54 protein-coding genes and 2 pseudogenes (1 of these 56 running past the window's edge) are annotated in these 54849 nt (G+C 69.0%); 24 read left to right on the forward strand and 32 right to left on the reverse strand.

Annotation, left to right across the window (positions count from 1 at the left end):
* Together PJ250_RS05555 and PJ250_RS05560 are read right to left on the reverse strand one after the other, a co-directional pair.
* Window positions 1-402, reverse strand: the 5' portion of a protein-coding gene (locus tag PJ250_RS05555; protein WP_271647563.1) for a COG4648 family protein. The gene continues 348 nt to the left of window position 1, outside the view; the window shows 402 of its 750 coding nt (coding positions 1-402); the start codon lies at window positions 400-402; the stop codon falls past the left edge of the window.
* The gene (locus tag PJ250_RS05560) at window positions 377-646 is read right to left on the reverse strand and encodes an ApeE family acyl carrier protein (RefSeq protein ID WP_271647564.1); all 270 of its coding nucleotides are present in this window, start codon (window positions 644-646) and stop codon (window positions 377-379) included. Before PJ250_RS05560 ends, PJ250_RS05555 begins: the two co-directional genes overlap by 26 nt.
* A gap of 195 nt (window positions 647-841) precedes the next feature.
* Here PJ250_RS05560 and PJ250_RS05565 point away from each other — a divergent pair, with 195 nt between their 5' ends.
* The 3 genes from PJ250_RS05565 to PJ250_RS05575 all read left to right on the forward strand — a co-directional run bounded on the left by PJ250_RS05565 (window position 842) and on the right by PJ250_RS05575 (window position 3783).
* The gene (locus PJ250_RS05565; RefSeq protein WP_271647565.1) at window positions 842-1318 is read left to right on the forward strand and encodes a nuclear transport factor 2 family protein; all 477 of its coding nucleotides are present in this window, start codon (window positions 842-844) and stop codon (window positions 1316-1318) included.
* Window positions 1319-1387: 69 nt separating this feature from the next.
* Window positions 1388-2788 carry an NAD(P)/FAD-dependent oxidoreductase gene (locus PJ250_RS05570; RefSeq protein WP_271647566.1) on the forward strand — a complete coding sequence of 467 codons (1401 nt, stop codon included), beginning with the start codon at window positions 1388-1390 and terminating at the stop codon, window positions 2786-2788.
* Entirely contained in the window at window positions 2785-3783 is a 999-nt protein-coding gene (locus PJ250_RS05575; protein ID WP_271647568.1) for a chorismate transformation FkbO/Hyg5 family protein, read from the forward strand. The genes PJ250_RS05570 and PJ250_RS05575 overlap by 4 nt, the downstream gene beginning before the upstream one ends.
* A gap of 103 nt (window positions 3784-3886) precedes the next feature.
* Here PJ250_RS05575 and PJ250_RS05580 read toward each other — a convergent pair whose 3' ends face one another.
* The 4 genes from PJ250_RS05580 to PJ250_RS05595 all read right to left on the reverse strand — a co-directional run bounded on the left by PJ250_RS05580 (window position 3887) and on the right by PJ250_RS05595 (window position 8676).
* A complete protein-coding gene (locus tag PJ250_RS05580; protein ID WP_271647569.1) occupies window positions 3887-4807 on the reverse strand; it encodes a hypothetical protein in 921 nt (306 codons plus the stop codon).
* Window positions 4808-4964: 157 nt separating this feature from the next.
* The gene (locus tag PJ250_RS05585) at window positions 4965-5780 is read right to left on the reverse strand and encodes a hypothetical protein (RefSeq protein ID WP_271647570.1); all 816 of its coding nucleotides are present in this window, start codon (window positions 5778-5780) and stop codon (window positions 4965-4967) included.
* 174 nt (window positions 5781-5954) lie between these two features.
* A complete protein-coding gene (locus tag PJ250_RS05590; protein WP_271647571.1) occupies window positions 5955-7298 on the reverse strand; it encodes an AMP-binding protein in 1344 nt (447 codons plus the stop codon).
* A gap of 79 nt (window positions 7299-7377) precedes the next feature.
* Entirely contained in the window at window positions 7378-8676 is a 1299-nt protein-coding gene (locus PJ250_RS05595) for an AMP-binding protein (RefSeq protein ID WP_271648547.1), read from the reverse strand.
* 246 nt (window positions 8677-8922) lie between these two features.
* On the opposite strand from PJ250_RS05595, the gene PJ250_RS05600 reads away from it, so the two are divergent.
* The 3 genes from PJ250_RS05600 to hemF all read left to right on the forward strand — a co-directional run bounded on the left by PJ250_RS05600 (window position 8923) and on the right by hemF (window position 13167).
* Window positions 8923-11307 (forward strand): S9 family peptidase, encoded by a 2385-nt coding sequence (locus PJ250_RS05600; RefSeq protein WP_271647572.1) that lies wholly within the window; start codon window positions 8923-8925, stop codon window positions 11305-11307.
* 57 nt (window positions 11308-11364) lie between these two features.
* Entirely contained in the window at window positions 11365-11967 is a 603-nt protein-coding gene (locus PJ250_RS05605) for a hypothetical protein (RefSeq protein WP_271647573.1), read from the forward strand.
* A gap of 189 nt (window positions 11968-12156) precedes the next feature.
* A complete protein-coding gene (gene hemF, locus PJ250_RS05610; protein WP_271648548.1) occupies window positions 12157-13167 on the forward strand; it encodes an oxygen-dependent coproporphyrinogen oxidase in 1011 nt (336 codons plus the stop codon).
* A 743-nt stretch (window positions 13168-13910) separates the two neighbouring features.
* Here the strand turns inward: hemF and polA are convergent.
* Window positions 13911-16676: a DNA polymerase I gene (gene polA / locus PJ250_RS05615; RefSeq protein WP_271647574.1), complete on the reverse strand. Its 2766-nt coding sequence runs from the start codon at window positions 16674-16676 to the stop codon at window positions 13911-13913.
* A 111-nt stretch (window positions 16677-16787) separates the two neighbouring features.
* Between polA and PJ250_RS05620 the strand changes: the two genes are divergently transcribed.
* Window positions 16788-17105: a DUF2782 domain-containing protein gene (locus PJ250_RS05620; RefSeq protein ID WP_271647575.1), complete on the forward strand. Its 318-nt coding sequence runs from the start codon at window positions 16788-16790 to the stop codon at window positions 17103-17105.
* Between the two features lie 70 nt (window positions 17106-17175).
* Window positions 17176-17421: a hypothetical protein gene (locus PJ250_RS05625; RefSeq protein WP_271647576.1), complete on the forward strand. Its 246-nt coding sequence runs from the start codon at window positions 17176-17178 to the stop codon at window positions 17419-17421.
* A gap of 35 nt (window positions 17422-17456) precedes the next feature.
* On the opposite strand, the pseudogene lepB reads toward PJ250_RS05625, so the two are convergent.
* A pseudogene (lepB, locus tag PJ250_RS05630) lies at window positions 17457-18077 on the reverse strand (signal peptidase I); the annotation flags it as partial.
* Window positions 18078-18324: 247 nt separating this feature from the next.
* On the opposite strand from lepB, the gene PJ250_RS05635 reads away from it, so the two are divergent.
* Together PJ250_RS05635 and PJ250_RS05640 are read left to right on the forward strand one after the other, a co-directional pair.
* Window positions 18325-20013, forward strand: a complete 1689-nt coding sequence (locus PJ250_RS05635; RefSeq protein WP_271647577.1) for an FAD-dependent oxidoreductase — start codon at window positions 18325-18327, stop codon at window positions 20011-20013.
* 56 nt (window positions 20014-20069) lie between these two features.
* On the forward strand, window positions 20070-20969 hold the full coding sequence (locus tag PJ250_RS05640; RefSeq protein ID WP_271647578.1) for a ketopantoate reductase family protein: 900 nt from the start codon (window positions 20070-20072) through the stop codon (window positions 20967-20969).
* Window positions 20970-20978: 9 nt separating this feature from the next.
* Here the strand turns inward: PJ250_RS05640 and PJ250_RS05645 are convergent, their stop codons facing one another.
* From PJ250_RS05645 to PJ250_RS05660, 4 genes are all read right to left on the reverse strand, one after another.
* Window positions 20979-21215 (reverse strand): hypothetical protein, encoded by a 237-nt coding sequence (locus PJ250_RS05645; protein ID WP_271647580.1) that lies wholly within the window; start codon window positions 21213-21215, stop codon window positions 20979-20981.
* Between the two features lie 130 nt (window positions 21216-21345).
* Entirely contained in the window at window positions 21346-21579 is a 234-nt protein-coding gene (locus tag PJ250_RS05650; RefSeq protein ID WP_271647581.1) for a hypothetical protein, read from the reverse strand.
* Between the two features lie 150 nt (window positions 21580-21729).
* A complete protein-coding gene (locus tag PJ250_RS05655) occupies window positions 21730-22809 on the reverse strand; it encodes a DUF1615 domain-containing protein (protein ID WP_271647582.1) in 1080 nt (359 codons plus the stop codon).
* Between the two features lie 74 nt (window positions 22810-22883).
* Window positions 22884-23468, reverse strand: a complete 585-nt coding sequence (locus tag PJ250_RS05660; protein ID WP_271647583.1) for a phosphatase PAP2 family protein — start codon at window positions 23466-23468, stop codon at window positions 22884-22886.
* A gap of 451 nt (window positions 23469-23919) precedes the next feature.
* On the opposite strand from PJ250_RS05660, the gene PJ250_RS05665 reads away from it, so the two are divergent.
* Window positions 23920-25041 carry an NAD(P)/FAD-dependent oxidoreductase gene (locus PJ250_RS05665; RefSeq protein WP_271647584.1) on the forward strand — a complete coding sequence of 374 codons (1122 nt, stop codon included), beginning with the start codon at window positions 23920-23922 and terminating at the stop codon, window positions 25039-25041.
* A 9-nt stretch (window positions 25042-25050) separates the two neighbouring features.
* On the opposite strand, the gene PJ250_RS05670 is transcribed toward PJ250_RS05665, so the two are convergent.
* Window positions 25051-26493, reverse strand: a complete 1443-nt coding sequence (locus PJ250_RS05670) for a nitrilase-related carbon-nitrogen hydrolase (RefSeq protein ID WP_271647585.1) — start codon at window positions 26491-26493, stop codon at window positions 25051-25053.
* A gap of 149 nt (window positions 26494-26642) precedes the next feature.
* On the opposite strand from PJ250_RS05670, the gene PJ250_RS05675 reads away from it, so the two are divergent.
* Window positions 26643-27032, forward strand: a complete 390-nt coding sequence (locus PJ250_RS05675) for an MAPEG family protein (RefSeq protein ID WP_271647586.1) — start codon at window positions 26643-26645, stop codon at window positions 27030-27032.
* A 39-nt stretch (window positions 27033-27071) separates the two neighbouring features.
* On the opposite strand, the gene PJ250_RS05680 is transcribed toward PJ250_RS05675, so the two are convergent.
* Window positions 27072-28139, reverse strand: a complete 1068-nt coding sequence (locus PJ250_RS05680; RefSeq protein ID WP_271647587.1) for an AbrB family protein — start codon at window positions 28137-28139, stop codon at window positions 27072-27074.
* A gap of 5 nt (window positions 28140-28144) precedes the next feature.
* Window positions 28145-28711: a hydrolase gene (locus tag PJ250_RS05685; protein WP_271647588.1), complete on the reverse strand. Its 567-nt coding sequence runs from the start codon at window positions 28709-28711 to the stop codon at window positions 28145-28147.
* An 80-nt stretch (window positions 28712-28791) separates the two neighbouring features.
* On the opposite strand from PJ250_RS05685, the gene PJ250_RS05690 reads away from it, so the two are divergent.
* Together PJ250_RS05690 and PJ250_RS05695 are read left to right on the forward strand one after the other, a co-directional pair.
* A complete protein-coding gene (locus PJ250_RS05690; protein WP_271647589.1) occupies window positions 28792-29394 on the forward strand; it encodes a TetR/AcrR family transcriptional regulator in 603 nt (200 codons plus the stop codon).
* Between the two features lie 93 nt (window positions 29395-29487).
* Window positions 29488-30207, forward strand: a complete 720-nt coding sequence (locus tag PJ250_RS05695) for a hypothetical protein (protein WP_271647590.1) — start codon at window positions 29488-29490, stop codon at window positions 30205-30207.
* A 561-nt stretch (window positions 30208-30768) separates the two neighbouring features.
* On the opposite strand, the gene PJ250_RS05700 is transcribed toward PJ250_RS05695, so the two are convergent.
* Window positions 30769-31047 carry a hypothetical protein gene (locus PJ250_RS05700; protein WP_271647591.1) on the reverse strand — a complete coding sequence of 93 codons (279 nt, stop codon included), beginning with the start codon at window positions 31045-31047 and terminating at the stop codon, window positions 30769-30771.
* 159 nt (window positions 31048-31206) lie between these two features.
* Between PJ250_RS05700 and PJ250_RS05705 the strand changes: the two genes are divergently transcribed.
* On the forward strand, window positions 31207-31779 hold the full coding sequence (locus PJ250_RS05705) for a DUF2058 domain-containing protein (protein ID WP_271647592.1): 573 nt from the start codon (window positions 31207-31209) through the stop codon (window positions 31777-31779).
* A 12-nt stretch (window positions 31780-31791) separates the two neighbouring features.
* Here PJ250_RS05705 and PJ250_RS05710 read toward each other — a convergent pair whose 3' ends face one another.
* The 3 genes from PJ250_RS05710 to ilvD form a co-directional block, all read right to left on the reverse strand.
* Complete coding sequence (locus PJ250_RS05710; RefSeq protein ID WP_271647594.1) at window positions 31792-32172, reverse strand: VOC family protein; 381 nt, start codon at window positions 32170-32172, stop codon at window positions 31792-31794.
* 68 nt (window positions 32173-32240) lie between these two features.
* Window positions 32241-32465, reverse strand: a complete 225-nt coding sequence (locus PJ250_RS05715) for a hypothetical protein (protein ID WP_271647595.1) — start codon at window positions 32463-32465, stop codon at window positions 32241-32243.
* A 637-nt stretch (window positions 32466-33102) separates the two neighbouring features.
* The gene (gene ilvD / locus PJ250_RS05720) at window positions 33103-34941 is read right to left on the reverse strand and encodes a dihydroxy-acid dehydratase (RefSeq protein ID WP_271647596.1); all 1839 of its coding nucleotides are present in this window, start codon (window positions 34939-34941) and stop codon (window positions 33103-33105) included.
* A gap of 162 nt (window positions 34942-35103) precedes the next feature.
* Here ilvD and PJ250_RS05725 point away from each other — a divergent pair, with 162 nt between their 5' ends.
* From PJ250_RS05725 to PJ250_RS05735, 3 genes are all read left to right on the forward strand, one after another.
* Window positions 35104-35637, forward strand: coding sequence for a DUF1190 domain-containing protein (locus PJ250_RS05725; RefSeq protein ID WP_271647597.1), 534 nt, complete (start codon window positions 35104-35106; stop codon window positions 35635-35637).
* The gene (locus PJ250_RS05730) at window positions 35637-36815 is read left to right on the forward strand and encodes a glutathionylspermidine synthase family protein (RefSeq protein ID WP_271647599.1); all 1179 of its coding nucleotides are present in this window, start codon (window positions 35637-35639) and stop codon (window positions 36813-36815) included. Before PJ250_RS05725 ends, PJ250_RS05730 begins: the two co-directional genes overlap by 1 nt.
* A 304-nt stretch (window positions 36816-37119) precedes the next feature.
* Window positions 37120-38109 carry a hypothetical protein gene (locus tag PJ250_RS05735; RefSeq protein ID WP_271647600.1) on the forward strand — a complete coding sequence of 330 codons (990 nt, stop codon included), beginning with the start codon at window positions 37120-37122 and terminating at the stop codon, window positions 38107-38109.
* 96 nt (window positions 38110-38205) lie between these two features.
* Here PJ250_RS05735 and PJ250_RS05740 read toward each other — a convergent pair.
* The 8 genes and pseudogenes from PJ250_RS05740 to PJ250_RS05775 all read right to left on the reverse strand — a co-directional run.
* A pseudogene (locus PJ250_RS05740) lies at window positions 38206-38421 on the reverse strand (DUF58 domain-containing protein); the annotation flags it as partial.
* Between the two features lie 151 nt (window positions 38422-38572).
* Window positions 38573-39028 (reverse strand): hypothetical protein, encoded by a 456-nt coding sequence (locus PJ250_RS05745; RefSeq protein WP_271648549.1) that lies wholly within the window; start codon window positions 39026-39028, stop codon window positions 38573-38575.
* A gap of 137 nt (window positions 39029-39165) precedes the next feature.
* Window positions 39166-40467 carry a DUF58 domain-containing protein gene (locus PJ250_RS05750; RefSeq protein WP_271647601.1) on the reverse strand — a complete coding sequence of 434 codons (1302 nt, stop codon included), beginning with the start codon at window positions 40465-40467 and terminating at the stop codon, window positions 39166-39168.
* 103 nt (window positions 40468-40570) lie between these two features.
* Entirely contained in the window at window positions 40571-41557 is a 987-nt protein-coding gene (locus PJ250_RS05755) for an AAA family ATPase (protein ID WP_271647602.1), read from the reverse strand.
* A complete protein-coding gene (locus PJ250_RS05760) occupies window positions 41554-42717 on the reverse strand; it encodes a DUF4350 domain-containing protein (RefSeq protein WP_271647603.1) in 1164 nt (387 codons plus the stop codon). Before PJ250_RS05760 ends, PJ250_RS05755 begins: the two co-directional genes overlap by 4 nt.
* Window positions 42714-44231 (reverse strand): DUF4129 domain-containing protein, encoded by a 1518-nt coding sequence (locus PJ250_RS05765; protein ID WP_271647604.1) that lies wholly within the window; start codon window positions 44229-44231, stop codon window positions 42714-42716. The genes PJ250_RS05760 and PJ250_RS05765 overlap by 4 nt, the downstream gene beginning before the upstream one ends.
* Complete coding sequence (locus PJ250_RS05770) at window positions 44221-45222, reverse strand: stage II sporulation protein M (protein WP_271647605.1); 1002 nt, start codon at window positions 45220-45222, stop codon at window positions 44221-44223. Before PJ250_RS05770 ends, PJ250_RS05765 begins: the two co-directional genes overlap by 11 nt.
* The gene (locus PJ250_RS05775) at window positions 45219-45935 is read right to left on the reverse strand and encodes an RDD family protein (RefSeq protein WP_271647606.1); all 717 of its coding nucleotides are present in this window, start codon (window positions 45933-45935) and stop codon (window positions 45219-45221) included. Before PJ250_RS05775 ends, PJ250_RS05770 begins: the two co-directional genes overlap by 4 nt.
* Window positions 45936-46074: 139 nt before the next feature.
* Between PJ250_RS05775 and PJ250_RS05780 the strand changes: the two genes are divergently transcribed.
* Window positions 46075-46344, forward strand: coding sequence for a YkgJ family cysteine cluster protein (locus tag PJ250_RS05780; protein ID WP_271647607.1), 270 nt, complete (start codon window positions 46075-46077; stop codon window positions 46342-46344).
* On the opposite strand, the gene PJ250_RS05785 is transcribed toward PJ250_RS05780, so the two are convergent.
* Window positions 46341-47243, reverse strand: coding sequence for a DUF2167 domain-containing protein (locus PJ250_RS05785; RefSeq protein ID WP_271647608.1), 903 nt, complete (start codon window positions 47241-47243; stop codon window positions 46341-46343). The genes PJ250_RS05780 and PJ250_RS05785 overlap by 4 nt on opposite strands.
* 80 nt (window positions 47244-47323) lie before the next feature.
* Window positions 47324-47866, reverse strand: a complete 543-nt coding sequence (locus PJ250_RS05790; RefSeq protein WP_271647609.1) for a gamma carbonic anhydrase family protein — start codon at window positions 47864-47866, stop codon at window positions 47324-47326.
* A 74-nt stretch (window positions 47867-47940) separates the two neighbouring features.
* Here PJ250_RS05790 and xth point away from each other — a divergent pair, with 74 nt between their 5' ends.
* The gene (xth, locus tag PJ250_RS05795) at window positions 47941-48708 is read left to right on the forward strand and encodes an exodeoxyribonuclease III (protein ID WP_271647610.1); all 768 of its coding nucleotides are present in this window, start codon (window positions 47941-47943) and stop codon (window positions 48706-48708) included.
* Window positions 48709-48789: 81 nt separating this feature from the next.
* On the opposite strand, the gene PJ250_RS05800 is transcribed toward xth, so the two are convergent.
* Complete coding sequence (locus PJ250_RS05800) at window positions 48790-49041, reverse strand: GlsB/YeaQ/YmgE family stress response membrane protein (RefSeq protein ID WP_271647611.1); 252 nt, start codon at window positions 49039-49041, stop codon at window positions 48790-48792.
* Window positions 49042-49251: 210 nt separating this feature from the next.
* Here PJ250_RS05800 and PJ250_RS05805 point away from each other — a divergent pair, with 210 nt between their 5' ends.
* From PJ250_RS05805 to PJ250_RS05820, 4 genes are read left to right on the forward strand one after another with little or no spacing between them, the layout of a single operon-like run.
* Window positions 49252-49884 carry a 4'-phosphopantetheinyl transferase family protein gene (locus PJ250_RS05805; protein ID WP_271647612.1) on the forward strand — a complete coding sequence of 211 codons (633 nt, stop codon included), beginning with the start codon at window positions 49252-49254 and terminating at the stop codon, window positions 49882-49884.
* A gap of 39 nt (window positions 49885-49923) precedes the next feature.
* Window positions 49924-50577 carry a 16S rRNA (guanine(527)-N(7))-methyltransferase RsmG gene (gene rsmG, locus PJ250_RS05810; RefSeq protein ID WP_271647613.1) on the forward strand — a complete coding sequence of 218 codons (654 nt, stop codon included), beginning with the start codon at window positions 49924-49926 and terminating at the stop codon, window positions 50575-50577.
* 36 nt (window positions 50578-50613) lie between these two features.
* Window positions 50614-51414 carry a ParA family protein gene (locus PJ250_RS05815; protein WP_271647614.1) on the forward strand — a complete coding sequence of 267 codons (801 nt, stop codon included), beginning with the start codon at window positions 50614-50616 and terminating at the stop codon, window positions 51412-51414.
* Entirely contained in the window at window positions 51414-52310 is an 897-nt protein-coding gene (locus PJ250_RS05820) for a ParB/RepB/Spo0J family partition protein (RefSeq protein WP_271647615.1), read from the forward strand. Before PJ250_RS05815 ends, PJ250_RS05820 begins: the two co-directional genes overlap by 1 nt.
* 590 nt (window positions 52311-52900) lie before the next feature.
* On the opposite strand, the gene PJ250_RS05825 is transcribed toward PJ250_RS05820, so the two are convergent.
* Both PJ250_RS05825 and PJ250_RS05830 read right to left on the reverse strand, forming a co-directional pair.
* Window positions 52901-53710, reverse strand: a complete 810-nt coding sequence (locus PJ250_RS05825) for an alpha/beta hydrolase family protein (protein WP_271647617.1) — start codon at window positions 53708-53710, stop codon at window positions 52901-52903.
* The gene (locus PJ250_RS05830) at window positions 53694-54836 is read right to left on the reverse strand and encodes a DUF3182 family protein (protein ID WP_271647618.1); all 1143 of its coding nucleotides are present in this window, start codon (window positions 54834-54836) and stop codon (window positions 53694-53696) included. Before PJ250_RS05830 ends, PJ250_RS05825 begins: the two co-directional genes overlap by 17 nt.
* Between the last annotated feature and the right edge of the window lie 13 nt (window positions 54837-54849).

The following is a 54849-nucleotide window of genomic DNA, read 5'->3' on the forward strand; positions in this document are numbered from 1 at the left end:
CTGGGCGTACAGGCCCTCGACGATCCGCCCGATCAGCGGCTGCCGCCCGGGCAGCAGGCTGCGGCCGAAGAACCACGCCACCCAGGCGGTGAACACCACCGGCGGTGCCGTCAGCAGGACCAGCGCATGGGGGGAATCCCATAGCGGGGCCAGGGCCAGCAACAACAGCACGGCCAGCCCCCAGGCCCAGGGGCGCAGGCGCGCCATCGGCTCGACCAGCAGCATCAGCACCAGCGCCGCGCCGGCCAGCACGGCCAGGTCGCTGCGGCCGGATGCGTTGGCCCAGTGGGCCAGCGGCGAGTAGGCGATCGCCAGCAGCAGCGCGACACCGACGGCCCACGGCGGGGCGGCGGCATCGGCCTGCGGCGCGACGGGTTCAGACGGTCTTGTTGGCCTGGACATGCGCCGACAACGCGCGCAGCGAGGCGAAAATACGCTGGTTGTCCTCGCTGTCCGAACGCAGCTGGAAGCCGTAGCGCTTGCCGATGGCCAGGGCCAGCTCCAGTGCATCGATCGAGTCCAGGCCCAGGCCGGTGTTGAACAGCGGGGCCTCCGGGTCGATCGCGCCAGCGTCCACGTCCTCCAGGTTCAGGCTCTCGACGAGCAGCTGGGCCAGTTCGTGTTCTTCGGGCGTTTGCGCGGACATGCGGCGAGGGATTCCAGTACGTTGAAGGAGCGACAAGATGGTGCATCGTCGGCACGCGCGCAACTGCCGCCCCGGGGATGGCAACTTTGGGGATGCGGGCCGTCGATCCTCCTGTCATCGTGTGTGAGGGGGTTTTTCTCCCGCGCCCCCCGTGACTGCCTGGCTTTTACAGGCCTAAATCTCTACGGAGCTTCCATGTCCCAGTCCTCGTCACGCCCTCCGTTGCCTCCGTTCAGCCGGGAATCGGCCATCGAGAAGGTCCGACTGGCCGAGGATGGCTGGAACAGCCGCGATCCGCACAAGGTCGCGCAGGCCTATACGCCGGACACCTCATGGCGCAATCGCGCCGAATTCATCGAGGGCCGCGCGCAGGTCGAGGCGTTTCTTTCCCGCAAGTGGGCCAAGGAGCTGGATTACCGCCTGATCAAGGAGCTGTGGGCGTTCGAAAGCCATCGCATTGCGGTGCGCTACGCCTACGAGTGGCATGACGACTCGGGCAACTGGTTCCGTTCCTACGGCAATGAGAACTGGGAGTTCGAGGACAGCGGATTGATGGCGCGTCGTTATTCATGCATCAACGACCTGCCCATCGCCGAAGCCGAGCGGAAATTCCACTGGCCGCTAGGGCGCCGACCGGACGATCATGCAGGCCTGAGCGCATTGGGGCTGTAGGGAGACGCCGGCGTCTTCTTATAAGATGGCTGTCTTGTCAGGACAGCCGCACGCGCAAGGTTCGCACGCATGACCCCCGCCGCCGCCGTGATTTCCCCGCCCGCCGATCCCGTGCGCGCGCGGACGGAAGACGCCCCGGCCGCTTCCGCGGCACTCGACGCCACGCCCGATGTGTTGATTGTCGGCGGCGGCCCCGCCGGCAGCACCGCGGCCATCCTGCTGGCCCGCCAGGGCTGGAAGGTCACCCTGTTGGAGAAGGACGCCCACCCGCGGTTCCATATCGGCGAATCGCTGCTGCCCATGACCATGCCCCTGCTCGAACGCCTTGGCGTGCTGGAGCAGGTGCGCGCCATCGGCACGCTCAAGCTGGGCGCGGATTTCCCCAAGGACGGCGGCGGCTACAACACCTTCCGTTTTTCGCGGGCGCTGGAGGCCAAGGCCGACTTCGCGCTGCAGGTGCCGCGCGCGGACTTCGACCGGATCCTGTTCGAGCAGGCCCGGGCCGAAGGCGTGGACGCGCATGAGCGCACTGCGGTCACCGGTGTGGCCTTCGAAGGCGAGCAGCCGGTGGTGAGCGTGCGCCAGGGAGAGCAGGTGCACACGCTGCGCCCGCAGTGGCTGCTGGACGCCAGCGGTCGCGACGCCTTGCTGGGCAGCAAGCTCAAGCTCAAACGCAAGAACCCCCACCACCAGTCCGCCGCCGTGTTCAGCCACTACACCGGCGTGGCGCGCCGGCCCGGCGAGGACGCCGGCAACATCAGCATCTACCGCCACCGGCATGGCTGGATGTGGCTGATCCCGCTGCCCAATGATGTGATGAGCGTCGGTGCGGTGTGCTTTCCCGATTACCTCAAGACCCGCCAGGGCGACCTGGGCCGGTTCCTCGATCAGACCCTGGCGCTCAACGAGGAAGTCGCCACGCGCATGGCAGGCGCGACCCGCTGCGCGCCGGTCCACGCCACCGGCAACTACGCCTACGAGTGCACGCAGATGAGCGGTGCGCGCTGGCTGCTGCTGGGCGATGCCTATGCCTTCGTGGACCCGATGTTCTCCTCGGGGGTGTTCCTGGCCATGCACAGCGCCGAACGTGGCGCGCAGATGGTCGATGCGGCGCTGCGCGCGCCGGCGCGGGCACCGCGCCTGCGCCGGCAGCTGCAGCGCCATCTGGACGCCGGGCTGGACGAGTTCAAGTGGTTCATCTACCGCTTCACCTCGCCGACGATGCGCCACCTGTTCGCCAATCCGCGCGACGTGCTGGACGTGGAGTCGGCAGTAGTGGCGATGCTGGCCGGCGACGTGTTCGAGGCGCCGCGCGTCACCCGGCGCCTGCGCGTGTTTCGCGCCATCTACGCCGCGCACGTGTTGATCATGGTGCCGCAGGCGCTGCGCGCCTGGCGCCGCCGCCGGCGCCAGCGCGTCGAGGGCTTCGACGGCGAAACCCTGCAACCAGGCGCGGAGGGCAGCGCGTGAGTCGTCCATTGCCAACGCTCGCGCCGACGCGCCTGACCGTGGACTACGTCGACGCCGCGCAGCTGTCGGCCCTGCTGGCCGATGCCCAGGTGCTGGCCGTGTTCGGCTTCGGCCCCGACGCGCCCGGCAGTGACGATCCGCGCTATCTGCGCGTCCCCCTGGCGCCGCACGGCACCGCCCCGCTGGAAGTCTGGCGTGGGTCGCGGCCGGTCACCTGTGGCCGCGAGGGCGCCGTGGCCTGGGCCAGCGATGGCCGGCTGCAGTTCGGCGCGATCGAACTGGACGAGGTCGAGGACGACATCGAGGCCGCAGGTGAACAGGCCTACGCGCTGCTTTCGCAATTCGTGCCGGCCAGCGATACCCCACACCTGCTGCGCGTGTGGAACTACCTGGATGCGATCACCGAGGGCGAGGGCGACACCGAGCGCTACCGGCGCTTTTGCGTGGGCCGCGCGCGCGGACTGGGACAGTTCGATACCGGCCAGCTGCCGGCGGCCACGGCCATCGGCCGGATCGACGGCGTGCGCCGCCTGCAGGTGTACTGGTTGGCCTGCGACACGCCCGGCACGCCGGTGGAGAACCCGCGCCAGGTCAGCGCCTACCGCTATCCGCGCCAGTACGGCCCGCAGCCGCCCAGCTTCGCCCGCGCGATGCTGCCGCCGCCGGGCGTGGAGACCCCGTTGCTGCTTTCGGGCACCGCCGCGGTGGTCGGCCACCAGACCTTGCACCCGGAGTCCACCGAGGCGCAGCTGACCGAAACCTTCGCCAATTTCGACAGCCTGATCGCCAGTGCCCGGCGCCATCGCCCCGCGCTGCCGGCGCAATTCGATGCCGGCAGCCGCCTGAAGGTCTACGTGCGCGATGCCGACGAGCTGTCGCAGGTCGCCGCGATGCTGGAGGCGCGCATGTCCGCCGATGTCCCGCGTCTGCTGCTGCACGCGGTGGTCTGCCGCCGCGATCTGCGCATCGAGATCGACGGCGTCCACGGCGCCTGACGCTCAGCGTTGAAACCCACCTGGTGGGACCCGCCATGGCGGCGATGAAGCTTTCCTGGTGAAGCCTTTCGCCGCCATGGCGGCTCCCACCAGGCAGATTCTCTCAGTCGCCGCAGCGGGCCGGGGCGATGTCCGATACCCCGCCGTCCATGGAGAACGTGCCGCGGGTCTCCTCCGGCGGCACGGGCGTCCACTGCTGCTGCCACTGGCGCGACAGGGCGTCGGCTTGAGCCATCTGGTCGGGCGACATGTTCGCGCGCAGCCAGTCGATGTTGCGCTCGAACATCGTGTCGCGGAAGCGCCGCCGCCGCGCCTGCGCCTGGTCCGTTGGCGTGTTGCCCAGCGCCTGCTGCGCGCGCAGGTACAGGGCCAGCGAGCGGGCCGGGTCCGGCGTCACGACCTGCGCCAGATAGGTGCGCCGTCCACTCTCGCGCTGGGGCGAGTACGCGCCCGCCAGCGCCAGCGTGGCCGGCAGGCTGCCGCGCTGGGCGGCCTGCAGCGCCAGCGACTCTGCTTCGTTGCGATAGACCTGCAGCTGCGGCAGCACCTGCAGGGTGTCGCGAAGACGGAACGCATTGCCCACCGCGTACTGGGTCAGTGCCGGCAGGCTGCCGCCGAGCGCGGCGGCGCGCCACAGGTCGGCGCGCTGGGCCGGCGAGATCACCGGGACACCGTCGCACTGTTCGGACGCTTCCAGCAGCCGCTGGCCGCGCTTGGCCAAGAGGCGCTCCATCATGTCCTTGCGCCGTGCCGTCTCTTCAGGATTGCCCGCCACAACTTCCTGGGTATGCCTGCGCGATCCCATCTGATCATCGAACTGCGCCAGCTGCATGCGCACGCGCTCGCACTGCTCCAGTTCTGCCGCCAGCCGGCACGCCGCGCGCGCATCGCCGGTGCCAGCGCGACGTTTAAGGTCGTCGAACACCAGCCGCAACGGGGTGCCCTGCGCCGGTAGCGGCGCGCTGGCGGCTGGGGCGTTGGCGATGTGAGGGGCCGCGGCGCCAGCAGACGCGTCTAGCGGCATGACGACCGCGGTCTTTTGAGGCTTTTGACCATGGTGAACCGACCACCAGCCCAGCGCGACGAGCCCCACAAGGCCGATCCCAGCCAACCATCTCAACCAGCGCGTTCTCATCGCCAACCACATCGCACGGACCCAGCGATCGATGCTGCCACAGCGCTCAATGGGCGCAATCCCGTTGCGCGAGCCGCTCGGCTTCGCTGGCAGGCCAATAGAGCGCCAGTCCTGCTGGCGTGAGGTCGATCGGGGCCCAGGTCTTGTCCCATTCTGCGACCAGACGCCCGGCCCTGTCCGTCTCTTCGGCGGACATGCCGACCCGGACGCGCTGCAGCTGGAAGTCCGCCTGGCGCGCCTTGAACCACCGGTTGCGCTCCTTGGGGAGCGTGCGCATCGCACCGGCCAGTCGTGTCAGCAAGGCCGCCGCCATCGCGCGATCGGGCTGCACGGCCTGAGCAAGCGGTGCCTGCGCCGACTGCGGATCGCCTGGCCAGTAGGCCGAGGCAAGCGTCTGATGAGCGATCGCATCGCCGCGACGGGCCGCCGAGCGCGCCAACGCCTCGGCTTGCGCCCGATACGTCGCGCGCTGGGGCTCCAGGCCTGCAGGATCCGTCGTGAGCCGCGCCGCGCCGACATAGACCATCAGTGCCGTGCGGTTGCCCGCCTGCGCAGCGTCGTGCCAGAGATCGATGCGCTCGGCGGGGCCAAGGGCGGGAGCGCCGGCGCACGCCGCCTGCCAGCCAAGCAGGGCCGGTTCCAGCCGCGCCCGCAGGGCCGCGGCGTCGCGCGCCATGGCCTTGGCCGCCTCCGCATCCTGGCCCGTGCTTGCCGCAGCCGCACGCCGCTGCAGGTCGTCCTGCAGCTCGACCAGACGCGTGGCGTAGGTCTCGCAGTCGTCCAGCGCCGACGCCAGGGCGCACATCGCGACCGGGTCGCCCTGCGCCACGCCAACCTGCAGGGCCGGCAGGCGGTCGCGCAAGGGGACCGTGGGCGGTGGCGGGGCCGGGCGCGGCGGCATGCGGGGAGTCACGGCATGTCCCGCTGCGACCAGGCAAAGCGAACCGATCGCCATCATCCACCCCCGCCATGCGAGGGTCCTGCATCTTTCCTGCGTTTTCACGAGGCCTCCTTGCGCCGTGGTGTGTCTCTCGGATTATTCGCCCAGCAACCGCAGCAGGTCCGCACGCGGGAGCTTGCCGGTCTCGTTGCGCGGCAGGGTGTCGACGAAGCGCACGCGGCGCGGCAGGAACACCGGGTCCATGGATTCGCGCAGGGATGAGAGCACATCGCCTTCGGACAGGCCCAGCGCGACCACCAGCGCGGCGATGCGACGCACCTTGCCAGGCGTGTCCAGCTGCACCACCACGCCATCGCGCACGCCGGGCACCGCAAGCAGGCGCCGGGTGAGGTCCCCCAGCGAAGCGCGCTTGCCGGCAATCTCCAGCAGGTCGGCCTGGCGCCCGTGCAGGACGAAGCGCCCGTCGGGCAACACTTCGGTCAGGTCGGCCAGGACCACCGGCTGGTGCAGGTGCGGCGCATCGACACAGGTCCCGTCCGGTTGCGGCTGCACGCTCACCCCGGGCAAGGGCATCCAGGCGCGCTCGTGCGCGGTGCGGCGCGTGGCGAAGATGCAGGTCTCGGTCGAACCGAAGACCTCCCGCACCTGCCCGCCGAAGCGCGCCTCGGCCGCCGCCGCCAGTGCCGGTTCCAACGGCGCGGTGGCCGACACGCAGCCGGCGATCGGCGGCAGCCTCACGCCTGACTCGACCAGCGCACGCAGGTGCACCGGGGTGGTGATCAGCAGCCGCGGCGCGGGCATCTGCTCCAGCGCGCGGGCCACGTCCTGGGGGAAGAACGGGCGCCCGCCATGCGCGGTCGCCTCGGTCAGCAGCGGCACCAGCACCGACTGCTCCAGGCCGAACATGTGCTGCGGCGGCACCGTGGCCACCAGGCTCGGCGCCGCACCTGCGCACAGGTCGGCCAGGGACGCGACCAACTGATCGGTGCTGGCGCGGAACTGGGCCAGGGTCTTGGGGAACGCCTTGGGGGTGCCGGTGCTGCCGGAGGTGAAGGCGACGGCGAACACCGCGTCCTGGTCGACCTGCGGCGGCGGGCCGTCGGCCTGCTCCAGGACGTCGGGCAGGCGCCAGTAGTGCGGCGGTTCGACCTCCAGCGCCTGGTCGCCCAACGCATAAGTGGCCGGCTGCCGGGCCATCAGGTCACGGACCACTGCCGGCGCGCGCGAAGGCGGCAGCAGGGTGACCTGACCACGCAGCGCCACCGCGCACAGGGCAACCATGAACCGGTAGCGGTCCTCGCACAGATTGACCGCATGACGACCGGCCGGCAGCCGCAGGGCCAAGCCACGGACGTGCGCGTGGAAGGTCGCCAGGGAGAGGTCGCGGCCGGCGCAGCGGGCGATGACCCGGTCCGGGGCGCCGCTGCCCAGCGCGCAGCGTCCTGCCGGGCGGGGCGATGATTCGATGACGGCTGACATGGCGTGCGGCTCTACATCCCTGTGTGTCCATGCCGGGCGAGGACCGACGTCAGCGCCCGGCGCGATCAATCCTCTGGATTCAAGCTTGCAGCAGGCGCAGCGCGGCATCGCGCGGCAGCTTGCCGGTCTCCCCGCGCGGCAGCGCGGCGACGAAGCGGATACGCCGGGGCAGGAACACCGGATCCATCGCCGTGCGCAGCTGGGCCAACAGCGCGGCCTCGGTCAGGTCCGGCGCCACCACCAGCGCGGCGATGCGGCGCACGCCCATCTCGTCGGCGTCCAGCTGCAGCACCGCGCCATCACGCACGCCATCCACCGCCAGCAGGCGCCGGGTCAGGTCGCCCAGCGAGGCGCGCTTGCCGGCGATCTCCAGCAGGTCGGCCTGGCGCCCACGCAGGTGGAAGCGGCCGTCGGGCTCGACCTCCATCAGGTCGGCCAGCGCCACCGGCTGCGGCAGGTGGCGAGCGTGCACCAAGGTGCCGTCCGGCTGCGGCTGCACCCACACACCGGGCAGCGGCGTCCAGGCCGTGTCCAGCGCGGTGCGGCGCTTGGCGAAGATGCAGGTCTCGGTCGAACCAAAGGTCTCGCGCAGCTCGCCGCCGAAGCGCGCCTCGGCCGCCTGCGCCAGCGCCGGCTCCAGCGGCGCGGTGGCCGAGACATAACCGGCGATGGGCGGCAGCGACACGCCCGATTCGACCAGTGCGCGCAGATGCACCGGCGTGGTCACCAGCACGCGCGGGGCGGGCATGTCGGCCAGTGCGCTGGCCACGTCCTGCGGGAAGAAGGGCTTGCCGCCGTGCACGCAGGCATCGCTCATCAGCGGCATGACCACCGACATCTCCATGCCGTACATGTGCTGCGGCGGTACGGTGGCCACCAGGCTGGGCGTGGCATCGCCCCACAGGTCGGCCACGGCGCTGAGGTTCTGCGCGTTGCTGGTGCGGAAGGCCGCCAGCGTCTTGGGAAAGGGCTTGGGCGCGCCGGTGCTGCCGGAGGTGAAGCCGATGCACACCACCGCGTCCTCGGGCACTTCCGGCACCGGGCCGTCGGCCTGGGCGAAGGTCTCCGGCAAGCGCCAGTAGCCCGGCGGCGCCGATGCGATGTCGGTATCGCCCAGCGCATAGCAATCCGCGTGACGGCCCATCACGTCGGCCACCACGGCCGGCGCGCGCGAGGACGGCAGCAGGGTCACCTGCCCGCGCAGGGCCACCGCGCAGAAGGCCACCAGGAATCGGTAGCGGTCCTCGCACAGGTTGACCGCGTGGCGCCCGGCCGGCAGCTGCGCGGCCAGCGCCCGGACGTGGGCGTGGAAGGTGGCCAGGTCGATGGCCTGCCCGCCGCTGCGGGCGATGATGCGGTCCAGTGGGCCTGCGCCCAGGGGACACAGACCGGCGTCGGGCGACGCCGGATGGATGACAGCTGACATAGAGGGTCCTGCTTCCCCGGTGGGTTGGCCCGGTTCTGGTGCCGGGCGTCCTGCCCGTACTTTGGCCGCTGCACCGCGCCCATGGCAAGCCGCGCCGGCACAAACCGGCCGAAAACCCGGCGTGACCTTGGGCCGGTGCGGGTGCCGCCGGGCGGCTGCTACCCTTCCGCGCTTGCCTTTCACGGATCGACCTTGCCGATGCGCCTGACCGCCACCGTCCTGTCCTGCCTGCTGTTCGCGCCCGCCGCCCTGGCCCAGACCACGCCCGCCACCCCGCTCACCATCGAGCAGGTGATGGCCGACCTGGACTGGGTCGGTCCGCCGGTCGAGGACGCACGCTGGACCTGGGACAGCCGCGCGGTGGAGTACGACCTCAAGCGCAACGGCACCCCGATCCGCGACACCTTCCGCCAGGAAATCGCCGGCGGCGCGGCGGCGCGGGTGGCCGACGACGCCCGCGACACCCTGGGCGCGCCCGGCGCGGTCTACGACGCCAAGCGCCAGCACCAGGCCTTCGTGCGCAATGGCGACATCTTCGTGCGCAACCTGCGCAGCGGCGCGCTGGTTCAGGTCACCCGCACCCTGGAACCCGAGCGCGCCCCGCAGTTCGCCAGCGACGGCGGCCTGGTCTGGCGCGTGGACAACCAGTGGTACCGCTGGAACGGCACCAGCGTGGCCCAGGCCGCCCAGGTCAAGGCCGTGGACGACCCAGACAAGGACCCGGCCGAGGACCTGCTGCGCGAACACCAGCTGTCGACCCTGACCACCCTGGCCCACGACCGCGACATGCGCGAGCTGGCCCGCAAGCAGGACGAGCGCCTGCGCAAGGCCGACCCGACCCGGGCCCCGGCGCCGATCTACCTGGGCAAGGACGTGGAGATCGAGCAGACCGCGCTCTCCCCCGACGGCCGCTGGCTGCTGGTGGTCACCCAGAAGAAGGGGGCCGAGGCCGGCGAAGCCGGCAAGGTGCCCCACTACGTCACCGAGTCCGGCTACGCCGAGGAACAGGAGGCCCGCACCCTGGTCGGCCGCAACTCGCCGATCCCGCAGGCGCTGTGGCTGGCCGACATGACCACCGGGACGGTCAAGCCGCTGTCCTTCGACACCCTGCCCGGCATCGGCACCGATCCGCTGGCCGACCTGCGCAAGGCGGCCGGCAAGGAGGCGCTGAAGGGCAACCGCGCCGTGCGCGTGGAAAGCGACGGTGATGGCGACGGCGCGGCGATCCACTGGAGCGAGGATTCGCGCAACGTCGCGGTGCTGCTGCGCGCCACCGACAACAAGGACCGCTGGATCGCTGGGGTCGACCTGGCCGCCGCGCGCCTGCAGGTGCGCGACCGGCTGACCGATCCGGGCTGGATCAACTGGAGCTTCAACGACTTCGGCTGGATGCCCGACAACCAGACCCTGTGGCTGCTGTCCGAGGCCAGCGGCTATTCGCAGCTCTACACCCAGCGAGGGGGCGACCGGCCCAAGGCGCTGACCTCCGGCGAGTGGGAGGTCTCCGCACCGGCGCTGTCGGCCGATGGCAGCGCGTTCTATTTCCTGTGCAACCGCGCCGCGCCCGGACGCTACGAGGTGTGCCGGGTCGGCACCGACGGCGGCAAGATCAGCGAGGTCACCGCGCTGGGCGGCGGGGTGGAAGGCTTCACCCAATCACCCGACGGGCGCAGCCTGCTGGTCGACTATTCGGCCAGCTACCTGCCCACCCAGCTGGCGGTCGTCCCGGCCAATGGCGGCGCCGCCAAGGTCCTCACCGACACCCGCAGCGCGGCGTTCAAGGCGGTGGACTGGATCAAGCCCGAGTTGGTGCAGGTGCCATCCGAACATGGCGCGGGCACGATCTGGGGCAAGTACTACGCGCCCGCGCACCTGGTGCCCGGCAAGCACTACCCGATCGTGATGTTCGTCCACGGCGCCGGCTACCTGCAGAACGCCATCGCCGGCTATCCGCCCTATCCGCGCGAGCAGATGTTCCACAACCTGCTGGTGCAGAAGGGTTACATCGTGCTGGACCTGGATTACCGCGGCAGCGCCGGCTACGGTCGCGACTGGCGCACGGCGATCTACCGCAACATGGGCCACCCGGAGCTGGAGGACTATCTGGACGGCCTGGACTGGCTGGTCGCCAACCATCAGGGCGACCGCGACCGCGCCGGCATCTACGGCGGCAGCTACGGCGGCTTCATGACCTACATGGCGCTATTCCGCGCACCGGGCGTGTTCAAGGCCGGCGCCGCGCTGCGCCCGGTGGCCGACTGGACCCAGTACAACCACGAGTACACGTCCAACATCCTCAACACGCCGGACATCGATCCGCAGGCCTACAAGACCTCCTCGCCGATCGAGTACGCCGCCGGCCTGCAGGACCGCCTGCTGATCGCCCACGGCATGATCGACGACAACGTGTTCTTCAAGGACTCGGTGGACATGACCCAGAAGCTGATCGAGCTGCACAAGGATCACTGGTCGATCGCACCCTACCCGATGGAGCGCCACGGCTTCACCCGCGCCGACTCCTGGCTGGACGAGTACAAGCGCGTCATGCGCCTGTTCGACGACACCCTCAAGCCGGTCCCCTGATGCCCGTGCAGGCGTGCCGCGCCCAGCGGCCGCCTGCCCTTTCGCCGAGCAGACGCCATGAACGCTCCGCTGCCTCCAGAAGCGCCACCCTCGCCATTGCGCGGCACACGCAGCGGGCCGCAGGATTTCGTCACCGTCCTGGCCTGGATCACCATCGTGCTCGGCATCCTGGGCGTGGCCTACGGCCTGCTGCAACTGCTTGTGGCCGCGCTCGTGCCCGCCGATGCGTACCTGCAGATGCTCGACCCACTGGGCACCGGCCAGGTCGCCGTGCCCCCGCTGCTGCGCTGGGTGCTGACCCACAACGGCCTGATCGGCACGATCGAGGCGATCGCCTCGCTGCTGCTGACCGGACTGGGCTTTGGCCTGCTGCGCCGCCGGGAATGGGCGCGACTGGGCTTCATCTGGTACCTGGTGCTGGCCACGGTGATGACCTTCGGCGGCATCTGGCTGGTCCCGGCCACGTTGGACGCCAGCCTGGCCTCGCAGGCCGCCCTGCTCTCGCCCGATGGCAGCGTCCCGCCCGAACTGGCGCCAATCCGCACGCTGGCCCTGGTGTTCTCGGTGATCGTCGCGGTCGTGTTCAGCGTCCTGCACGGCGCCATCATCTGGAAGCTGTGCACCGGCCAGGTGCGCGCGCAGTTCCAGCGAAACGCCTGAAAGGCTGGGCGTCCGCCCGCTCTCCTGCGCGGCTCGGCGGCTTGGGCGCACTCGGTGCCCACCATGCACACGGACCGAACGCCAAGCTGCCTGTGCCCGGTCCCTCCACCGGACGCGCCGTTCCCCGCGCTCGCGGTGGGCGAGCGGGTTCCGACGACACGCGCCGCTTAAACTGGCGCGATGAACACCATCCCCGACATCGACACAGTTCGCGATTACCTGACCGGGCTGCAAGACCGCATCTGCGCGGCCATTGAGGCCACCGACGGCCAGGCGTGCTTCCAGGAGGACGCCTGGACACGCGGCGAAGGCGGCGGCACCCCCGGCGCCTCCGACACTGGCCCGTCCCTGGGCGGCGATCGCGCCCGGCCTCCTGCCTCCCGCGACACTGGCCCGTCCCTGGGCGGCGGTGGGCGCACCCGCATCCTGCGCGATGGCGCAGTGTTCGAGCAGGCCGGCATCGGCTTTTCCGATGTCTCCGGCAACCGCCTGCCGCCCTCGGCCACCGCCACCCGGCCCGAACTGGCCGGCGCGTCCTGGCGCGCGGTCGGCGTGTCGCTGGTGTTCCACCCTCGCAATCCGCACATCCCGACCACGCACGCCAACGTCCGCCACTTTCGCGCCGAGCGCGACGGCCAGACCGTGGCCTGGTGGTTCGGCGGGGGCTTCGACCTGACCCCCTTCTATCCGGTCGATGAGGACGTCCTGCACTGGCACCGCACCGCGCGCGCGCTGTGCGAGCCGTTCGGCGGCCAGTCGCGCTACGAGGCGCACAAGCGCTGGTGCGACGAGTATTTCTTCATCAAGCACCGCAACGAGACCCGCGGCGTAGGCGGGCTGTTCTTCGACGACCTGCATGGCGACTTCGAGAACGAGTTCGGCTACCTGCGCGCGGTCGGCGACGGGTTCCTCGACGCGTATCTGCCCATCGTCCAGGCGCGCAAGGACACGCCGTACACGGACGAGCAGCGCGCGTTCCAGCTGTACCGGCGCGGGCGCTACGTGGAGTTCAATCTGGTCTACGACCGCGGCACGCTGTTCGGTCTGCAGAGCGGCGGGCGCGCCGAATCCATCCTGATGAGCCTGCCTCCCCTGGTGCGCTGGGAATACGGCTACACGCCCGAGACGCAGAGCGCCGAGGCGCGGCTGGCCGACTATCTGGTGCCGCGCGACTGGCTGGCGGACAGCACGGCCGACTGAAACACCGGGACCTGCCAGCGACGCGAACCATAAGGGCTTGCCGGCATGCAGGCATGCAGGTCGCGAGGCCTGCCGCGACTTCTCTCAGCACGTGCGAAACGCGGGATCAAACGCTTCCCGGATCGCAGGCATAAAAAAGCCCCGCGGAGCAGGGGGAGCTCGGCGGGGCCAGGGTACGGGAGCCTGGGGAGGGGCCCTTCGTACCAGAGATCTATCCCCAGGGGATGGGGGGACGATCCGCGACAGACCTTGCATCTGTCGAGGGCTATGAGAGCACTTCCAACATGGATGGATCGTGAAGATTTCAGTTAAAAACCTGTTGGATTTAGGGATTATTCAGATAATAAACTCATCAGTATTGAAATTATTTTTCCGTTACTTCCAAGCATCGATCCGGCAACCCTTCATCTCAAGACGCTGCGTCCCACGCGTCACCTTCGATGTGTCACCGCGTTGCGGAATGCGAAGCACATCCGCAGCGTTAACGGCGCCGCGTTTGTGACTTCAAAAACATGCCCGGTGTCGCGGCACTGCACCACTTACGGAGTGAGCCCATGCCACCGCGGCCCTGCCCACCGTGGCGGGTCGATCCGTCGACATGAAACAGTGTGTCGACGCCGCGCGTGCTGCCTTTTCCAACCGGGCCTACCCGACGCTGCAAGCGGTCCAGGCGCGACAACGAGCCCAGATTCGTGAACTGAAGCGCTGGTGGGCCGAGGCCCGCCTGTCAGCGGGCGCACTGGCTAATGCGCCTGGTCCCAGTTGTCACCGACGCCACAATCGACTTCCAGCGGCACCGCCAGGGTGGCCGCACCGGACATCAGCGCGCGCGCCTGCGCGGTCAGCGTCTCGACAAAGTCCACGTCGGCCTCGAACACCAGTTCGTCGTGCACCTGCAGGATCATCAGCGCCCGATCGGCGTGGCCGGCCAGCCAAGCATCCACACCGACCATCGCGCGCTTGATGATGTCCGCCGCCGTGCCCTGCATGGGCGCATTGATCGCCGCGCGTTCGGCGCCGGCGCGCTGGGCCTGGTTGCCGGCGTTGATGTAGTCCAGGTACAGGCGACGGCCGAAGACGGTCTCCACGTAGCCTTTCTCGCGCGCCTGCTGGCGCGTGGCCTCCATGTAGTCGCGCACGCCGGGATACCGGTTGAAGTACTGGGCGATATAGTCCTGCGCCTCGCCGCGACCAATGCCCAGTTGGCGCGCCAGGCCAAAGGCACTCATGCCGTACATCAGGCCAAAGTTGATCGCTTTGGCCGCGCGACGCTCGTTGCTGGTGACGTCCTCCAGCTTGCGCCCGAACACCTCCGCCGCGGTGGCGCGGTGCACGTCCAACCCATTGGCAAAGGCGCCGACCAGGCCGGGATCACCGGACAGATGGGCCATGATCCGCAGCTCGATCTGCGAGTAGTCGCAGGCCACCAGCTTGCGGCCCGCCGGGGCGACGAAGGCGCGGCGGATCCGGCGCCCATCCTCGGTGCGGATCGGAATGTTCTGCAGGTTGGGATCGGACGAGGACAGCCGCCCGGTCGCCGCACCGGCCTGGTGGTAGCTGGTATGCACCCGGCCGGTGTCGGGGTGGATCATCTCCGGCAGCTTATCGGTGTAGGTGCTGCGCAGCTTGGCCAGGCCGCGGTACTCCAGGATCACGCGCGGCAGTTCGTGCTGGTCGGCAATGGCTTCCAGCGCCTCCTCGTTGGTCGAGGGCTGGCCCTTGGGCGTCTTGACCACCGCCGGCAGCTTGAGCTCGTCGAACAGCAGCGCCTGCAGCTGCTTGGGCGAATCCAGATTGAAACTGCGCCCGGCCAGCTCGGTGGCCTGCTGCTGGGCGGCGAGCATGCGCTTGGACAGGTCGGCGCTCTGCCGGCGCAGTTCCTCGGCATCCACGCGCACGCCGTTGGCCTCGATCCGCGCCAGCACCGGCACCAGCGGCATCTCGATGTCGCGGTAGACGGTTTCCAGACCCGGCTCGGCCGCCAGCTTCGGTGCCAGCACCTGGTGCAGGCGCAGGGTGATGTCGGCATCCTCGGCGGCGTAACGGGTGGCGTCCTCGAGCGAGACCTGCGAGAACGGGATCTGCTTGGCGCCCTTGCCGCACACGTCCTCGTACTTGACCGTGTCGTAGCCCAGATAGCGCTTGGCCAGGCTGTCCATGTCATGGCGCGCGCTGCCGGAATTGAGCACGAAGCTCTCCAGCAGCGTGTCCTGGGCGTAGCCGGCCACGTCCACGCCATGGCGGCGCATCACGTGCAGGTCGTACTTGCCGTGCTGGCCGATCTTCTCGATGGCCGGGTCGGACAGCAGCGGGCGCAGCGCGTCCAGCACCGTCTCGCGAGGCAGCTGTGCCGGCACGCCGGGCGCGTCGTGGCCGAGCGGCACATAGGCGGCCTTGCCGGCTTCGGCCGCCAGGCTCAGCCCGACCAGGTTGGCCCGCATCGGGTCCAGGCTGTCGGTCTCGGTATCAAAGGCGAAACGGGCGGCCGCGGTGAGCGTGGCGATCCAGGCATTCAACCGCTCGGCGTCCAGGATGGTTTCGTATTCGCCTGCGGCGGCCAGCGCCGGGTCGAGATCGCTGACTGCTGCCGACACAGGCGCCGCACTGAACCCTGTCCCGCGCGCCTTGCCCGGCTCCTTCTCGGCCACCGATGCGGTCACGCTGCCGCCGTCCAGGTCCTTGAGCGCCTGGTTGAAGCCATAGCGCGCGTAGAGCTCGCGCAGCTCATCCACATGCTGGTCGCGCAGCGCCAGGTCCTGCGCGGCCACCTCCAAAGGAACGTCGGTCTTGATGGTGACCAGCGTGCGGTTGAGCGGCAGGCGCTCCAGCGCGGCGCGCAGGTTGTCGCCGATCTTGCCCTTGATCTCGCCGGCGTGTTCGATCACCCCGTCCAGGCTCTCGTACAGGCCCAGCCACTTGGCCGCGGTCTTGGGGCCGCACTTCTCCACCCCGGGCACGTTGTCCACCGTGTCGCCCATCAGCGAGAGCAGGTCGATGATCTGATCGGCACGCACGCCGAACTTGTCCATCACCGCCGCATCGGAATCCATGCGGCTGCCACTCATGGTGTTGACCAGCTCAACGCCCGGGCGCACCAGCTGGGCGAAGTCCTTGTCGCCAGTGGAAATGGTGACCTGCAGGCCATCGGCGCACGCCTGCAGGGCCAGCGTACCGATCACGTCGTCGGCCTCCACACCTTCGATGCGCAGGATGTCGATGCCCAGCGCATGCACGATCCGGCACATCGGCTCGATCTGCGCGCGCAGGTCGTCGGGCATGGCCGCGCGGTTGGCCTTGTAGGCGGGATAGAGGTCGTCGCGAAAGGTCTTGCCCGGCGCATCGACCACGAAGGCGATGTACTCGGGCCTTTCCTTCAGCGTGGCGCGCAGCATGTTGACCACGCCGAACAGCGCACCGGTCGGCTCACCGTCCGCATTGGTCAGCGGTGGCAGCGCATGGAAGGCGCGATACAGGTAGGAGGAACCATCAATCAGGACGAGTCTGCTCATCGCGCAATTCTACGCGGTGCCCGTCATGACTCGGCCGTCACCCCCAGCCGCGCGCACAGGCGGATAATCAGATCCTGTTCTTCCCGACAAGGTCCCGCCATGAAGCGCCTGATGCCCGCCCTGACCTGCCTGCTGCTGAGTGCCGGCCCATTGCTTGGGGGATGCGCCACCACCCCGGCCGCCGGCCCCGAGCAGGCCGTGAGCGAAATGGATCTGGACAACGCCGACGTGGCGGTGCGGACCGAGGACAATGGCGATGTCATCCAGGAGTACCGTGTGGCCGGCGCACTGCGCATGGTCAAGATCACGCCGGTGCGTGGCCCGGCCTACTACCTGTACGACGACAACGGCGACGGCAAGCTGGACCGCAGCAGCGACCCCAATCGCGGGGATATCGCCCCGGTCTACTGGAAGCTCTACGGCTGGTGAAGCGCCGGCCTCGTTCAGCTTGGATGTAAGCTGCCCCGTCAACCCTGTTGCGGGGACACGAGGGGAGCCAATGCCAGATCAAGAACGCCGCGGCGAACACACGCCCACGGAGGCCGCCCTGCGTGCCGGCCTGTCCGAGGCCCAGCTGAAGACGCTCAAGACCATGGAGCAGTTCGGCTGGACGCTGCGCTTCGTGCGCAAGCCCTTGTTCCGCGACCCGGTGCCGGTGCTGTTCGACCGCGCGGGCGCACGCTACGTGGTGCTGGAGCGCGACGGCACCATCGACGAGCAGCCCAACATCAAGGTTCGCGATTGATCCTGGCGACACATTGGCGACCCATCGTCTAGATGGCGGCGCCAGCCCAGTCCTTCCCTGCGCCGCCAGTCAACCGCGACCGCGCGACCATACAGCGCGTTGGCCTTAACCAGCCCGAAGGAGCACCCGTCCTCACTGTTGCCCCGGTGGTCGCCCAGCATCAGCACTTGGCCAGGCGGGACGATCAGCCCGTCGATATCCGGCCTGCCGCCATGATCCAGATCCAGTGGCGCGGCGTGCACGCCGAAATGTTCGACCTGCCCATCGGCGGCGGCCAGCGCCTATCCGTTGATCCACAGATGGCCATCGAGCAGGCGAACCTGATCACCTGCGACCGCGGCGACCCGCTTGATCAGGCGCGTGCCCTCCACCGGTGAGTCGAAGACGGCCACATCACCATGCTGCAGCGTCCCGGTGGGCCACACGACCCGATTGCCGAGCGGCAGGCGCAGGCCATAGGCGCGCATGTCCACCGCGACTCGGTCGCCGACCTCCAAGGTGTGCTGCATCGAGCCGGATGGCACTACGTAATGATTGGCGAACGATGCGCGCGCCGCGCCCAGCAGCGCAATCAGCGCCAGCAGGCGCATGGCGTCCCGCCACCACGCATACGGACCGTCGCCGCGGACTTGTCGTGAAGAAGTCTGCGCCTGCATGAGCGGATTCCGAGAAGTGGAGGCAATGATCCTGCCCTGTGGGAAGCGCCTGTCACAGGTGCCAAGGGTCGTGTCCGCCCCACGCCATTTGCCCGACGCGCCGCGGATCGCGCGCGCCCAGCCTGACCTGCAGATGACTGTCCTGTCACTTTGGAGAAGCGCGTTCTCCCTCGCAGGAGCCCCACTTTCATCCAATACCCACCGGCGTTTACACAAGCTGGAAGCCTGCCGACAGGAAGCGATGTCTATGTTCATCGACGCCAGTGCCCTCCCCCGCAACACCATCGTGGATACCGATCTCTGCATCGTCGGCGCAGGTCCCGCCGGGATCGCGCTGGCGACCGAGCTGCGCCGCAGCGGACTGCAGGTGGTGCTGCTGGAAAGCGGCGGGCTGAACGAGGAAACGAGCGAGCGCGGACAGCCGGACAGCAAGTCGGTCTTCGAGGGGCATCGCGGCCTGTGGACCACGCGCCGGTTTGGTGGCAACGCCAACCGCTGGCTGGTCGACGCGGGCATCGGTCCCAATCATCTGCGCCTGATCACGCTCAGCGCTGCCGATTTCGACCGCCGCCCGTGGATCCCCAACAGCGGCTGGCCGCTGACCCTGGAAGAACTCAGGCCGTTTTACACGCGCGCGCAGTCCTGGTTCGAGCTGCCCGAGTGGCACTACGGCCCCGGCTACTGGGAGGACCAGGGCAACCGGCGCCTGCCGCTGCAGAACAGCGGCCTGCGGACCAGCATGTTCCAGTTCGCAGACAAGAACGTCGTGCTGACCAAGCACCGCGACCTGATCGGCGCTTCCGGCGACATCAACTGCTATTTCAACGCCACTGCCACGCGGCTTGAGATGAACGAAGCGGGCAACCGGATCACGGCCGTCCACACCCTGCCCAAGCCGGGCCTGGAGGTGACTTTCCGCGCCCGCACCTTCGTGCTGGCCCAGGGCGGACTGGCAACGCCGCAGCTGCTGCTGTCTTCGACCGACCGGCAGGCAAACGGCATCGGCAATCAGCACGATCTAGTGGGTCGCTATTTCATGGACCATCCGCTGCTGTTCGGGGGCACCCTGACCCCGACCTCGCGCAAGCTGATCGACCGCATGGCGCTGTACGACCTGCGCCGCATCGGCGGCACCTCGGGCATGGGCCACCTGCAGCTCACCGACGAGACCCTGCGCGGCGAGCCATGCGTGAACATCAGCACCATCCTGTTCCCCCGGCGCAGCATGTCCCGTCGCCGGGAACTAGGGTTCCGCGCGTCCCAGCGGGTGCGCGAGGCGCTGCACAAGCGTGGCCGGCTGCGCAAGCGCGACCTGCTGGCGATGCTCTACGGCCTGGATGGCGTGGCCCAGCAGTACAACGACCGGCTGCGCAATCCCATTTCCCATCTGGGCATCGGCGGCTGGTCCAAGACCGACGCACCGAGCCAGCGGCTGGACCACTTCGAGGTCCTGCACCAGGCCGAGCAGCCGCCGCGCTACGACAACCGCGTCAGGCTGGGCGAGGAGCGCGACGACCTGGGCAACCGCCGGATCGAGATCCAGTGGCGCTGGCACGACCGGGACGTGGCCCTGGTGGAAAAGGCCCAGGACATCCTGGCGCGCGAACTGAAGCGCAGCGGCGTGGGCGAGTTCAGCATCCGGCGCCCGATGGAAATCAAGACCAGCTCCACGACCCACTTCTCCGGTACGACACGCATGCACGATGACCCGCGCGAGGGCGTGGTGGATCGCAACTGCCGCGTCCATGGCGTGGATAACCTGTTCATCAGTGGCTCGAGCGTGTTCCCCACCGGCGGCTATGCCAACCCCACCCTGACCATCGTGGCGCTCTCGCTTCGCCTGGCCGACAGGATCCGCCAGGAAGCCGGCGTCAATGGCGGTCCGCTGCGCGGCAGGCAGGTCCTACCGAGCGCCAGGGAAGTCCGCCAGGACTGACGCGCGCGCGCCGTGCTGGCTAGAGTGTCCGATCCGTCTCAGCGAGGATCGAACACATGCGGATCGCCATCATGGGCGCCGGCGCGGTGGGTTGTTATTACGGGGCCCTGCTGGCGCGCGCCGGTCATGTGGTGACCCTGATCGGGCGCCCCAGCCTGGTCGAAGCGGTACGACAACGTGGCCTGCTACTGGACTCGGAGCGCTTCACCGGCGCTGTCGCGCTCGAGGCCAGTGACGACCCCGCCGCCGTGGCCGGGGCGGAGCTGGTGCTGTTCTGCGTGAAGTCGGGCGACACCGAAATGGCCGGGGCACAGATCGCCCCCTGGCTGGACTCCGACGCGCATGTGCTCAGCCTGCAGAACGGGGTGGACAACGCCGCGCGTCTGGCACAGGTGCTGGGACGCGATGTGATCCCCGTGGCCGTCTACGTCGCCACCGAGATGGTCGGGCCGGGCCATGTGCGCCATCACGGCCGCGGCGACCTGATCATGGGTCCTTCGCCGAATGGCACGGCGCTGGCCGCGGTGCTGGATCAGGCGGGGATTCCGACACGCGTCTCGGACACCGTCATGGCCGCGCTCTGGGCCAAGCTGACGATCAACTGCGCCTACAACGCGCTCTCGGCGCTTTCCGGGCAGGCCTACGGCACGCTGGTCCAGTCCGAGGGCGTGTCCGAGGTGATGCGTGATGCGTTCGACGAATGCCTGGCCGTGGCGGCCAGTCAGGACGTCGCCCTGCCGGAGTCCCTCTGGCAGGACACGCTGAACATCGCCCGCAACATGGCCGCACAGCGCTCATCGACCGCGCAAGACTTGGCGCGCGGCCGGACCAGCGAGATCGACCACCTCAACGGCGCCGTCGTCCGTCTAGGTCAGGCCGCCGGGATCGCCACGCCCGTCAACCGGACCCTGTGGTGCCTGGTCAAGCTCGCCGAGCAGCGTGCCGCGCCGGCCTGAGGCGTGCGCTCAGGGCGCGCGCCGATACACCGCGGCGTTGATGCACGACAGCACGCTGATGATGAACCAGCCGAAGGGCAGCAGTGACAGGGTGATCAGCCAGGTGATGGCAAAGGCGACGCAGGCCACCACGAACCAGCACACCGCCGAGATCAGGCGCCCCTGGAACAGCTGTCCCAGACCGGGAATGAAGAAACTGCAGATGGCGGCAATCACGTTGCCGGTCGAACCCTGCCCTTCGCTCATGCGCGTCGCTCCTGGTGCCCAGGTACGCATTGTGCAGGCTTGGCCGATCGCAGCGAACGTGCAGGAGGTCACGCCCCATGCAGGAAGCGCAGGAGGATGTACGCGCCTGGGCAGGCGCCGAGGCCCACGCCTATTCGACCGCGGCGATCCGCATGCCGTAAGGGGCCAGCATCGTGTTGACGCGCTGCATGACCGCCACGCCGTCCGCATCGGCGACGCTGTCTTCGATGGGGTCCACGCGGGCCATGAAGGCCTGCCAGAACGCGTTGGGCGACGGATGCGCGGCGACCAACGCGGGCAGCTCCCGCTCCAGGGCGCCGAGCATGGCGTCCAGCTGTTGCGCAGAGGCGTATTGACTGGCCATGACATTCACGGGAATCACTTTGGGTCCACGGGCGCCGCACGCCACCCCGACATGATACGAGACGCGTCCGCCCCCCGTGATCGGAATTCCAAATCCGACGGGAGATTCCCCGTCCGTGGTCCGACACCCGCGCAGGAAGCGCGCGTGGATCTAACGCTGCATGCAGCGCTGCCAGCGGGCATTGACCCGATCGGCGAACCACGCGGTGGTCAGCTTGCGGGTGATCTTGGGGCTTTCCAGGCGGATGCCCGGCAAGATGGCACGCGGCATGGCGCGTCCCGCGGCGGCGTCTGCCAGCGCGAACACCCGGGCATAAAGCGCGGTCTCCTCGAACTCCAGGCGATCGCCACGCGCCAGCGCGTCGCGGATCTGCCCGTCTCCCATGTCCAGGCGCGCGCCCAGGGCGCGTATCGCGCGCTCGGTGCTGCCAGGATGTTCCAGGTCGGCGCCGGGCTGCAGCAGATCGCCGTCCAGCGCCAGATCGATGCCGGTGGCCCGGCTCACCGCGGCCTGGAAGGCGGCGTTGCGGCTGGCGTACCAGCCCGCGTTGAAATCGGCGAAGCGATAGAGCAACGCGTCATAGTGGGCGGGATAACCCAGCAGATGCGCCGTTCCGAAATACAGCCCGCCGCGGCGGGTGAACACCTCGTGCCGGATCGAGCCTTCGACCGGATACGGGTAGTTCCGCGCGTGTTCTCGGGCGAAGTCCACGCTGACCTGCATGGGCCCGCCGGTATGGACCGGATTGAGCCCACCGAACAGCTTGCCTCCCAGCGGCACCATGCCGATGAAGTCCTCATAGAGCGCGCTGAGCTCGCGCTCGGTACGGACGTGGCCCAGCCGCTGGGCGTAGCTGCGACCATCTGGCGAATCAATCCGCAGCGCGGCGCTGACCAGCAGGCCAGGCACATGCAGCGCCGCGGCCCGGCGATCGATCTCCGCGCGCGCGATCCTGGCCAGCCCCGGCACGACCGGATCGGCGGTGTAGGTGCTCTCCTGCTCGGCCACGGCCAGGACCGCGCACAGGTTCGCCGTGCTGGTGGAGATGTCCTGCGCAGACAGCGCGACATAGACGTCATTGGCCCAGCCACTGCGGTCGGACACGCTGGCCGGCAGCTTGCGCAGGATCTCGGCGCGCACCACGTCGGGCTGGCGTTGCGGGGGGAGCGCAGGCTGGGTGGCACAGCCTGCCAACAGCACGAGTCCCAGGCAGGACAGGCGGATACGCATCGGGAGATCCAGGACGGCAGTAGCGGTCGAGCGCCTTATCGTGCCATGCGCGGGTCGAAGCCCGGCGCGCGTGCTCAGCTGTTTTGCAGCCGCCATGCGATGTGCGAGAGCACGCGCTCGGCCGACACATGCGGCGCCATCCACACCACCAGGCCGGCGGCCATCAGCGCGCCGGCCATCCACGGCAATGCCCGCGCCGGCAGCGCCATCTCGCCGTGCCAGCGACGCAGCAGCAGCCCGCCGACCGTCAGGCCCAGGGCCAGACCCACCATGATCTCCACGGGCGTGTGCCGGTAGGTGAGGACGCGCGAGACGGCGATGGCCAGTGCGACGCAGACCCCCAGCGCCAGCGACGCGCGGCGCACACCTGGCCGCGCACCTTCGGCCAGGCTGTAGCACAGCAGCGGATACAGCAGCGCCGACAGGGCGCTATGCCCGCTGATGGTGAAGAACCCGATGGTGCGCCAATCGATGCCCGCGGCCTTGTAGGCCAGCTTGGAGACGACCAGCAGCGCGATCATCCCCGACACCGCCACGGCCGCTTCCAGCGCCAGGCGTGGGTTGCGACGCCACCATTGCCAGCCCAGGACCAGCATCACCGGCGCCACCAGGCGCGCATCGCCCATCCAGGTCAGGAGAACGGCCAGGGAATGGGGCATGCAGGATCCTGAAAGCGGCGTACGGGAGACGCCCAGTGTTACGCAGAACACAGCCGAATCAGGCCCCGACAGGCAGGACCAGCCAGCTGCGACTCAGGCTGCAGTCGCGCCCAGACGCCATAGCGGCATGAAGCCGCGGCCACACGCCCGATTGGTGGGTGAAGTCTGTCAGCGCCGACAGGGAGACACGGATGCACCTTCTGTGGTCCTTGTCCGCACTCCGAGCGGACCTGCTCGTCGTCGAGTGGGCGCACCGGACCATGCCGCCGTCTTCAGCGGATGAATTCACTTGCGGCCAGCGGTGGCAGATCAGGCATGACGCGTCCTCGAGGGCGCATCCCGCGAAGCGTGCAGCGCCGCACGGGAGGACCGTCATCGATCGCCGGGCACGCGCGCGTCCTTCCGGGGCGCTAAGTTGCGTCTCTACAGGCGGGCAAGCGAGGAATGACGAATGGATCGGGTGGATTGTGTGGTGATCGGCGCAGGCGTGGTCGGGCTGGCGAGCGCCCGCGCGCTGGCACTGGCCGGGCGCGAGGTCCTGGTGCTGGAAGCCGAGGCCGCCATCGGCACGGGTACCAGCGCGCGCAACAGCGAAGTGATCCATGCTGGCATCTATTACCCGCAGGGCTCGCTGAAGGCGCGGCTGTGCGTCCAGGGGCGGCGGATGCTCTACGCGTTCTGCGCGCGTGCCGGCGTGGAGCACCGCCGCTGCGGCAAGCTCATTGTGGCCAGCGAGCCGGAACACGTCGCGGGATTGGAGCAGATCCGTCAGCACGCGCTGGCCAATGGCGTGGAGGACCTGCAGCTGTTCGATGCCGGTGCGGTCGCGGCGCTGGAACCGGAACTGCGAGCCGTGGCCGGGCTGTTCTCCCCCAGTACCGGCATCGTGGACAGCCACGGCCTGATGCTGGCGCTGCAGGGCGAGGCCGAACACCACGGCATGATGCTGGCCTTGCGCGCGCCGGTCGTGCAGATGGCGCGGGTGGACGACGGCTTCGTGCTGGACGTCGGTGGCGATGCGCCCATGCGCCTGCATGCCACCACCTTGGTCAATGCGGCCGGCCACGGTGCCCCGGCGCTGGCCGCCGGGATGGCTGGGTTGGACGACAAGCACGCGCCCCGGGCGTGGTTCGCCAAGGGCAGCTATTTCAGCCTGTCCACGCGCACGCCGTTCCGGCACCTGGTCTATCCCCTGCCCGAGCCCGGTGGACTGGGCGTGCACCTGACCCTGGATCTGGCCGGGCGCGCGCGCTTCGGCCCGGACGTGGAATGGGTGGACGGCCTGGACTACGCACTCGATGCCCAGCGCGGCGAGCGCTTCTACGAAGCCATCCGACGCTATTGGCCGGGCCTGCCCGATGGCGCCCTGCAACCGGCCTATACCGGGATCCGGCCGAAGATCAGCGGCCCGGGGCAGCCCAATGCGGATTTCCGCATCGATGGGCCGGCCGAGCATGGGGTCGCTGGGCTGGTGAACCTGTTCGGCATCGAGTCGCCCGGCCTGACCAGCAGCCTGGCCATCGGCGAGCACGTCTGCGCCCTGCTGGAATTGACCGAACCGTTGGCGGCCTGACCTAGGCGATCAATGGCTGCGACGCGGCGCCAGCAGCATCAGCGCTGACAGCCCGACGCATAGCCAGCCGAACACATTGCCGATCCGGGTGAACAGGGTCGGCTGGATCGGACCAACTGTCACTTGCGCCAGCAGTGTGGCGCCGGGCATCGGCGCACTGAGGGCTTCGGCGACGAAGCGACCGTGCGCGTCGCTGACGCTCAATAGTCCCTCGCGCGAGGCGCGGATCACCGTGTAGCCATTTTCCAGTCCGCGCATGGCGGTCATGCGCGCCGCCATCCAGGCATCGGCATAGGCGAAGTCCCAGGCCGGCACCAGCATGACGCCAGACGCACGCTGCCCATAGGCGCGACCGAAACGGGCGAAGTGCATGTCCTTGCAGACCGCCAGCCCGACCCGCGTGCCGACGATGTCATGCACGGCGTAGGCTGTGCCGCCGGCATAGGCTTCGGCCCGCTCGGGCGGGGCCATGAAATGCTTCTGGAAGTCTTCCACGCGGCGTCCGGACGGGTCGAAGAGCCAGGCGTGGTTGCGTGGGTGCCGACCGTCATCGATGGCAACTCCCACTTCCAGCCAAAGATGATGCCGGGCCGCCACCGTCGCGAAATGTGACTGCCAGGCATTGGCCTGTGAGGGCCCCAGCACGGCGATCTTTTCCGGCAGCACGACCAACACGGCGCCCTGTGCGGCCAGCTGCGCGATCAAGGCGTCGTAGCGATCACGGATGTCGGCCGCATAGCCCGGTGCAGCCTTCATCCCGATGGCATCGTCGATCGACGCCAGCCCGACCTGGATCTGCGTGCCGGGCAATGGCTGCTGCATGCGCAGCGCCCCATACCCCAGCATCGCCAACACCACCAAGCCGGTCGCGCCCAAGGCCCAGCCCTTGCCACGCACTGGCTGGCGCCACAGCAGCAGGGCCAGCGTCGCGGGCACCAGGCACAGCACGAACAGCACTGCCGAAGTCCCGCCCAGCGCCGCCAGTTGGCGCACCCACGGCAGGTCGGCCTGCGAATAGGCCAGGCTGCCCCAGTTGCCATCGGGCAACAGCACGGCCATCAGCGTATCGGCGCTCACCCACAGCAGCGGATAGGCCAACACTGTCCAGGCCCGGAGCGAACGCCGCATCACGCGCCGGCTCAGGCCCAGCACGCCGACCCAGACCGCCGACTGGCCGATCAGTGCCAGCACCGCCGGCAGCGCTGGCATGACTAGCAGGAAATACGACAGGTAGCGGCTGCAGGCCACCAGGCTCGCCACCAGCATCGCCAGCGTGGCCAACCAGCGTCGTTCGATGGACAACGCCAGCCACAGTGTCGGCACCGGTGCGATCCAGGCCATCCAGCCGTTGGGCGTCAGCCCGGTTGCCAGGCTCAGCACGCCACCGGCGCACACGGCCAGAAACAGCGTCCACAGCACACGCGCAGGTCTTAGCGCGTTGGTGGTCTTCATGCGTGCACCCGAGAAGGATCGGCCAGGCCGTTGCACGCCAGCCTGCCTGCCGGGCGGCGCGCGCGACATGGCCAGAAGTCAACACGTGTGGGCCGTCTTCACCCCAGGCCCCCGACACTGCAGACCCCACACACCCGCCGAAGACCGCCATGCCTGTTGAACTGAAGATGCTCGCCTGGTCCATCCTGCTGGGACTGGCATACGTGCTGACCGCCGGCGCACTGGTCACTGCGAAGCGCGGGATGAAATGGAATGCCGGCAATCGCGACGCACCGGTCGAGCCGCTGACCGGGCCGCCAGCACGCGCGCAGCGCGCCAGCGCCAACTTCCTGGAGACCTTCCCCTTCTTCGCCGCCGCCGCACTGGCCGTGGTCGCGCTCGACCGCGGCACACCGCATACCGCACTGGCCGCCGAGCTGTACTTCTGGGCGCGGCTGGCCTATCTGCCGGTGTACATCGTCGGCATTCCCTACCTGCGCACGGCGATCTGGGCGGTCTCGCTGTGGGCGATCCTGCAACTGGTGTGGACCCTGCTCTGAGCCTGGCCGGCACGCGCAAGGACGCTTTCGGTTTGGCGCCTAGGTCTGCACGCGCCGGCCCAGCCAGCGCGCGATGACCGGCCCCAGGATCAGGACTACCAGCAGGCGTGCGGTCTGCATGGCCATCACGAACGGCACGTCCACCTGCGCCGAGGATGCCGCGATGATCGCCACCGAATCCGCGCCGCCCGGACTTGTCGCCAGGTAGGCGGTCAACGGGCTGACCCCGGCCAGCGCGACCAGCGCCCAGGCGATGCCGCCGCACAGCGTCAGCAGGGCAAGCATGGCGCCCAGCACCCTTGGCAACGCGCCCAGCGCATTGCGCAGCACGTCCGGGGTGAAGCGCAGCCCGATGCTCCAGCCTAGTACCGCGTAGCTCGCGGCGAGCAGCAACGGCGGCAGGGTCACCTGCAGCAGGCCGGTGTCCTGGAGTGCCACGCATACCACCAGCGGCACCAGCAAAGGCCCGGCGGGCACCTTGAGCCGCACAGCTGCCCACACGCTCACCGTAATCACCGCCAAGGTCAGCGCAGCGGCCCGCACGTCGCCGATCGCCAGCCACGCCATGGGCGTCGCGCCATGCCCGGACACGTGCCACAGTCGGGCGACGATCGAAGCCGCGACGGCCACCAGCACCACGCGCAGGTACTGCATGAAGGCCACCAGGCGCATGTCGCCGCCGAACGAGGCCGACATCAGCGCCATCGCCGAAGCCGCGCCGGGGAAGGTGCCCCACAGCGCCGTCGTGCCCGGCAGGATGCGCCAGCGCTGCAGCAGCAGACCCAGCAGCACCGCCACCACGATCACCGCCAGCACGCAGCCAACGAACAGCGGCGCATCGCGCACCACTTCGCCCAGGATCGAGGCCGGCATGCTGCGCGCGATCATCGCGCCGACCACGCCCTGGGAGAACGCGAACGCCACCCGGTGCACCGGCACCGCGCCCCCGGTGACCGCCAGGCCGATCGCCGCGACCATCGGCCCCAACAACAGCGCCGCCGACAGGTGCGCCGCTTCCAGCACGACCACCAAGGCCAGGGAGACCGCGACCAGCAGCAGCCAGCGTTGCCAGGCCGGTCGTGGATGGGGAAAGAGCCGGCTGGGCACGTACGTCAGGCCTGCAGGGCGATGGCCTCGCTGGACACGATGCGCGCGACGCGCGGCAGGACATGCTGCAGGGTCATCTCGTGCAGTTCGGTCGACACGCTGGCGCACAGGTCTGGGGCGATGACCACGGCGAAGCCCAGTTCCCAGGCGTGGCGGGCGGTGGACTCGACGCCGAAGTTGGTGGCGATGCCGCCCAGGACGATAGTGTCGATGCCCCGGCGACGCAGCCGCTGCTCCAGCCCGGTGCCGGTGAACGCCCCCCACTGGCGCTTGGTCACCCGCAGGTCGCCGGGATGCTCCAGCCCGTCGACCAGGACGGCCCAGTCGTCCGGAAGCGGCCCATTGGCACGTGGCGCGGCATCGACGGGCTGTCTGGGGGCATCGACAAGGCCCGGGCCGAAGTCGACGTTGACCAGGACCACCGGCGCGCCCGCCTCGCGGAAGCGTGCGGCGGTGGCCTTGGCGCGAGTCACCAGTTCAGGGCCGGTAATGGGCTGCAGCGGCATGGCAGTCGTCCCGTGCTGCAGGTCGATCAGGACCAGCGCGGTCCGGCTGAGAGGGAGGGTGAGCATGAAAGGCTCCTAGGAACGGGCCGCACACGCGCGGCGTTGGATTAAAATGCGAGGATGGATTCGCATAGAGAATTGTGAGGATGGCCTCGCAAAAGTCAACCCAGGCCGTGCCCCCCAAGCGCCAGCGCGGACGCGAACGCGTCGCCGCGATCCTCGATGCCGCCGCCCAGCTCTTCGTCGAACAGGGCCAGGCGGTCACGATGACCGAGATCGCCGCCCGCTCGGGCACGGCGATCGGCTCGCTGTACCGCTTCTTCCCGACCCGCGAGGCGCTCATCGCCGTCCTGCTGGAACGCTATGCAGAACACCTGCGTGCGGCCCTGACCTCGCTGCAGGCGCGTGCGCCCGCCTTGGACCCGGAGGCCCTGGCCAATGACCTGCTGGCCCTGGCCACGGACCTCAAGCTCGAGCGCGCCGCCGCGCTGGCGCTGCTGGACCACATCGAGGACGATGCGCTGCGACAGCAACTGCGCACCGAAATGCACCAGGGTGTAGCGGCGATTCTGATCGGTGCGGGCATCGCGCCGGGCGCCGCCCCTGCCGTCGCGGCGGCGGTCATCCTGGTGATCAAGGCCGCCGGCACCCTGGCGTTGCAGCCGGATAGCGCGCCAGCGCTGGCCGAACTCCATCGCATGCTGCGGGGCTATCTCGCTGGGCTTGCCGCGCCGGCCCGCCGGGACTGAACAGCGTCATGCCGGACGTGGCAACATCCTTTTAATGCCGCTGCGGGTATCCCTGCGGGTTTCGTGGATCACCGGTTCACCACAGGAGTCTTCATGAAGCAGTTCTTCGGGGTCCTCGCGCTGGCCATGGCGTGCGCCGCCTGCAAGCCCGAACCCGCCGCGCCGGCCGCCACCGAGCAGCCCCCCGCGCCCCGCCAGTGCAGCGCGGACACGGATTGCGAAGGCAACGAGATCTGCGACACCGGAACCTGTGCGATGCCGCGCAGCGGTGCCAATCCGATCCAGCCAGGTGCGCCAGGCGCCTCTGCGCCCAGCGCCCCGCCGACCGACGGCGCGCAGGCGTCCACGCCGCCGCTGGGCAGCCGCGCGATGGCCGAATCGGGCGACCTGGTCCCCGGCATTCCCACCTGCAAGCCGGACGACAACCGCACGCCGATCCCGGTGTGGAAGCCCACCGTCGACGCAGAGAACACTCTTAGCGTGGCCCCGCCCCAGACCCCCGACCAGGTGGTCGCCCTGGAGCTGGAAGTCCGCACGGACGCCAAGTGCAACGACAGCGACCTCAACGTCTTCAAGATCGCCAATCCCGGTGATGCCAGCGGTGGCGTACAGGTCACGGTGCGCGGCAACTCGCAGGAGATCGACGGGGTCTGCCACCTCAGCGGTCTGTACCGCAACGCCCCGATCGAGGACAAGAAGCTCGCCCGCCAGGCCCCCAAGCTGGAAGACGGCTGGAGCGGCGTGCATTTCTCGGCGGCCGATGCCTCGGAAGTCGCTTCGTCCAACCGCTACTGCGTGCAGACAGGCGGCTGACCACCAACCTGCGCCGGCACGCCGGCGCCACGCATGATTCCTGATCCTGATGGCGGCCATGGCGCACGGCCATCGCCGACTTCGTTGTCCTTACAAGCCGCAGCGTCAGCGGCCGTGATCACCGTCAGCCACTGAGGCCGGCGCTCGCCGCATGCTGAAAATGGCGCCAACGCGGGATTCTCCTTTCGAGCGCCGGACCCTGCGCGGACGCCGCAGGTCATTTGCGTTGCAGTGCGTGCGCTCAGCCCGCCACGCCAGCGACTGCAAGATGCGACCGCTCACGCGCCACCACGCCTGTCTTCGCCGACGGCGCTTCCCCTTGTGCGTCCGTGGCGCCAGGCTGGGGAGTGTGTCGAAGGCGGCCCCGACGCGAGAGGCTGCCCACATTGCGAAATGCCCGCATCCCCGAATCGATCGCCTTCTTGAACAGCGCAGACCTCAAACAGGACCGGCCGTGCGGGCAACGCTGTCTGGTCGACGCAGGGGCCGATGCGCGGATCGCGCGCGGTCGTGAAAGCGTTCGCCGCCAAAGGCGCCCTGCGTGTGCCCAGATCCGTCTGCTCAGCCCGGCACACCGCTGGCGGCCAGGCCGAGCATGCCCAGCAAGGCGGCCATCAGCAGCGCACCCAGCGCGCCGATCCAGCGCCGCAGGGTCCGGCGCGTGCGCAGCGCGGCCCGGTGCTCCATCTCGGCCAGGCGTGCCAGCGTTGGCCGCAGTCGGTGCGCCACGTCCTCGACCGGCGCCTGGTTGGCGAGGGCGGCATCCAACTCCACCGCGACCTGCGCTCTGAGCGTCTTGCGCAGCTGTACGGACACCTGTGACGGCGAAGGACTGGACATGAAATTTCCCCTGTTCAAACGCCGGTCCGCGCAGGCAGGCGGCCGGCCGACTGGCCGATACTGTATGCGAACGCGCCCGCGCGCCAACACAGGACATCGACTGTCATCCGGGCAGGCCGGCGCTACACTGCGCGCCCGTCATGTGGTCTGCGTTGTCCAATGCGTAATCCCCTGCAGGAGCAGCTGCTCAAGGCCGGCCTGGTCAAGAAGGGCAAGGCCGACCAGATCGCCCGCGACCAAGTCAAGGCGCGCCTGGCCAAGGGCAAGGTCGCCAAGCCGTCGGCCGAGCAGGACCAGGTCGATGCGGCCCGGTTGCAGGCCGAGCGTGCCGAACGCGACCGCGCCCTCGCCGCCGAGCGCAACGCGCAGGCCAGGCGCCAGGAGCTGCAGGCGCAGATCCGCCAGATCGTCGACACGCACAAGGTCAAACGCAGTGGCGAAGTGGAATACCGCTTCAACGACGGCAGCGTGATCCGCACCGTGCTGGTCAACGCCACGCTGCGCACGCAGCTGGCCAGCGGCGCGCTGGTCATCGTGCGCCACGGCGAGGGCGTTGAGCTGATCCCACGCGCCGCCGCGCAGAAGGTCTACGAACGCGATGGGTCGTGGGTGCTGCTCGATCACGGCCGCCAGGAGGAAGACGCAACCTCCCACACCGCCGCCGGTGCAGCGCCTGAAGACGACTTCTACGACCAGGACCGTTTCAAGATCCCGGACGATCTGATGTGGTGAGGCGCCGGGCGCTTACTGGCCTGCCGGTGGCTCCCACAGTTCCACCTTGTTGCCCTCTGGATCGATGACCCAGCCGAACTTGCCCTGCTCGGAGGACTGAGTGTCGTCGAGCACGTTGCAACCTTCGCTGCGCAGCGCGGCCAGCAGCGCGTCGAGGTCGGCGACGCGGAAGTTGACCATGAACGACGCGGTGCCGGGCGCCATGTACGTGGTGTCGGCATCGAACGGACTCCACAAGGTCATGCCCGGTTCGCTGCCATCGCCACCCCAATTGAAGATGGCCGCGTTCCAGTCGGACACCTCCAGACCCAGGTGATCGCGATACCAGGCAGCCAGCGCGCCGGGATCGCGCGCCTTGAAGAAGATCCCGCCGATTCCCGTGACTCGCTTCATTGCGCTGCTCCCTGGGTGATGGTGGATTCTTGGCCACGGGCGTGGCCGGATCAAGTGCGCTCAGCGCTTCAGCGCGCGCGCGCGCCCTTGGCGACCTCCCAGTGCAGCGGCTTGTGCGAACGCGGCAGCGGCGCATCGCGACGCGGATCGGCGGATCGGCGGATCGGCGGATCGGCGAGCAATCGGGCAGTCGGGCAGTCGGGCAGTCGGATTGCGGTGAAGCTCGCGTCGCCGCCAGTGCCTCCCTCGTACCGCGCGAATTCGATCGCCACCAGCGCGTCGACGTCCGGCACTGGTCCAGGTGCGCCGCGCCATCGGCCTGAGCGTACCTGTGGTGCATCAGCCAGGCCTCGACCTCCGGATCGGGGCTGTCGTCGGTGTCCAGCGGCTCGTGCCCATCCGCAGGACGTGGCGCTGCTCGTGCAGGAGCCTCAGCGCCGGAAGCGACACACCGGCGAGTCATGGGCCCGCGGTCGCGTCGTCGGCATGCTGATCGGCCCTTGTAGCGCCGAGCTCGCTCGGCCCGGGCTCTCCCGGGCAAGCTTCAGCGGAGCAAGCTCCGCTCTACGGCAGGTCATGGGTAGCGACGCGCCCCCGAATGGGCGGCGCCGGATCAGGCCAGCCCCGGACTCCCCGGCACGCACGACGGCCATCGCTCCTTCCGGGTAAGAGGGCGATGGCGTGTGAAAGCACGAGGTACTTCACGCCCTTGAGCGTGTGGGCGTAGACCTCCCACAGCCGGGGGTGCTCGGCGGCATAGGCCGGCGGCACGCATGCGGCCGGGCACGCGAGCCACGGCGCGAGCGACATCCGGAGAGCGAACGTCGCAGCAGACGAACTCCCGCAAGCAGCGAGGTCGAAAGCGCATCGCCCCAACCACGCCTCCGCGATCCGCGCAGAAGCCGCGACAGCGGCTTGCGCATCTGCGGATCAGCCGTCCAGCAGCGCCTTGTTGCGCACGGCGCCCTTGTCGGCGCTAGTGGCCAGCAGCGCATAGGCCTTCAGCGCGGTGCTGACCTTGCGCGGGCGTACTTCTACCGGCTTCCAGCCCTTGGCGTCTTGCTCGGCACGGCGGGCGGCGAGCTCCTCGTCGGAGACCTGCAGGTTGATGCCGCGGTTGGGAATGTCGATCAGGATCCGGTCACCCTCGCGCACCAGGCCGATGGCACCGCCTGCGGCGGCTTCCGGCGAGGCATGGCCAATGGACAGGCCGGAGGTGCCGCCGGAGAAACGGCCATCGGTGAGCAGCGCGCACTGCTTGCCCAGGCCTTTCGATTTCAGGTACGAGGTCGGGTAGAGCATCTCCTGCATGCCGGGCCCACCCTTGGGACCTTCGTAGCGGATCACCACCACGTCGCCCGCTTTCACCTCGTCGGCCAGGATGCCCTTGACCGCCGCGTCCTGGCTCTCGAACACCTTGGCCGTGCCTTCGAACACGTGGATGGATTCGTCCACGCCGGCGGTCTTCACCACGCAGCCATCGCGGGCGATGTTGCCGTAGAGCACGGCCAGACCGCCTTCGGCCGAATAGGCGTGCTCGACGCTGCGGATGCAGCCTTCAGCGCGGTCCACGTCCAGCGACGGCCAGCGCGTGGCCTGGCTGAAGGCCACCTGGGTCGGGATGCCGGCCGGACCGGCCTTGTAGAAGGTCTGCACGGCTGCGTCTTCGGTCACGGCCACGTCCCATTGGGCGATGGCGTCGGCCAGCGTCCTGGCATGCACGGTGGACACGTCGGTATGCAGCAGGCCGCCGCGCGCCAGTTCGCCCAGGATCGCCATGATCCCGCCAGCGCGGTGCACGTCCTCGACGTGGTACTTCGGTGTGTTCGGCGCCACCTTGCACAGCTGTGGCACGCGCTTGGACAGGCGATCGATGTCGCGCATGTCGAAAGGCACCTCGCCCTCCTGCGCGGCGGCAAGCAGGTGCAGGATGGTATTGGTCGACCCGCCCATGGCGATGTCCAGCGTCATCGCGTTCTCGAAGGCCTCGAAGGTGGCGATGCCGCGCGGCAACGCACTCGCATCCTCGGCGCCGTACCAGCGGTGACACAGTTCCACCGCGGTGACGCCGGCCTTCTTGAACAGCGCCTCGCGATCGGCATGGGTGGCGACCACGGTGCCGTTGCCCGGCAGCGACAGGCCCAGGGCTTCGGTCAGGCAGTTCATCGAGTTGGCGGTGAACATGCCGCTGCACGAGCCGCAGGTGGGGCAGGCGCTGCGCTCGACCGTGGCGACCTGCTCGTCGCTGGCATTCGGATCGGCCGCCATCACCATCGCGTCGATCAGGTCCAGCTTGTGGTCGGCCAGCTTGGTCTTGCCCGCTTCCATCGGCCCGCCGGAGACGAACACGGTGGGGATGTTCAGGCGCATGGCGGCCATCAGCATGCCCGGGGTGATCTTGTCGCAGTTGGAGATGCACACCAGCGCATCGGCGCAATGCGCATTGACCATGTATTCGACCGAGTCGGCGATGATCTCGCGGCTGGGTAGCGAGTACAGCATGCCGTCATGGCCCATGGCGATGCCATCGTCCACGGCGATGGTGTCGAATTCCTTGGCCACCCCGCCCACGCGCTCGATCTCGCGCGCGACCAGCTGGCCGAGGTCCTTCAGGTGCACGTGGCCGGGCACGAACTGGGTGAACGAGTTGGCGATGGCGATGATGGGCTTCTGGAAGTCCCCATCCTGCATGCCGGTGGCGCGCCACAGCGCGCGGGCTCCGGCCATGTTGCGACCGTGGGTGGAGGTTTTCGAGCGGTATTCGGGCATGGCAAGGTCTTCACGCAGGCCCGTGGCCTGCAGCTGGAACAGAGAGGCACATGTTCGCCGCTTTTCTCGGTTGCTGCTGCAACTGACCATTCCGCCATCCTCGGCACAGGGCCGGGGACAGCAGGCATCATGGAACGCCGTATGCCCTGGATTTCGACCCGCATGAAGCGCTCCAGAACCGCCACCCTGCTCCTGATGGGCAGCGCCCCGCTGCTGCTGGCGGCCTGCCAGCGCGAGCCGGAGGCGCGCGAGGGCCTCTACACCTCGGTGGACGCCTGCTATCGCGCCACCGGCGAACGCGACAGCTGCCAGCGCGCCTTCGACGAGGCGCAGCGCCAGTCCGCCGAACAGGCCCCGCGCTATGCCTCCCAGGAGCAGTGCAAGGCCGACTGGGGCCAGGACCGCTGCACCGAGCAGCGCGACAGCCAGGGCCATGCCTTCATCGGGCCGCTGATGACCGGCTTTTTCATCTCGCAGATGCTCAACAACCGCGCGGGCCTGCGCAGCGCGCCGGCCTACCAGAGCCCGGCCAACGGCTGGGTGCGGCCGCGTCCGGGCGCGCTGCCGGACACCTCCAACGCCTTCCGCACCCCCGCCGCGGGCATGACGCCGGTGACCACGCCTCCCAATCGCGCGTTGACCGTCAGCCGCGGCGGCTTCGGTAGCCGCAGCAGCACCCGCAGCGTCGGCGGCTGATGCGCAGGGTCTCGATCGTCGAGCGCGGCGACTGGCGTGCACAGGCCGCCGCGTGCGGGTTCGACTTCCACACCATCGACGGCGCGGCATACTGGGACGAGACGGCCTATTACGCGTTCAGCCTGCGCCAGATCGAAGACGATCTGGAGGACCCCAGCGCCGAGCTGCACGCCATGGCCATGGACTTGGTCGATGCGGTCGTGCGCGACGAAGCCAAGCTGCAACAGCTGGCGATCCCGCAACCCTACTGGCAGTGGATCGCCGACAGCTGGCAGCAGCGCCAACCGCATCTGTACGGGCGGCTGGACCTGGCCTACGACGGACGCGGCCCGGCCAAGCTCTACGAGCTGAACTACGACACGCCGACCTCGCTGTTCGAGGCCGCGTTCTTCCAGTGGCAATGGCTGGAAGACCAGCGCGCCGCAGGACGGCTGTCGGCGCACGCGGACCAGTTCAATTCGCTGCATGAGGCGCTGGTGGCGCGCTTTGCCGAGATCGCACCGGCCCTGCCGCGGCCGCTGATGTTCGCTGCGGTGCGCGGCTCCAACGAAGACCAGGGCACGGTGGCCTACCTGCGCGACTGCGCGATGCAGGCGCAGCTGCGCGGCGAGTTCATCGCGATCGAAGACCTGGGACTATCGGAGGATGGCCGCTTCACCAATCTCGATGACGAGGTGATCGGCACACTGTTCAAGCTGTATCCGCTGGAGGACCTGTTCGCCGAGGCGTTCGGCCACGCCCTGCCCGGCTCCGGCCTGCAGCTGCTGGAGCCGGCGTGGAAGGCGGTATTGAGCAACAAGGGCATCCTGCCCCTGTTGTGGGCGCGCCACCGCGGCCATCCCAACCTGCTGGAGGCGCACTTCGACAACGGCGCGCCGCTCACGCCCGGCTGGGTGCGCAAGCCGCTGCATTCGCGCGAGGGCGCCAACATCGCCTTGCACCTGGCCGACGGGAGCTGGCAGGAAAGCGAAGGCCCCTACGCCGGCCCGTGCATCGTGCAAGCCGCGCATCCGCTTGTCGGCTTCGACGGCCGCTACCCGCTGATCGGCAGCTGGGTGATCGGCGATGCCGCCTGCGGGATCGGCATCCGCGAGGACGACAGCCGCATCACCCGCGACAGCGCGCGGTTTGTGCCGCACGCGATCGTCGATGAGGCACTGGGCCTGCTTTACGCCTGATTCGGCGTTCGCACACGCAACCAATGTGGGAGCCGCTTCAGCGGCGACAGGGCCTTCCTCGGTGAAGCCTCATCGCCGCTGAAGCGCTCCCACACAAACTGCGCATCACGTCCTTGGTCGATGCAATCTTCTCCTCTGACTGTACTCCCCGGCTGCACGACGGCGGCCACGTGCCCGCCAAGACGCTCACGCCTGTCAACTTCCGGCACATGCACGACTTCTGGTCGAGTGAGACAAGACAATAGGTACATGTGGCCTGCATGTATGCTCCTGCTTGTTAGCCAACCCCTCACGGATGATCCCCATGCATCGGATTGCATTGCTGCCCTGCCTCGTGTTCGCCGTACTGGCTCCAACTTCGCGCGCACGCGAAAAGATTCCCACCGATTACGAGGCCGGGCATTTCTTTGCACGTCTCAGTGCGCAGGATGGCCATTCGCTGCGGCTCGTCGTCGATACTGGAGGCCCGGGCGGAAGCGGCCTGTACGTCGTTGATCCCAATGCGGCAGCGCGCGTCGGACTAAAAATTCGAAGGTGCGATGTAGATGGAGAAGCGCTTCCCGTCGTCGAACTCCGATCGCCACTTTGGAAAGGTGTACCGGATGCTCCCGGGCGCCCTTGTGGCGCGTCTGCGTTTCTTGCAAAAGGGGTTGGTGTAGGCGCAGATGATGGGAATCTCGGCGCTGGCTATTTATCGCACTTCATCTGGACATTCGACTATCCGAAACAAGCCCTGTGGCTCGAGTCAGACGGTTGGAAACCTGGAGTTGGAACCCGCAGCATCCCAATGTCGTTTCCCCGCAACAGCGATGGTGAAAAGGCATCTGGCCTCCCCAGAATCCAGCTTCAAATCGCTGGTGAGTCTCTAGATTTTCTGCTCGATACGGGCGCTACAGCCGCCCCGACGCGGGCTGGAAAGGAGGCCATGACGCTGCAGACTGAGAAGGGCCTCGGCGTCACTTCTTACATCGACAAAGCCGTTCTGGATCGCTGGCATCAAGAACATCCGGACTGGGTCGTGGTCGATGACGGCGACGAACTTCTCGCGGTGCAAGGCCACATGCGGATTATCCGCGTTCCAAACGTGATGGTTGCGGGTTGGTCGGTCGGTCCGGTGTGGTTTACCGAGCGCCCTGAGGGCACATTTGGCGCCGAGGGGATCGGCGCCTACATGGATGCTCCCGTCGTGGGCGCCGCCGGCGCCAATCTTTGGCAGCACTTCGTGATGACGCTGGACTACCCGCAGGATGCTGCGTGGTTGGCCTGCGCGGATTGCGAGGATGCAAAACCCTGAAGCCAGAAGAATCACTGTGGCAGCCGCTTCAGCGGCGATGAGGCTTTACCGATGAAGCGTCATCGCCGCTGAACCGGCTCCCATAGGCGCGCGGAATCAGAGCAATCCCTCGCACTTGACCGCCAGGTAGCGCTCGACCAGCGCGGCGGGCAGTTGTGCGGTGGTGACATCCAGCACCATCATGCCGTGGCCGCGTAGCGCGTCGTGGGCGGCGGCGCGCTGCTCCAGGTAGCGGGCCACCGCACCGGCCTGGATCGCCCCGGACAGGTCGGTGACCTCGGCGTCCAGCGCCCGATCCAATCGGCCCTGCCGGGGACATACCGCGATGCCGCTTCCCGGTAGAACCCTCGCGCGCTCGCGGGCGCTCATGTACCAGGTCAGCGACCAGGGCATAACCTCAGAGCGCTGGCACACTGCGCGACTGCGCGCTTGGCATGCCGCCTTCAGCGCAGCCGCAAGCCGCTTACTCGATGTGGTACAGCACAGCAGCACCTGGCTTTGCTTCAAAGGCAGGCACGGTGCGCTGCTTGAGCGGCTGACCCTTGGTGTCCCACACCAGCGTTTGCGGTGGGTACTCGTCCTGACGGGTCATGGCATCGATCTGCTTGACGATCACCCCGCTGCTGGCCTTGACCTCGGGATTCCATGCAAACACCCCAACCCGGCCGTAGAACACTGCGGGCGCATCGGCGTCCAGCCGACGGTCCGGACACATCACCAGCCCGCGTTCCAGCATCACCCGTAGTGCCGCCACCGGCGTGGCCTTGACCGTGGGCGTGGTCCGGTCGGCGCTATGCCCCGGACAGACGTTCGCCGAGCGCGTCACCATCCTCTCGACCACTTCGCGGTCGGACTGGGCCAACGCGGGGCAGGCGACGGCTGCCAACGAAACGAGCACGAATGAAGACTTCCATTGCATCATTTGATCTCCTGATGGGTGACAAACACGGCGCAACGGTCCGGGTGAACGACTGAATTGTGCGTGATGAAAGGGGTTGCACCCAGAAGCGCAGCACGCGTCGCGTTGAAGGTGTGCAGCCGTGATCAAGGCGACGTCTAAAGCAGTCCTTCGCGCTTGACCGCCAGATAGCGCTCCACCAGCGCGGCGGGCAGTTGCGCGGTGGTGACGTCCAGCACCATCACGCCGTGGCCGCGCAGTGCGTCGTGGGCGGCGGCGCGCTGCTCCAGGTAGCGGGCCACCGCGCCGGCCTGGATGGCCCCGGGCAGGTCGGTGACCTCGGCATCGAGCGCCTGATCCAGTTCGCCTTCGCGCAGGCTGGCCACGCACACCAGATGGCGGCGGCGCAGCAGGTGCACGGCGGCCAGCAGGTCTTCGATGTCCTCGTCGCGCACGTTGGTCACCAACATCACCAGCGCGCGGCGGCGCTGGCGCGCCGACAGCTCGGTGGCCAGGGCCAGGTAGTCGCAGGCGCTGGCCGCCGGCTGCAGGTCGTAGGACGCCCGCAGCAGAGTGTCGATGCCGCCCATACCGCGCCGCGGCGGCACCCAGCGCGGCTGCTCGCCAGTCGCCAGCAGACCGGCGGCATCGCCCTGGCGCAGGGCCAGGTAGGCCACCACCAGCGCGGCGTTGAGCGCATGGTCGAAGTGCGCCAGGCCGTCCTCGCGCGCCAGCATGCGCCGGCCGGTGTCCAGGGCCAGCACCAGTTGCTGGTTTTTCTCGTCCTGGTACTCGCGCGAGATCAGCTTCTGCGCGCGCGAAGTGGCCTTCCAGTCGATCTGGCGCAGGCTGTCGCCCACGCGGTACTCGCGCATCTGGTTGAAGTCGGTGCCTTCACCACGGCGGCGCTTGAGATGCGCGCCGACCAGCCGCGAGGCCTGGTCGGCACTGAACAGCGCCAGCCGCGCCAGCGGTGCGAAGTCTGGATACACGCGCACCGCCTGCGGCGCGCCGGCCACGCGCGACTGGCGCCACAAACGCAGCGACGAGCCCAGGCGCAGCTGCACGCCGGAGAACCACGCATCGCCGCGCGCCACCGGGCGCAGGCGGTAGGCGAACTCCACCGCCTCGTCGCGCGCGACCGCCACCTTGCGCGGCAGCCCCTGCGAGGGCCAGCCGCCCGGATGCAGGTCGAACACCGCCAGCCGCTGCGCGCGCCCCGGCGAGGCGATACGCAGACGCACCTCACGCTCCAGGTCCAGGGCCAATGCTTCGGGCACCTGGCGGCTGACCTGCGGGGTGGGCCGGCGCCAGAGGAAGACAGCATCGGCCAGCGCCAGCAGCACCAGCGCCGCACCGGTGGCCTGCCAGGCAACCAGCGGCATTCCGGCGTAGAGCACCGCCAGCCCGGACAGGCCCCAGGCGCACAGCAAGGCGATCAGCAGCGGCGCTGGCCTCATCGCGGAACCGTCTTGGTGGGAGCCGCCATGGCGGCGATGGCGCGTTCAAGCGAAAGCTCCTCGCCACCAGGGTGGCTCCCACCTGTGCAGATGGCGCTCGGCCTCACTTGCGCGGCGCCTCCACCTTGGCCAGCAGCGCGCCGAGCACCGTGTCCGGCGACTGCCCCTCGATCTGCAGTTCCGGCGCCAGGGCGATGCGATGGCGCAGGGCCGGCAGCGCGACCTCGCGCACATCGTCGGGCACCACGAAGTCGCGCCCGTTCAACAGCGCCTGCGCACGCGCCGCGCGCACCAGCGCGATGCTGCCGCGCGGGCCGGCCCCCAGGGCGATGCCCGGCCAACCACGCGTGGCCGCGACCAGCCGTACCGCGTAGTCGATCACCTGCGTGTCCACCTGCACTGCGGCGGTGGCCTGTTGCAGGGCCACCACGTCCTCGGCCCCGGCCACACACTGCACGCGCGACAGATCGAAATCCCCGGCCCGGCGCCCGGTGGTGACCGCATCGACCATGCGCTTCTCGTCTTCCAGGTCCGGATAGCCGATCAGCACCTTCAGCAGGAAGCGATCCAGCTGCGCCTCGGGCAGGGGATAGGTGCCTTCCTGCTCGACCGGGTTCTGCGTGGCCAGCGCCAGGAACGGCGGCGCCAGCGGGAAGGACTGGCCTTCGATGGTGACCTGCCCCTCCTGCATGGCCTCCAGCAGCGCCGACTGGGTCTTGGCCGGGGCGCGGTTGATCTCGTCGGCCAGCAGCAGATGAGTGAACACCGGGCCGCGGCGGATCTCGAAGCGCTGGCTGCCCGGGTCGAACACCGCATGGCCAGACACGTCGCTGGGCATCAGGTCCGGGGTGAACTGCACGCGGGCGAAGTCCAGCGACAGCGCGCGCGACAGCGCCCGCACCAGCAGGGTCTTGCCCAGCCCGGGCACGCCTTCGATCAGCACGTGGCCACCGGCCAGCAGCGCGATCAGGATCTGGTCGAGCACCTCGGGCTGGCCGATGAAGGCCTTGGCGACCTCCTCGCGCACCGCGCCCACGCGCTCGGCGATGGACGCGTCGGCGCTGGCGGGGGTGTCGGACGGTTCGCTCATAGTCGGTTCCTCATGTGCATCAACAGGGAGATTCGGTCGGCAAATTCGCGGCGCTCGCGCTGGGTGGGCACCTGCAGCGCGCGCCGCAGGCGCGCGGCCGGCAGGCCGAAGCGGCGGGCCAGCGCATCCACCTGGGGCTCGCCACTGAGCGCGGCGGCCACCGGATCCCGGCGCCGCAGACGCATCAGGAAGGCCTTGCGCGCGGCCGCGTAGAGCAGCGGCCCCTTGCCGTAGCGGTACAGGTGCTCGCCACTGGCGCGCACGTGCTCCAGCAGCGAGCGGCGCGCCGGCTGGGGCGCCGGGAGCGGCGGCCCGAAGCGCTGCGCACGCGCCCACAGCCAGCCCAGCAACGCCACCAGCAACGGCACCCACACAGGCCAGCCGCGCGCCAGCACGGTGCGCCACAGCGAGGGCATCTGCACGGCGTAAACCAGGTGCATGGTGCCCTGGCCGTAGTTGGGCGCCAGGATCTGCCGGGCCAGCACGCGATGGGGAATGTCGTGCAGTCCACCGCTGGCCGGTCGGTCACCGCGGGCACGCGTGCCATTGCCAAGGAAATCCACATCGGCCAGCACGTCCACATGGCCCTGGCCATGGGTCAGGCGCGCATAGACATAGCCGTCGCGCAGGTTGCCCCACGACAGCTCGGGCTCGACTTCGGCAAAGACGAAGCGCCGCGCGCGACAGAACTCCACGTGGCGCTCGTCTCCCTCAACCTGGAAGGGCTCGCATGCTCCGGGGTCCTTGACCTGCAGTCCCAGTGCATCCAGCACCGGCATGGCCTCATGCTGGGACAGGCGGGCACCGGGCGGCGTGCGCACGACCAGGTGCCCGCCGCGCGCCACCCAGTCCAGCAGCGCCTGCGCGCGCGCGGCATCCAGGTAGCGCGGGTCGTCGAGCAGGACCAGCGTGTCGCGTGGCCCCAGCGCGGACACCGGCAGATTGAAACGTGGACGCGACTCGACCCGCACGCCGTCGGCCTTGAGCGCCTGCTTGAGCACGTAGAGCGGATTCCACGCCGCCTCGCCCACCGGCGGCAGGGTCACGGTTCGCTCCACCCGCTCGTAGGTGTGGACGAACCACGCCACCAGCACGAACACGCACGTGCCCACCGCCAGCGCGATCAGCCCGCCCTTCGCCCCGCGCGTGGTCTCGCTCATGCGCGCCACCGGTAGCTGGCCTGCAGGTCGCCCACCAGCGCCTCGAAATCGGCATCGTCGGGCAGGCGCTGGGCATAGGCCGCCAGCTGCCACACCCGCACCATGCGCGCGAACAGGCTGCGGTCGGCGTCCTCGGGCTGTCGGCGCGAGGCACGCAGGCACTGCGACTCGGTCGCCCCCGGCGGCAGGACCACGCCAGCGCGCGCGGTCATCGCCTCCACGCTGGCCCGGTACAGCAGGGCCAGGGCACGGCGCCGGTGGCCGTCGCGCCACAGCGCGCGGGCCTGGGTGGCGATGTCCTCGGGCAGGACCTCGGGAAGTTCGATGGCGCTGGAAGTGGCCTCGCTCGGCACGGCGCGCGGCGCACGCACCCCGCGCATCCACGGCCACCAGTGCCTGGCGCTGGCCAGGACGAAAATCACCACCAGCGCCAGCAGGATCCACAACCCCCACTCGCCGATGAAGGCCAGCACGCCCTGCAGGCCCCGCAGCCAGGACAGGTCCGGCGCCTCGCGCTGGATCGGCTCGGGCGCGTCCTGCGGCCGGCGCTGCCAGTGCCGGTCGGTGCGGTGGCGGTCGATCAGCGGGTCGTGATACGCGGTATCCACGGCCTTGCGAAACGCGTGATCGTCCACGCGCGCCTGACCGAACACCTGCTCGACGCCGGGCGGCGGCGCCTGCCCGGGCGCGGGGGCCTGCGCGCGCGACGGCCCGACAAACCCTACAAGGCACAGCACCAGCACGAAGCCGGTCGAGGCGGCCTGCAGCCGCTGGCGCAGGCGGCGGAAGGCGATCTCCACGTCCCAGGCCTCGATCTGCGTGCGCCGGTTGAGGTACAGCCCAAACCCGGCGCCGACGAAGAACGGCTCGATCGCGCCCACGCCGATCCAGAAGGCCGTGTTGAGCCCCAACTGCGCCCACAGCGGCGGATCGCGCAGCAAGGCCAGGCCTGCGCGTGCGGCCTCGGGCAGGTAGTCGACCGGCACGAACAGGAACACCAGCGCCACGCAGGCCAGTGCCACCGCCAGCTGGAAGGCCAGGCACACCAGGGCCAGCACCATCGCGTTGCCGTAGACGGTGGCGCCCAGCACCGCGCGCCGCTGGCGCAGGCGCGGACCGCGCTCGCCTTCCAGCAGTTCGATGGGCAGGTACAGCGCACGCGCCGGGCTGAAGCGGCGCCAGGTGAGATAGCCCAGCATCGGTCCCCAGCCCCAGCGCAACTGGGCGGCCAGGGTCTGGCGCGTGGTCGGCGTCTGCCCGAACACCCCGCGCGAGATCACGAACAGCGGCACGCGGTCCAGCAGCGGCTTGATCCACCACAGCGCCAGGCACGAGGCCAGCGGCATGGACAGCGCCCAGGCGGCCGTGTTGACCAGCACGAAGACCGGCACGGCCACCCACAGCCACGGCGCCCAAACCGCGCGGGCGTGGCGCCGGACCAGCGCGGTGCCCAGTTCCACCGCTTCCCACGGCGAACGGGCGCGCAGCTCGACAGTCAGATGCTCAGCGCGCATCGGCCTGCCCCGCATCCAGCCCGCGCCCGCCGCGCCACAGCCAGGTCAGCACGCCGGTCCACAGCACCGCGGCCACCGCGTACTTGACCGGGTACGGGACGCTGGCAATCGAGGACCAGAAGGCCTCGATGAAGGCCGCCACCAGCAGCATGAAGGCCACGCCCAGGCACAGCCGCGCGCCCTTGAGCCCGGCCTGGACCAACGCCTGCCCGCGGCTGCGCCGGCCCGGCGCCAGCCAGTGCAGTCCCATCTGCAGCCCGGCGCCGCCGGCGATCACGATGGCGGTCAGCTCGAAGGCGCCATGCCCGCACACGAAACTCCAGAACGGTCCGCCCGAGCCGATCCGGGTCAGATGCCCGGCCACCGCCCCGATGGTCAGCCCGTTGCTGATCAGCACCACGATGCTGCCCACGCCCACCAGCAGGCCGCTGGCGAAGGTCTGCAGGCCGATCCCGGTGTTGTGCATGATGTAGTAACCGAACATCGTCCAGTCGCTGCCGCTGTCGCGGCCGATGCGGGCATTGGACGGGTCGTACATCCGCTCCATCTGCGCCAGCTGGCGTGGGTCGATCAGCGCGTGGATCAGTTCGGGCCGGACCTGCAGCAGCACCGCGATGCCCACCAGCGGCAGCGCGAACAACGCCAGCGAGGCCCACATGCAAGCGGCCTCGCTGCGCACCAGTCGAGGAAACCCCGCCAGCAGGAATTCCAGCGCCGCGCGCCAACGCACCGGCGGGGTCCGGTAAAGCACCTGGTGGCCCTGTTCCATCAAGGCCTGCAGGCGGGCGGTGACCTGCGGGCTGTAGCCACGCCGGCGCGCCAGCGACAGCTGCTGGGCGATGCGCCGGTAACGCTGCGGGACCGCCTCATCGCCCAACGCATCGGTGTTGCGTGTGTCCTGGGCACGACGCGCGTCGGCGCGGGTGCGCAGCCAGTGCTCCAGCTCCACCCATTCGTGCTGGTGGCGGGCGATGAACTGCTCCTGTTTCATCGCCGTCCCAACAAACAGTTGGCCATGCCGAACAACCGCAGCACGCCCGGTGCGCCACGCGCGCCGGTGAGTGGCTCGACCAGGTCGGCCAGTTCGGCCTGGCGCTCTGGGGTGAGCCCCGGCGCGCGCTCACCGAAGGCGACGATGGCCGCTTGCTCGGCCGGGCGCAGGGCGACCTGCGGCACGTAGAGGGCGTTGACCGGCGCCCGCGCGCCGGCCTCGGTGTATTCGGCATGCACCACCACGGTCCCGGCGGCCAGGTCACCCAGGCGGCGTGCGGACGGGTCGATCAGGCTCACCACCAGCCCGGTGGCGTAAGCGAAGGGCAGCATGTCCACCACGCGCAACAGGTTGCGGGTGATCGAGGCCAGCCAGCCGATCGGCGCGCCGTTGGCCTGGACCACGCGCAGGCGCATCGCCCGCTTGCCCAGGGTCTGGCCATGCCACAGGGCTTCCAGCACGATCATGTAGGCCCACTGGATCAGGAAGCTGGCGATGGCGGTCAGCCCGGCGCCCAGCTTGCCCAGCAGGGCCAGCAGCAGCGAGACCACCAGCATCAGGGCCACGCGCACCACCAGGTCCACGCCCCAGGCGATCGCGCGCGGCACCGGCCCGGCGGTCGGCAACTGCAGGGCCACGCCTTCGGGCGTGACCACTTCTCGATAGGTGTCCAGGACCGGGACCTGCGTGGCGGCCTGCGGCACTGCGCTCATCCCCTTCCCCGTCTCACTCGCCTCGCGCTGCATCGTCCCTGCTTGCCTGGTGTCCATCCATGGTGCCGGCCGACTGTAACGGCCCCGGCCACGCTTGCCCATCCCGGGTGGCGACGCGGCCACGCACTAGACTGGCGTCATGTCCGGATCCGACCTGCCCTGCCGCACCGGCTGCGCGGCCTGCTGCACCGCCCCGTCGATCAGCTCACCCATCCCGGGCATGCCGCAGGGCAAGCCGGCCGGGGTGCCTTGCGTGCAGCTGGATGCCGACCTGCGCTGCATGATTTTCGGCCAGCCCGAGCGGCCTGCGGTCTGCGCCCGCCTGCGGCCGCAGGCGGCGATGTGCGGCGCCTCGCGCGGCGAGGCGATGGCCTACCTCGCCGCGCTGGAAGCCGCCACCCGGCCCTAGCGCACCGTGGCCGATGCCCGGTCCTTGCGCGAAGAGAGGAACTTCTTGATCGCCGCGCCTGCGGCGATCAGGCCGAAGATCAGCAGCTTGCCCAGCTTGGCCAGGATCAACCCGAGCTTGGCCAGCAAACCGGTCTTGGCGGCCAGGCCGCCACCGATCAACGCCGCCACGCCGTAGGCGGCGACCTTGTCGGTGGAAGCGTTGTGGTCGGCGTAGCGCGCGCCGGGGTCGAACTCGGTCATCGGCAGCAGCTGCTGCATCCCGGCCTGCACCTGCGGCAGCTCGTCCATCCCCGACACCGCGTTGAGGCTGAGGTAGCCATGGCGCCCGAGCACGCGGATGTCGTAGTTGAGCGTATGGGTCGGTTCGCCGTTGAACGCCAGCTCCTTGGCCCAGTAGAGCTTCTTGCTGGACGCGTCGTAGCGCGGGGGCACCGCCCAGCCGACCAGGTCGACCCGGCCGTAGCCGGCCTTTTCGCGTTCGGCATTGGCCTCGCGCGTGCCGTCCTGCATGTCCTTGAGTAGGGCGTCGTAGTCGATCTTGGAGGCGTCCTCGTCGGAGACATAGCCCTCATCGTCATAGGTGACCACCACGGCCCAGCTGCCTGCTTCGTCCAGCGCCGGCCGGGTCGGCACGACCATGCCCAGCACGCTGTCGTCTTCCGGGTTGCCCCACAGCTGTTCGAGCACCTTGCGGGTGTCGGCCTTGTCCAGATAGCGGAACTGGTCACCCAGGTTGAAATGCACCGCGGCCTGCTCCACCGCGATCTCGCCGCTGCGGAAGTGCAGCCCGTCCACGAGCTGGCGCACCGTATCGTCCGGTGTTTGCTGTGCCAGCGCCGGAACGGCGAGCGCCATCATCCACGCGGCCACTAGGCCACGGAGCTTGGTCTGCGTCATCTCTTCCCCTTTCGTCCTTGCAGGCATCCCCATGCCCAGGCGCCGAGTGTCGCCCGACGCGGGCGCGGCTGACAAGGCGGTCAGTCGTTGTCCTGGGCCAGGTACTGGTCCTTGAGCCGCACGTAGTGCTGGGCCGAGTACAGCAGGCCTTCGAGGTCCTGGTCCGAAAGCCTGCGCGCCAGTCGTGCCGGGTTGCCGACCCACAGTTCGCCGCTGCCGACCTGCTTGCCCGGCCCGACCACCGCGCCGGCCGCGATGAAGGCGTTGGGCGCGATCACCGCCCCGTCCAGGATGCAGGCGCCCATGCCGATCAGGCAGGCATCGCCAATGGTGCAGGCATGGATGATGGTGCCGTGGCCGAGGGTCACATCCTGCCCGATCAGGGTGGGATAGCCGCCCTTGTTGTAGGGACTGGCGTGACTGACGTGGATGATCGTGCCGTCCTGCACGTTGGTCCGCGCGCCGATGCGCACGTGGTTGACGTCACCGCGGATCACCGTGCCCGGCCACACCGAGACATCGTCGCCCAGTTCCACGTCGCCGATGACGGTGCAGGCCGGATCCACATACACGCGCTGGCCCAGCACGGGCCGCTTGTCGAGATAGGGACGCAGGGTCTTCATCGGGCCAGTGTACCGATGGGCTCGGTGCCGGTGGGTTAGGCTGTGCCGCCCTCGCCGCCGCCCCGCGCACCGCCATGAAGATCGCCAGCTGGAACGTCAACTCGCTCAACGTGCGCCTGCCGCACCTGGAACAGTGGCTGCGCGACTTCGCACCGGATGTGGTCGGCCTGCAGGAAACCAAGCTGGAGGACCACAAGTTCCCGGATGCGGCCTTGGTCGCGGCCGGCTATCGCAGCGTGTTTTCCGGGCAGAAGACCTACAACGGCGTGGCCCTGCTGGCGCGCGGCCAGATCCAGGACGTGCAGGTCGGCATTCCCGGCTTCGAGGACGAACAGAAGCGCGTGATCGCCGGCACCATCGATGGCGTTCGTGTGATCAACCTGTACGTGGTCAACGGCCAGGACGTGGGGACCGACAAGTACGGCTACAAGCTGCGCTGGCTGGAAGCGGTGCGCGAATGGATCAAGGCCGAGCTGGCCGTGCATCCGCAGCTGGTGGTGCTGGGCGACTTCAACATCGCCCCGGACGCGCGTGACGTGCATGACCCGGCGGTGTGGAACGAAGACCACATCCTCACCTCCACCGCCGAGCGCGGCGCGCTGCAGTCGCTGCTGGATCTGGGCCTGCACGACGCCTTCCGTCTGCACAGCGAGGAGGCCGGGATCTTCAGCTGGTGGGATTACCGGATGGCCGGTTTCCGCCGCAACCTGGGCTTGCGCATCGATTTGACCCTGGTCTCCGACGCCCTAAAGGCGCGCGCGAGCGCTGCCGGCATCGACCGTGAACCCCGCACTTGGGAGCGTCCCAGCGACCATGCGCCGGCCTGGGTCGAGCTCGGTTGAGCCTGTGGGTTCAGCATCCGCAAAAGAAAAGCCCGGGCAAAGCCCGGGCTCTTCCACCTCGTCGAACTGCGCGTCGTGCGTTTAACGCACGCTCTTGCGGGTGAACAGGTTGACGATGGCCAGCAGGATCACCGCGCCAAGCAGCGACCACAGGAAGGTCCCCACGGTGATGCCGGCATTGATGCTGCCGCCGCCCAGGAAGCCAGCAATGGCTGCACCGACGATGCCGACGACGATATTCAGGATGATGCCCTGCTGGGCGTCACGACGCATGATGATGCTGGCCAGCCAGCCCACGATGCCGCCCACGATCAGCCAAATAATGATGCCCATTGCCGTTCTCCTCGTTTGATGGGTTTCGATGCCCCGCGCTGTGGGGTGCGGGACGATTTGGCCGCCGCTGGCGTGAAACCGTCGTATACGACACGGGTTCAGAGATGATCAAAACCCCTCTAAAACAGGCATTTGCGGCAATGCGGCCGTTGCGGCCTTCACATGCCCGACGCCTACATGCCGGGACTTTCGCAAGCCGTCGGGCGACGCATGCACATCCCTGAACCAGATGAGGACACGGGCCGCCGCTGGTCGATCGGCCCGCTGCAGGTGTGGTGGAGCGCCTATCCGATGCGCGGATCGGGCGAACCATTGGCACGTCCGCTGCTCGAGAACTGGTTCGCCTTGCCCGCAGGAACCCTCCCGCTGGCCCGCGATGCCCGCGGCCGACCACGCCTGCACGGCCCATTGGCCGGGCACGACGTCGGCTGGAGCCACAGCGGCCAGGGACTGCTGCTGGCCACCGCACCAGGGGTGGAGCTGGGCACCGATCTGGAGCGGCTGCGTCCGCGTCCCAACGCCTTGGCGCTGGCCGAACGCTATTTCGCGCCGGCCGAGGCCCAGGCGTTGGCGGCGTTGCCCGAGGCGGTCCGCGAGGTCGCCTTCCTGCGCCTGTGGTGCGCCAAGGAGGCCGTGCTCAAGGCGCATGGTCACGGCATTTCCTTTGGTCTGGAGCGCCTGGCCTTCGCCCCGATGGACACAGCCACCCTGGATGCCGGCCCCCTGCGACTGGTTGCGTGCGATGCGGCGCTGGGCGCGCCCGATGACTGGAGCCTGCACCAGTGGCAGCCCCGCCCCGAGTATCTGGCAGCCGTGGCCTGGCGCAGGCGGCCTGGCGATTGAGCGCTCCGCCAGCACGCCGCCCTGCGATAATCGGCGGCGATGACTCCTGATTCCCTGCCCCCTGGCCTGGATGCGCTGCTGCGCGACGGGCTGGCCGACCTCGGCCTGTCCACCGATCTGGCGCCCCCGCTGCTGGCCTACCTGGCCCTGCTGGTGCGCTGGAACGGCACCTACAACCTCACCGCCGTGCGCGACCCGCGGCAGATGGTGACCCGCCACCTGCTCGACTCGCTGGCTATGCATCGCTTCGTTTCCCACGGCACCCTGGCCGACCTGGGCACCGGCCCCGGCCTGCCCGGCATTCCGCTGGCCATCGCCCACCCGGATCTGCAGGTCACCCTGGTGGAGAGCAACGGCAAGAAGGCCCGGTTCCTGCGCGAGGCCGTGCGCCAGCTCAAGCTGGGTAACGCCCGCGTGGCCGAGTCGCGCGCCGAGGCGGTGGACGAACCGGCCGCCTACGACCATCTCACCGCCCGCGCCCTGGACACCCTGGCCGGGATCATCGCGGTGGGCGGGCACCTGCTCAAACCCGGCGGCACACTGCTGGCGATGAAGGGCGTGATGCCCCACGAGGAAATCGCGGCCCTGCCCGCCGGCTGGGCGCTGGTCGGCACCGAGCCGCTGTCCGTGCCCGGCCAGGAGGGCGAACGCCACCTGGTCACAGTGGGACGCGCCGGGGTGAAACCCGCATAATCCCTGACCCGCCCCCTTCCCGAGGAACGCCGCCGCATGGCCAGGATCATCGCCATCGCCAACCAGAAGGGTGGCGTGGGCAAGACCACCACCGCCGTCAACCTGGCCGCCGGACTGGCACATACCCCGCAGCGGGTGCTGCTGGTCGACCTGGATGCCCAGGGCAACGCGACCATGGGCAGCGGCGTGGACAAGCGCGAGATCGAGGCCTCGACCTTCGAGGTGCTGCTGCAGGAAGCGCCGGCGCGCGATGCGATCGTGCGCACCGGCGAGGACTTCGACCTGATCCCGGCCAACATCGACCTGACCGCCGCCGAGATCCAGCTGATGGATGCCGAAGGCCGCGAGCAGCGCCTGAAGACCGCACTGGAGCCGCTGCGGGCCGACTATGACTGGATCATCATCGACTGCCCGCCCGCGCTGTCGCTGATGACCCTCAACGCCTTGACCGCCGCCGACTCGGTCCTGGTCCCGATGCAGTGCGAGTACTACGCACTGGAGGGCCTGAGCGCGCTGATGGATACCATCGCCGCCATCCGTGGCCGGCTCAACCCCAGGCTGGAGATCGAGGGCGTGCTGCGCACCATGTTCGACGTGCGCAACAACCTGGCCAACGCCGTGTCGGCCGAACTGACCGAGCATTTCGGCGACCAGGTCTTCCGCACCATCGTCCCGCGCAACGTGCGCGTGGCCGAAGCCCCCAGCCACGGCCAGAGCATCGTCGGCTACGACCGCGCCTCGCGCGGTGGCGTGGCCTACCTCGGCCTGGCCGGGGAGATCATCCGACGCCAGCAGGAGCGGTTGCGACCCGCTCCCCCGCCCATGGAGAACTATTGATGTCCGCCCCGAAGAAGCGCGGCCTGGGCCGCGGCCTGGAAGCGCTGCTTGGCCCCAAAGGAGCCGAGACGCCACCGACCGAGGTCCAGCCTGGCGAAACCCTGCGCACGGTCCCCGTGGGCGAGCTGCAGCCCGGCCGCTACCAGCCGCGCCAGGCGATGGACCCGGCCAAGCTGGACGAGCTGGCCGATTCGATCCGCGCCCAGGGCGTGATCCAGCCGATCGTGGCGCGCGCGGTGGACACCGGCGGTTACGAGATCGTCGCCGGCGAGCGCCGCTGGCGCGCCTCGCAGCTGGCCGGCCTGGCCGAGGTCCCGGTGGTGGTGCGCGAGCTGGACGACCGCACGGTCATCGCCATGGCGCTGATCGAGAACATCCAGCGCGAGGACCTCAACCCGCTGGAAGAGGCGCAGTCATTGCAACGGCTGATAAACGAATTCTCGCTGACCCATGGCCAGGCGGCCGAGGCGGTCGGGCGTTCGCGCGCGGCGGTGTCCAATCTGCTGCGCCTGCTGGAACTGCCGCCGGCCATCCGCCATCTACTGGAGGCGCGCCGCCTGGAGATGGGCCACGCCCGCGCCCTGCTGACGCTCTCGCCCGAGCTGGCCAGCAAGCTGGCCGCCGAGGCCGCCGACCAGGGCTGGTCGGTGCGCGAGGTCGAACATCGCGCCTCGCAGTTCGCCGCCGGCCGGGTCCCGGCCAACGGCAAGAAGAAGCCGGCCAAGCTCGCCCCCCAGGCCGACATCGCCTCGTTGCAGAACGAGCTGTCCGAGACCCTGGGCACCTCGGTGGTCATCGCCCACGGCCGCAATGGCAAGGGCAAGCTGATGATCCACTACACCGATCTGGACACGCTGGAAGGGGTGCTGGAGCGGTTGCGGGGCAAGCGGGAATAAGCCGCTGCTGAGGGTTGGCGCGATGTGCGCGCTAACGCTAGCGAGCCTGTTTGTCTTGGACTCCCGGTTTTCCCGGGAGCCCCTATCTTTTCCTCTGAAGGCAAAGGCTTTCGCGCCTATCGGCGCGACTTCCTTTTGTCTTGTCAAAAGGAAGCAAAACCGCCTCTCGCCGGGACACTCGCCGCCGCGACGCGGCGGTCCCCTGCGCTTCTCGAAGAAGACGGCATGTCGCCCAAACTCGCTGCGCTCAAACAGGGCGACTCTGCGGCCGTCTTCTTCTCCGATGCTCGGCTCGCTTTACGGCTCAGACATACGGAGCAAAGTGCAACAGCAACAGCCGAAGCAGAAGCAAGGGCCACGAGGCTTCCCTTCGTCTCTGCTCCGAACCCCTCTATAACGCACGGCGAAGAGATGAGGTCAAGACCCATGAGGGCGCCACGCATGGAGGCGCGGCGTGCCACGCGTACCGTGATTCTTCGCTTAGCTTTGCTCTGCAAGCGCAAAGAACGCGGGCTGGGCGCGGCAGGAAAGCGTTTGCTCAAAAAGCCGATTCCCAAAAAATCGTCAAGCCGCAATGCTCGGCCTCGCAATCAGTGCGAGGCAGAAGCCGCCTGTCCATCGCGCACCCGCTTGCGCTCGTTGATCTTCTCGCGTGCGGCGTGCTCGCGCGCGCCGACGACCATTTCGGTCAGCCACTTCACCAGCACCGCGGTGTAGGTGCGCTGGACCGGCTTTTCGGAGAAGCCGTGGTCCGCGCCGGCGATCACGCGCGAGGTGCGCGAGCGCGCACGGGTGAAGGCGGACATGTAGTTCTCGATCACCTGGTGCGGAATGATCTGGTCCAGCTCGGCCTCGACGATCAGCGCGTCGCCACGAAACTCGGCGCAGGCGCGCAGTGCGCGATTGTCCTTCCACGGCACCTGACGGTGACGGAAGGGGATCAGATCCGGATCCTGATGCAGCTGGCGCTTGGGCAGCTCCCAGCCTTCGTCCTTGTAGAGGGCTGGCGTGCGCAGCGCCAGCCAGCGCACCGGCCGCAGCGAAGACAGGATCGCCCCCAGATACGCGCCATAGCTGATCCCCACCACGGTGATCGCATCGGGATCGACATTGGGTTGCTTGACGAACCAGTCGTACGCCGCCAGCAGGTCGTCCAGATTCTGCTGCCGGGTGACCCGCTCGAGCATCTGTGCATCGCCGTCGTGGCCCCGCAGGTCGAAGGTCATGCAGACCACGCCCAGACCTGCAGCCTCGCGCGCACGCGCCAGGTCATGGTCCTGGCTGCCGCCCCAGCCGTGGACGAACAACACGCCGGGCAAGGCCCGGGCCGGTGCCAGCAGGGTCCCGGCGAGCCGGTCGTGCTCTACATCAAAGCCGATGTGTTCAAGGGTCACGTCCATCGCGCACGACCCTAGCGTATTTGGTCAGGGTCCCGAGTGAAGCGACTTCACCCCGGAAATAGACCTCCGCGTCGGCCGGTGCCGGGACATCGTCCCAGACCTCGCAGGTCATCGCGTCCAGCCATGGCACCTCTGGCTGGGTCACCAATGTCTCCAATGCCAGGATCTCGGCCGGGCTCGCCCCGCCGAAGCGCCAGGACTGCTCGAGCACGCCGCAGTGCTCCCAACCGTCGCCATCGCGCCCATGGACCACGTCGTAGTTGCGGCGCGAGGCGAAGAAGCCTGGATAGGCCTCGGACACCTGGGCTTCGTAGTGCTGCACCTTGGCGATGGCGTCGGCGGCCTGCGGCGGCAACGGCACGTGTTGCAGCTGGTCCAGTCCGCCACGGGCCACGCGCAGCGTCGAGCCGCCGTAGACCGTCTCGCCGCGCGGGTTCTCCACGGTGCACTGGGTACCGAAATAGGCGATGCAATGCCCGCCCACTTCCACCTGGCCAATGCTGAAGGTCTGCGCCTGCTCCAGGTTGAGCTCGGCAACCACGCCCTCGTCGATCTGTCCGAGCGGCACGGTAGCCAGCCACGCATCCAGCGCCTGCAGCGAATCCACCACCTGTTGTCCATTGCCGCCGCGTGCGTGGGCCAGTTTGCAGCGCACACGTCCCATCGGCAGCAGGCGGGAGACCGCCTGGATCAGGTCGTCCGGGGTAAACGCGGCGAAACCGGGCAGGACCGCGCTACCTAGCGCACTGCCCAGCCCAGGCGCCCAACCCTCCGGCACGTCTCCCGGCGCTTCGACCAGGCCATGGCTGATCACCTTGGTGGCCACGAAGGCATGCGGCACCACGCCACCGAAGATGTGTTCACCGCTGGTGATGCCGCGCATGGCGGCCTGTTCGCGGGTGAGGGTCTCCATGGGAATGAAATAGCCCGGCAGTCCCGGCAGTGCGCGCAGCCGGAAGTCGCGGCCCATCAGTCCCGCCAGGCGACGGCCGAAATACTCCACGCTGGCGCGCTCGTGCGGCGCGCGCGCTTGATCGATGAACAGCGGCGTGACCGCCGGGGCCTGCATCGACAGGCCCGCGCGGTCGAGCGCGGGTGCGGTACGGAAATCGAGAATCGCGTTCATGGCAGCTCCCTGG

This window comes from Pseudoxanthomonas sp. JBR18 (assembly GCF_028198165.1).
Classification (GTDB): Bacteria; Pseudomonadota; Gammaproteobacteria; order Xanthomonadales; family Xanthomonadaceae; genus Pseudoxanthomonas_A.

Excerpts from the sequence above, each read along its gene's own strand:
- PJ250_RS05775 (WP_271647606.1), bottom strand. The coding sequence starts at position 45,935 with ATGAGCGCAGTGCCGCAGGCCGCCACGCAGGTCCCGGTCCTGGACACC.
- PJ250_RS05760 (WP_271647603.1), bottom strand. The coding sequence starts at position 42,717 with ATGAGCGAGACCACGCGCGGGGCGAAGGGCGGGCTGATCGCGCTGGCG.
- PJ250_RS05665 (WP_271647584.1), top strand. The coding sequence starts at position 23,920 with ATGGATCGGGTGGATTGTGTGGTGATCGGCGCAGGCGTGGTCGGGCTG.
- PJ250_RS05815 (WP_271647614.1), top strand. The coding sequence starts at position 50,614 with ATGGCCAGGATCATCGCCATCGCCAACCAGAAGGGTGGCGTGGGCAAG.
- PJ250_RS05825 (WP_271647617.1), bottom strand. The coding sequence starts at position 53,710 with ATGGACGTGACCCTTGAACACATCGGCTTTGATGTAGAGCACGACCGG.
- PJ250_RS05640 (WP_271647578.1), top strand. The coding sequence starts at position 20,070 with ATGCGGATCGCCATCATGGGCGCCGGCGCGGTGGGTTGTTATTACGGG.
- PJ250_RS05750 (WP_271647601.1), bottom strand. The coding sequence starts at position 40,467 with ATGAGGCCAGCGCCGCTGCTGATCGCCTTGCTGTGCGCCTGGGGCCTG.
- xth (WP_271647610.1), top strand. The coding sequence starts at position 47,941 with ATGAAGATCGCCAGCTGGAACGTCAACTCGCTCAACGTGCGCCTGCCG.
- PJ250_RS05805 (WP_271647612.1), top strand. The coding sequence starts at position 49,252 with ATGCACATCCCTGAACCAGATGAGGACACGGGCCGCCGCTGGTCGATC.
- PJ250_RS05755 (WP_271647602.1), bottom strand. The coding sequence starts at position 41,557 with ATGAGCGAACCGTCCGACACCCCCGCCAGCGCCGACGCGTCCATCGCC.
- PJ250_RS05745 (WP_271648549.1), bottom strand. The coding sequence starts at position 39,028 with ATGCAATGGAAGTCTTCATTCGTGCTCGTTTCGTTGGCAGCCGTCGCC.
- PJ250_RS05620 (WP_271647575.1), top strand. The coding sequence starts at position 16,788 with ATGCCCGCCCTGACCTGCCTGCTGCTGAGTGCCGGCCCATTGCTTGGG.
- PJ250_RS05710 (WP_271647594.1), bottom strand. The coding sequence starts at position 32,172 with ATGAAGCGAGTCACGGGAATCGGCGGGATCTTCTTCAAGGCGCGCGAT.
- PJ250_RS05770 (WP_271647605.1), bottom strand. The coding sequence starts at position 45,222 with ATGAAACAGGAGCAGTTCATCGCCCGCCACCAGCACGAATGGGTGGAG.
- PJ250_RS05675 (WP_271647586.1), top strand. The coding sequence starts at position 26,643 with ATGCCTGTTGAACTGAAGATGCTCGCCTGGTCCATCCTGCTGGGACTG.
- PJ250_RS05690 (WP_271647589.1), top strand. The coding sequence starts at position 28,792 with ATGGCCTCGCAAAAGTCAACCCAGGCCGTGCCCCCCAAGCGCCAGCGC.
- PJ250_RS05820 (WP_271647615.1), top strand. The coding sequence starts at position 51,414 with ATGTCCGCCCCGAAGAAGCGCGGCCTGGGCCGCGGCCTGGAAGCGCTG.
- PJ250_RS05830 (WP_271647618.1), bottom strand. The coding sequence starts at position 54,836 with ATGAACGCGATTCTCGATTTCCGTACCGCACCCGCGCTCGACCGCGCG.
- PJ250_RS05700 (WP_271647591.1), bottom strand. The coding sequence starts at position 31,047 with ATGTCCAGTCCTTCGCCGTCACAGGTGTCCGTACAGCTGCGCAAGACG.
- PJ250_RS05765 (WP_271647604.1), bottom strand. The coding sequence starts at position 44,231 with ATGCGCGCTGAGCATCTGACTGTCGAGCTGCGCGCCCGTTCGCCGTGG.
- PJ250_RS05580 (WP_271647569.1), bottom strand. The coding sequence starts at position 4,807 with ATGCCGCTAGACGCGTCTGCTGGCGCCGCGGCCCCTCACATCGCCAAC.
- ilvD (WP_271647596.1), bottom strand. The coding sequence starts at position 34,941 with ATGCCCGAATACCGCTCGAAAACCTCCACCCACGGTCGCAACATGGCC.
- PJ250_RS05645 (WP_271647580.1), bottom strand. The coding sequence starts at position 21,215 with ATGAGCGAAGGGCAGGGTTCGACCGGCAACGTGATTGCCGCCATCTGC.
- polA (WP_271647574.1), bottom strand. The coding sequence starts at position 16,676 with ATGAGCAGACTCGTCCTGATTGATGGTTCCTCCTACCTGTATCGCGCC.
- PJ250_RS05590 (WP_271647571.1), bottom strand. The coding sequence starts at position 7,298 with ATGTCAGCCGTCATCGAATCATCGCCCCGCCCGGCAGGACGCTGCGCG.
- PJ250_RS05790 (WP_271647609.1), bottom strand. The coding sequence starts at position 47,866 with ATGAAGACCCTGCGTCCCTATCTCGACAAGCGGCCCGTGCTGGGCCAG.
- PJ250_RS05800 (WP_271647611.1), bottom strand. The coding sequence starts at position 49,041 with ATGGGCATCATTATTTGGCTGATCGTGGGCGGCATCGTGGGCTGGCTG.
- PJ250_RS05685 (WP_271647588.1), bottom strand. The coding sequence starts at position 28,711 with ATGCTCACCCTCCCTCTCAGCCGGACCGCGCTGGTCCTGATCGACCTG.
- PJ250_RS05670 (WP_271647585.1), bottom strand. The coding sequence starts at position 26,493 with ATGAAGACCACCAACGCGCTAAGACCTGCGCGTGTGCTGTGGACGCTG.
- PJ250_RS05605 (WP_271647573.1), top strand. The coding sequence starts at position 11,365 with ATGAACGCTCCGCTGCCTCCAGAAGCGCCACCCTCGCCATTGCGCGGC.
- PJ250_RS05725 (WP_271647597.1), top strand. The coding sequence starts at position 35,104 with ATGAAGCGCTCCAGAACCGCCACCCTGCTCCTGATGGGCAGCGCCCCG.
- rsmG (WP_271647613.1), top strand. The coding sequence starts at position 49,924 with ATGACTCCTGATTCCCTGCCCCCTGGCCTGGATGCGCTGCTGCGCGAC.
- PJ250_RS05635 (WP_271647577.1), top strand. The coding sequence starts at position 18,325 with ATGTTCATCGACGCCAGTGCCCTCCCCCGCAACACCATCGTGGATACC.
- PJ250_RS05625 (WP_271647576.1), top strand. The coding sequence starts at position 17,176 with ATGCCAGATCAAGAACGCCGCGGCGAACACACGCCCACGGAGGCCGCC.
- PJ250_RS05785 (WP_271647608.1), bottom strand. The coding sequence starts at position 47,243 with ATGACGCAGACCAAGCTCCGTGGCCTAGTGGCCGCGTGGATGATGGCG.
- PJ250_RS05780 (WP_271647607.1), top strand. The coding sequence starts at position 46,075 with ATGTCCGGATCCGACCTGCCCTGCCGCACCGGCTGCGCGGCCTGCTGC.
- PJ250_RS05560 (WP_271647564.1), bottom strand. The coding sequence starts at position 646 with ATGTCCGCGCAAACGCCCGAAGAACACGAACTGGCCCAGCTGCTCGTC.
- PJ250_RS05570 (WP_271647566.1), top strand. The coding sequence starts at position 1,388 with ATGACCCCCGCCGCCGCCGTGATTTCCCCGCCCGCCGATCCCGTGCGC.
- PJ250_RS05655 (WP_271647582.1), bottom strand. The coding sequence starts at position 22,809 with ATGCGTATCCGCCTGTCCTGCCTGGGACTCGTGCTGTTGGCAGGCTGT.
- PJ250_RS05650 (WP_271647581.1), bottom strand. The coding sequence starts at position 21,579 with ATGGCCAGTCAATACGCCTCTGCGCAACAGCTGGACGCCATGCTCGGC.
- PJ250_RS05600 (WP_271647572.1), top strand. The coding sequence starts at position 8,923 with ATGCGCCTGACCGCCACCGTCCTGTCCTGCCTGCTGTTCGCGCCCGCC.
- PJ250_RS05660 (WP_271647583.1), bottom strand. The coding sequence starts at position 23,468 with ATGCCCCATTCCCTGGCCGTTCTCCTGACCTGGATGGGCGATGCGCGC.
- PJ250_RS05705 (WP_271647592.1), top strand. The coding sequence starts at position 31,207 with ATGCGTAATCCCCTGCAGGAGCAGCTGCTCAAGGCCGGCCTGGTCAAG.
- PJ250_RS05695 (WP_271647590.1), top strand. The coding sequence starts at position 29,488 with ATGAAGCAGTTCTTCGGGGTCCTCGCGCTGGCCATGGCGTGCGCCGCC.
- PJ250_RS05565 (WP_271647565.1), top strand. The coding sequence starts at position 842 with ATGTCCCAGTCCTCGTCACGCCCTCCGTTGCCTCCGTTCAGCCGGGAA.
- PJ250_RS05730 (WP_271647599.1), top strand. The coding sequence starts at position 35,637 with ATGCGCAGGGTCTCGATCGTCGAGCGCGGCGACTGGCGTGCACAGGCC.
- PJ250_RS05735 (WP_271647600.1), top strand. The coding sequence starts at position 37,120 with ATGCATCGGATTGCATTGCTGCCCTGCCTCGTGTTCGCCGTACTGGCT.